Here is a 55,778-nt window from a genome sequence, read left to right as displayed (position 1 = left end):
CATGACTCAGTAAATGATCAACCTCTTGTTAACGGGGTTTAAGGGCGCGGTCTTGGATCGTCAGAGATCCCAAACGCTGAGCGGCGCTTATCAACCTGGAATGAAGTGCCGCAGTCGCCTGGACTCAGGCGCCATTTGTTGCTGCAGATCAGCGGCGCTGGCATTGGTCTGCTCCCGTTGTTGAGCCTGAAACACGTCGTCTTCGGTGATCGTGAGCCCACGAGACTTGGCCAGGGTGATCAACTCCTCCAAGGGCAATGGCTGGGCAAGTTGCTCGGCCAAAGCAGGATCGTCATGACGCGAGCCAAGCAATTGATCGAGATCTTGCAGCGACATGAACCAGGGGCAACTGAAATTGATCTACACCAGCGACCCACCCTTTAAGGGTTCAGACCGCAACAACCTGACACCGTGAGAGGCAACGCTGGCCTCTCGTCAGCAATCATGCTCAGACAACAAACAAGCCTTCTCGCTGACCATGGGTTCCCGATGGCGTGTCATCGAAGCGGTGACTCTTCCAATGCTCACCCTGCTGTTCCTGGCGCTCTGGCAGGGATACCGTCATCACACCGAGGCGATCCGGGCGATCCGTCTTCAACTCCATGAGCTCGAACAACAAGAGTCTGAGGTCACCAATACCAACCTGATGGTGGAACAGCTGGAGTTCCTGCAACGCCGCCAACAATCCCTCGAAACACAAATCGGTGACTTAAAACAAGCCCAGCAGCGCTGGAGCACGCAGCAACGACAACGGGTTCAACGCTCAGAGCCAACGGCGCGGCCAGGAGAATCAGACAAGCCATCGCTGGACTTCATTCCTATCCCTTAACCGCATCCCCACTGGCATTGGGAAGGATGAAGCGCTGGAGTAGCACAAACATCACCAGCACCGGCAGGATCGACACCACGGAGCCGGCCGCAACAATCCGCCAATCGAGAGAAAAGCTGCTGGCCAATTGCTGCAGCCCTAAGGGCAAGGTGAACAAGCCTGGATCATCAAGGATCACCAGGGGCCAAAGGAAGTCACTCCAGGTGCCGATGAACACGAACATCGCCAGGGTGATCAGATCAGCCTTGGCCGCAGGAATCATCACGTTCCACCATTCACCAAGCTTGCTGCAGCCATCGATGCGTGCGGCCTCTTCAAGCTCAACGGGCACACCAAGAAAGCTTTGACGGAGGAGATACAGACCAAAGGCGGTGGCTGCCTGAGGAATCACCAACGCCATCAGGGTGTTGCGCAACCCAAGCTGCACCATCAGCAGGTACAGCGGAATCATCACCACCTGAAAGGGGATGAGAATCGTTGCCACGACGAGGGCCAACACAAGACCACGACCAAAAAAGCGCATACGCGCCAATGGGTAAGCCGCAAGGGAGCAGAACAGAAGATTCGCCACCACCGCAAGGAAACTGACGACTGAACTGTTGAAGATGTAAGTCCAAAGCGGATTGTCACGAAACAGACGCCCATAGGCATCGAGGCTGGGCTGGGTCGGAAACAGCGAAGGCGGGCTCGTGAAGATGTCCTCAGCGGGGCCTTTCAAAGACGTGCTCACCAGCCACAGCAAAGGGACCAGCACGGCCAGTGCCAGCAGGATCAGCAGCAACAGCTGCAGAAGGGGAGCTGGACGCAGAGTGGATTTGAGCGACATGGATTTGAGCGCCATCAAGCCCTCATTAACGGACAGGGCTGGAATCGAGCTCAGCCATATCCCGTTGCGGATGAATCGTTGGTCCTGCCGTTCCGGCAACAAGCCGATTCAAAGCATTCACAAACGCCTCAGCCGCGGCCACCACCACATCCGTATGGGCGGAATGGCCGGAATAAAGCTGGCCGTCACGACGCAGACGAATGGTGACATCACCCATGGCATCAATCCCTTCCGTGACCGACTTCACAGAAAACTCCACCAATTCATTGGGCTCACCTGCCAGCTGATTGAGAGAACGGCAGACGGCATCCACCGGCCCCGTTCCCACCGAGGCTGCGGTTTGCTCCTGACCATTTTCATCGGCGAGGGTCACCGTGGCTGTGGGCTGAAGACTGCTTCCGCAGCTCACCTGCACCAGCTTCAGCTGATATTTCGCATCGGGCTGTTGCACCTGGACGCTGACAATCGATTCAAGATCGCGGTCCGTTATTTCCCGTTTGCGATCGGCAAGATCTTTGAAGCGGGCAAACGCATCATCCAGATCCTCACGGCTGAGGTCATAGCCGAGCTCTTCCAGGCGAGCCCGAACAGCGCTGCGGCCGCTGAGCTTGCCCAACGAGATCCGATTGTCGGTGAGGCCAACGGTGCGGGCATCAACGATTTCGTAGGTGAGCCGGTTTTTCAACACGCCGTCTTGATGGATCCCCGATTCGTGCGCAAAGGCATTGGCACCCACAATCGCTTTATTGGGTTGCACCACCATGCCGGTGAGATTGGAAACCAAGCGCGAGGTCTTGGTGATTTCCTCCGTGCGGACTGCGGTGAGCGGAGTTGGTGAATCCTCCTCACGTCCAAAGAAGGGATTGAAATAGCGGCGGCGGACATGCATCGCCATCACCAGCTCTTCGAGAGCAGCGTTACCGGCGCGTTCACCGATGCCATTCACCGTGCACTCCAACTGACGCGCGCCCGCTTTAACAGCCTCGAGGAAGTTGGCCACTGCCAGCCCAAGATCGTTGTGCCCGTGCACAGAGATCACCGCTTCATCGATGTTGGGCACATGTCTGTTGATGCCCTCGATCAAGCTGCCGAATTCAGAGGGTGTGGTGTAACCCACCGTGTCTGGAATGTTCACGGTGCTGGCACCAGCGGCAATGGCCGCTTCGATCACTTCGTACAAAAACTCAGGGTCGCTGCGACCGGCGTCCTCGCAGGAAAATTCAACGTCATCCACAAAGGAGCGGGCGTAGGCCACCATCTCGGGAACGATGCCAAGCACGTCCTTACGGCTCTTGCGCAGTTTGTGTTCGAGGTGGATGTCGCTGGTGGCAATAAACGTATGAATGCGTCGCTTTGGGGCCGGAGCGACGGCGTCAGCGCAAGCCTTGATGTCGCCGCGGGACGCGCGGGCCAAGCCACAAATAATTGGGCCGTTCTCACCACCAACCTGCTGGGCGATGCGCTGCACGGCAGCGAAATCGCCATGGCTCGCAAACGGGAAGCCAGCCTCGATCACATCAACGCCAAGCCGGGCCAGCTGCTGGGCAATCGCCAACTTCTCCTCGAGGTTGAGGCTGGCACCGGGGGATTGTTCACCATCTCTAAGAGTGGTGTCGAAGATCAAAACGCGACCTGGATCCTTGGCCATGGCTAAAGCCTCGAAGGGTTTTAGTCGGAATGACTATGAGTTAAGCCACTCTAAGCGAGACAGGCGTTACGAGCCGGCGGCTTTAGGGAGAAATACCGGTACATTCAATTGATTGATAGTGAGTTTGAGCGTTGGCCCAAGGAGCACTAGCCCTTGTTCTCCATGCGCACCTTCCTTACGTGCGGGCGAACGAGGCGAACTCGCTCGAAGAAGATTGGTTTTTTCAAGCGTTAATCGAGTGCTATCTCCCCCTGGTGGAGATGCTGGAGTCTGCGGCGGGCGACCAAGCCCAGCAAGCACGCCTCACGATGGGGATCTCACCGACCCTCCTGTCACTGCTTGCAGACAGCACACTCCACAAACGCTTCCCGAGCTGGGTTCAATCCCGCTTGCGGCTTCTGCAACAGGCCCCCAGCGATCGCAAAGCCGCTGCCGACCATCTGCAGAGCTGTTTTGAGCGCTACCTCCAGAGCTGGCAGAACAGCAATGGCGATCTGATCAGTCGCTTCAAGGCGCTGCAACAACAAGGAGTGCTCGACCTGCTCACCTGCGGGGCAACGCACGGCTACATGCCCCTGCTACGAGAACACCCTGAAGCTGTACGCGCCCAGTTGCGCACAGCCGTCCGCGAACACCAACGCCTCATTGGCGAACAGCCTCTCGGGATCTGGCTGCCGGAATGTGCCTACTACGAAGGCCTAGACATTTGGATGCGCGATGCCGGACTGCGCTATGCGGTGCTGGATGGCCACGGCTTGCTCCATGCCAAACCACGGCCGAGATATGGGGTATACGCGCCGATCTGCAGCCGCAATGGCGTGGCCTTTTTTGGCCGCGACAGCGACGCAACCCTGCCGGTTTGGTCAGCCCGCGATGGCTACCCCGGTGATCCCGCCTACCGAGAATTCCACCGGGACCTGGGCTGGGATCTCCCGCAAGAGCAGATCGAATCCTTTGGCTTACCCACCCAACGCCCCCTCGGCCTCAAATTGCATCGCGTCAGCGACCAACGGGCTCCGCTGGATGCCAAACAGCCCTATGAGCCTGCGCTCGCTCAGGCCCGCACCAAAGACCATGCCAAGCATTACCTCGAGGGGCGGCGCCTCCAACTCGAAGCCCTCGAACAGCGCATGGAGACGGCCCCGTTGTTGGTGGCCCCCTTCGATGCTGAATTATTTGGCCACTGGTGGTTTGAGGGCCCGATGTTCCTGGCTGAACTCTTCCGCCAAGGACCGGAGCAACAGGTGCGATTCACCACGTTGCGCGGTGTCTTAAGCCAAACCCCGAATCTGCAAATTTGCGATCCCTCCCCCTCCAGCTGGGGACAGGGTGGTTTCCATGATTATTGGCTCAACGACAGCAATGCCTGGATCATTCCGGAGTGGAGCCGTGCGGGCCGTGCGATGAAAGAACGCTGCAGCCGCGGGGTGGGCAGTGAACAAGGTCTGCGCATGCTCCATCAAGCTGGCCGCGAATTGCTTTTAGCTCAATCGTCCGATTGGAGTTTCATCCTGCGCGCAGGCACCACCACTGGACTGGCCAAAGAACGGATTGAACGCCATTTAGAACGCTTTTGGACACTGATGGCTTGCATCGATGGCCAAGACAGAATGAGTGAAGCGTGGCTGAATGACGTAGAAGCAGAAGATTCTCTCTTCCCCTTAATTCAGCCTGCTGATTGGAAGCAAGTGGCCATCGAAAGCTGACCACGGGGATTACGAGCGAGGCGCCCCAAGCACCAAGCCTCTCCTCACATCCCACGGTGAGATCGCAAACAAGCGGAGCATCACGCCCATCAGCTGTGGCAACGGCAGCGTATTGGTAAGGAAACCACTCCAATCCTCTTGAGATAGCTGAAAAAAGCTGGTGAAGTGGCGGCGCAACAGCCGTTCATCGAAGCCCATCAAGCGGCCCAATCCAAACTGAAATAGGCGGTGACGCAACACCAACTCCAGCGGCCAAAGAGCTTGCCAACCCACGCGCGCCATCGCTGCAGAGCCAAGACAGGGTTGTTGCTTGAGAGCCGCGGCCAGGGCATCGGCCAAACCTGGCCCGCGCCGCAATAGCGCGCCCACCATGTAGCCCGAGGCTGGGTGCACCATGCTCGCTGCTCCGCCAAAGGCGAGCAGCGGCTGATGGAAATCCGGCAAGGGCAGATTCATGGGGAAGAGGCAATGCTCCTCTTCGATCACTTCGGTGATCGCATTCCCCGCCTTGGCCAAGCGTTGCTCCAGCCGTTGCTTGAGCTCCGCTTCCGGCACCGCCGGCGCCAAGGCCAAGGAGGTTTCCTCCACAAAAAACACCCCCTCACCGAAATCCATCGCATACAGAAAGGTGGGGGGTTCGTTGCGTTGCTCCGCCGTGAGGTGATCACAGCGAAAATCCATCAGCACAAATTGGCCTGGCTCCACCGGGGGCTTGCTGAAACGACCCACCACGCCATAGGCCGCCTGCCCAGCCACGGGCCCCTGATCCGGGCGGCGAATGTGGGGACTGCGATGCCCTGATGCATCGATCACCAGCCGGGCCAGGCGCTGTTCGCCGGAGGCGCCATGCACCCTGGTTCCATCACCCTCTCGCTCGATGCGCTCCACGCTGTCTTGATGCCAGCTCATGCCAGTGCAGCGCGTCAACCAATGCTGCTGCAACTTTTGGCGATCAAACAGCCCGTAATCCATCCCATGGGGCGTGGGTTGATCTTCCAACTCCGAGCCACCAGCGCCATAAAAACTCACGGTGTTGCTCCAGCGGTGCTCAAGCAAATCTTGGAGGCCCAACAGCTCGAGTTCCCTGGCCCAAATCCCATAGGTATTGGGCCAGGGATCATCCACCGAATGCGGCGCGATACCTTCCACGTTCACACCGCGCTGATGCAGTTCGGAAGCGATGCAAAGGGCGGCAGGACCGCCCCCGATCACCAACACATCCGCGCAATCAGCCAAGGTCAGCCCTCAGCTGGTGCTTCAGGTTCGCTGTCATCGTCGTCCGTTTCCGCCTCGGGCGGCACCAGCACCACATCGGCTAAACGGTCGCCCTTATCGAGACGCTGCAAACGAACACCTGTGGCTGCACGGGATTGCTGGGGGATGGCATCAGCGCCCGTGCGCACAATCACGCCCTTTTCACTTACCAGCAGCAGCTCCTCTCCCGCCCCCAGAACCCGCAAGCCCACAAGCTCATCGGCCGCGGTGCGGAATTTCATGGCGCGCAGGCCCATGCCAGCCCGCTTTTGCAAACGGAACTGCGTGACCGGAACCCGTTTGCCGAGACCAGAGGCCGAGGCCACCAGCACCCATGGACCTTCAGCTGCTACCGCAGATTCACCCCCATCACTGCCTTCATCACCCTCATCGGCACTGGCAGCGATTTGATCCGCCAACTCAGCGGGCAGCACGTCCATGCTCACCAAGCTGTCGCCCGCGCGCAGATTCATCGAGCGCACACCTCGAGCCGTACGGCCCAACGGGCGCAGCTCGTTGTCATTGAGCCGGAAGTGAATCGTCATTCCCGCCCGTGACCCAATCAGCACACTGTCTCCCGGTACTGCAAGCCTCACCCAAGTGAGCGCATCACCCTCTTCCAGGCCAATGGCAATCAAACCGTTGGAGCGGATGTTGCTAAAGGCCGAAAGACGCGTGCGTTTGATGTATCCGCCCGTGGTGAGCATCAACAGATCGGTGTCGTCGTTGAATTCCGACACTGCAAGCAGCGAAGTAATCGCTTCTTCCCTAGGGATTGGCAGCAACTGCACAATCGGTGTGCCCTTAGCGGTACGGCTGCACTGAGGCACCCGGTACGCAGGCACCGCATACGAAACACCACGATCGCTAAACAGCAACAAGGTGTCGTGGTCGTTGCAGCCAATAAAGAGTTTGACCGCTTCTTCCCCTTGGCTACGGGTCCCCGCTTTGCCACGGGTGCCACGGCTGGTGGCTTCAAATTCACTCACCGGCATCCGCTTGAGATACCCAGTTTCGGTGAGCAACACCACGGAGCGCTCATTGGCGATCAGATCAATGTCTTCCAGACCACCGGCAAGATCCAGAATCTCGGTGCGGCGTGGAACGGCATGGCGATCACGCAGCTGACCTAGCTCATCTTCGATGATCCCGAACACCCGCTCTCTACGGCCAAGGATGTCCTTGTAATCGGCGATCTTGGTGACCAGATCCTCATGCTCAAGGCGGATTTTGTCTGCCTCTAGGGCTGTGAGGCGGCGAAGCTGCATCTGCAAAATCGCGTCTGCCTGAACAGCTGAGAGGCCATGACGCTCCTGCAACTGCGTGCGCGCTGTTGCCGTATCGGGCGCCGCCCGAATCAGGGCAATGATCGGATCGAGTTGATCCAGGGCCAGCAGTAAGCCCAGGAGGATGTGATCTCTTTCTTCTGCCTTGCGCAGCAGGTAGCGCGTGCGGCGCTCAATCGTTTCAACTCTGAACTCGAGGAACACCTCGAGCATCTTGCGCAGGGTGAGCAGGATCGGCTCGCTGTTCACCAACGCCAGCATGTGGGCGCTGAAGTTGCTCTGGAGTGGGGTGAGTTTGTAGAGGTTGTTCAGCACCACCTGGGGGTAGGCGTCGCGGCGCAGCTCCACCACAACACGCATGCCATCGCGATCGCTCTCATCGCGAATATCGGAAATGCCTTCCAGCTTCTTGTCGTTCACCATCTCGGCGATGCGTTCAATCATCGCCGCCTTGTTGGTTTGGTAAGGCAAGGCAGTGATGATCACCGCATCACGATCTGGGCGCCCGGGAGCCTCGATCGTTTCGATCCCAGCAACCCCTCGCATCGTCACCGAGCCGCGGCCAGTGAGGTAGGTCTCACGAATGCCGCTGCGACCCAAAATTTGCCCGCCGGTGGGGAAGTCAGGGCCCGGGATCAGAGCCATCAGCTCCTGATCCGTGATCTCAGGATTGCTGATTAAGGCCAACAAGCCCGTGATCAGCTCTCCAAGGTTGTGAGGAGGAATGTTGGTGGCCATGCCCACCGCAATCCCCGCTGAGCCATTGAGGAGAAGCTGGGGGATCCGTGATGGCAGAACGGTGGGTTCTTGCTGCGATCCGTCGAAGTTGTCGGCGAAGTCAACCGTTTCCGCCTCGATATCTTCGAGAAGGCTGTCGGTGGTGAGCGCCTGCAACCGCGATTCGGTGTAACGCATGGCGGCCGGGGGGTCGTTGTCGACCGAGCCGAAATTGCCATGCCCATCAATCAGGGGCATGGACATCGAGAAGTCCTGGGCCATGCGCACCAGGGCGTCGTAAACGGCCGTATCACCGTGGGGGTGGTACTTACCCAGCACCTCACCCACCACACGGGCGCATTTTCGATAGGGCCGATCACTGGTCAACCCAAGCTCGTACATGGCGTACAAAATTCGCCGGTGCACAGGCTTGAGCCCATCACGAGCGTCGGGCAGCGCACGCCCAACGATCACGCTCATCGCGTATTCCAGATAGGAGCGCGACATTTCGTTGCGCAAATCTGTCTGGATGATCCGATCGTCGGATTCGCCGGGACCGCCGTTGCCGGGTCCCACTGGATCCGCCATACAAGACCTATTTGCCTTAACTCAGCTTATCGCGAGAAGGAGAAAGGAAAACATCAGCGTTTCCTGCGTCTTCAAAACGGAACGTGATAACGCCCTTAAGCTTGCGCAACTCGCAACGTGCTGCTGAAGCTATGGAAACCGATCCGATCAATCCGGCGTCCTCTGACTCCAGTCCTTCGATGGAGATTAAAAGCACCGACCCGATCGAATCAGGATCAACAGCAGCCGTTCCAGACACAACCCTTCCGGCAACAGCCGACCCTGCAGCTGCTGAATCGACAGCCTCTGTTCCAGCTGAACCGCAAGCACCCGATCCGGTGATTGCCAAGGAGCCTGAGATCGCTCAGGAAGCGGCCGTCCCATCCAAGCCAACGCCTCCAGCCTCCGAAGCGATCGCTGAGCGCATCCAGGTGGCAGCCTCATCCGATAATGACGACCCATCCAGCAGCGGAGGGGAGTGGGATCTACTCAGCTCCAAAGTGCGTCAGTGGTGGGAAGACAACAACCTTGTTGACCTCTGGCAACGCTCCCGCAGGCCCCTATTTCTGATTGTTGGCCTGATTGGCTTGACCCTGCTGATCAGGATCTACAGCGGAATTCTGGCGGCCATCGGCAGCATCCCTCTCGCTCCCAGATTGTTTGAGTTGGTGGGTCTTGGCTGGGTGATCTGGTTCTCTTCCACAAGGCTGATTCGCAGTGAAGAACGAAAGGCTCTCCTTGCAAACGTGAGCGGCATTTGGGCCGCCTTCACGGGCTCGATTCGCCCCTGATCACTGCCACGCAGTGCATGACCGGTTGGTAGTTTGTGCTGATCCTTAATACGACTAGCGGTGGACATTCAGCTCGGACGCTCCAAGGTTGTTCGCCGGGCCTATGGCATCGATGAGATCGCCCTGGTGCCTGGGGGTCGCACGGTTGATCCGGAGGTCACCAACACCAGCTGGTCCCTAGGCGGAATCGAACGTGAAATCCCGATCATTGCCAGCGCCATGGACGGCGTGGTGGACGTGGGAATGGCGGTTCGGCTTTCCCAGCTCGGCGCTCTTGGCGTCTTGAATCTGGAAGGAATTCAGACCCGCTACGAAGATCCCACCGAGGCTCTGGATCGCATCACATCCGTCGGCAAGGACGAGTTTGTGCCGTTGATGCAGGAGATTTACAGCAAACCGGTTCAGGAAAGCCTGATTCGCAAGCGCATTGAAGCGATCAAAGCCCAGGGCGGAATTGCTGCTGTGAGCGGCACCCCAGTGGCGGCATTGCGCTTTGGCAAGGCGATCGCAGAGGCGGGAGCTGATCTGTTTTTTGTGCAAGCCACCGTGGTCTCCACCGACCACATCGGCCCTGAAGGCCAAGACACCCTCAATTTGGAAACGCTCTGCCGCGACATGGGTGTGCCCGTGGTGATCGGCAACTGCGTGACCTATGAGGTTGCTCTGCAACTAATGCGCGCTGGTGCTGCTGGTGTGATGGTGGGGATTGGTCCTGGTGCTGCCTGCACCTCCCGTGGCGTCCTCGGCGTTGGCATTCCCCAGGCCACCGCTGTTGCCGATTGCGCCGCCGCTCGCGCTGACTACGAAAAGGAAAGCGGACGCTACGTCCCGATCGTGGCCGATGGAGGCATCGTCACCGGTGGCGACATCTGTAAGTGCATCGCCTGTGGTGCTGATGCCGTGATGATTGGATCCCCGATTGCCCGCTCAGAAGAAGCACCAGGCCGGGGATTCCACTGGGGAATGGCCACCCCAAGCCCGGTGCTACCGCGGGGCACACGAATCAACGTTGGCAGCACGGGCAGCCTCGAACGCATCCTTCGAGGTCCAGCGAAACTGGACGATGGCACCCACAACTTGCTCGGTTGCCTGAAGACTTCGATGGGAACTCTCGGGGCACGCACCATCAAAGAGATGCAGCAGGTTGAAGTGGTGGTGGCTCCATCCCTGCTCACGGAAGGCAAGGTTTATCAGAAAGCCCAGCAACTAGGGATGGGCAAATAAGCCTTAATCTCAAGGCGTGCGGGCTTCGGCCCACACACTCCTCACACCCCCCGGCCCGACGCGTTCGGGCTTTCTGTCTTCGCCAACGGCGCTCGAGTCTGGACTCGAAACCGTCACAGTTCTGTAGACCCACCGAAGAAACCGAGAAATCTTCGGAAGTGGTTGCTAAATTCACGCCATAACGATGACAAATGGAATGTCCAGCGCTACCGCTGTAACCGACGCATCCTTCGAACAGGATGTCCTTCAAAGTGACGTTCCTGTCTTAGTTGACTTCTGGGCTCCCTGGTGTGGCCCCTGCCGCATGGTGGCTCCCATTGTTGACGAGATCTCCAAGGAATTCGAAGGCAAAATCAAGGTCTTCAAGCTCAACACCGACGAAAATCCGAACGTTGCCAGCCAGTACGGGATTCGCAGCATCCCCACGTTGATGGTGTTTAAGGGTGGGCAGAAAGTTGACACCGTCGTGGGCGCAGTTCCTAAGGCCACGCTCTCCGGCACGATTTCGAAGCATCTCTGATTCCGGGCTCCGAGCCGGTCTTCGCTATTCGCCTTGCCCCTGATCCCCATGTCTCGTTCAGTTCAGACCATTGGACTGATCGATTACGGCATGGGAAATCTTTTTTCTGTTCAAACTTGCTTTAAGCGCTTGGGGAGTTCCCTCAAGGCTGTGCAACATCCTGGAGATTTAGAAGGCTGTCAGGCCCTCATTCTTCCGGGCGTCGGAGCGTTTGATCCGGCCATGGATCGCTTGGAAGCCACTGGACTGATCCCTGAACTGCTCGCCTGGAACAAAGCCGATCGTCCACTCCTGGGGATTTGCCTAGGTTTACAGCTGCTGTTTGAGTCCAGCGAAGAAGGCCAACGCCAGGGGTTGGGCTTGCTCCCTGGACGGGTGAAGCAGCTCCCGAAGAACCAGGGAGAACGCATCCCTCACATGGGCTGGGGCAAGCTGCAGATCGATCGCCCTTCCCCTCTGCTGCCGGATCCTTCCAGCGCTGAATGGATGTATTTCGTTCATTCGTTCGCCGCTGAGCCCCAGGAGACGCGGGATCGTGCTGCAAGCGTGGCCTTCGGTTCAGGGCTTGCCACCGCCGTGGTTTGGCGCAATCGGCTGGGTGCCTGCCAATTTCACCCTGAGAAATCGGCCGTGACGGGCCAGCGTTTGCTGTCGCGATGGCTGGAATGGCTGCAACAGGGCGCTCCCTTGATGCCGTGAGCGGCCTGCTTCGTCTCAGCGGAGGTCGTCGCCTCCGCAGTCCTATGGGGACCGCTACGAGGCCCACCACAGCCCGTGTGCGCGAAGCGGTGATGAACATGCTCGCTCCACAGCTGCAGGACGCCTCCTGGCTCGACCTGTGCAGCGGCAGCGGCGTGATGGGCTGCGAAGCGATCGAACGGGGCGTGAGCAGGGTATGGGCCGTGGAAAAGGATCCCAAAACAGCCTCCATCTGCCGAGACAACCTCAAGTTGATCGCTGGAGGCCGTTCCCCCTCCCCGGCCATTGAGGTGATCCGTCGAGATCTGGTGAGCTGGCTCAAAATGGGTCGCCCTAGCTCCATGCCCTGCTTCGATCTCGTTTATTTCGATCCTCCCTATGGATCCGACCTATACGAGCCCACCTTGCTTGCCTTGCTCGATGGACACTGGGTCTCCAAACAGGGACTTGTGATCTGCGAACACACACGCAACAAAAAATTGACCCCACCACCGCCCTGGACGGTGGTGGATCAAAGGCGATATGGAACGAGCGCCCTTCTGTTGCTCAGCCCCCCAGAGCACTACCCCGGCGGTACTGATTCCAAGCGGCAACAAACAACCCCATCAGGGTGATCGGAATCAAACCCAAAACAATGCCGCAAAGAAGGGGTTCGATCATGTCGTCGCGCCCAATGAAAAGATTGAGCACAATTGTTCCATGGCTTGGTCTCTTCTGTGACGGCACCGTCATCAACTGCTGCAGCAATTCCTGAGCGGAGTCGAGGGCTGATCGCGGCTCTTGTCGTTTTCGCGGCCATGGCCTGCGCTGTCCTGTTGGTGTGGATGCTGAGCAACACACGTCAAGATCCGTACACCAAAGCAACACTGGCCCTTGAGGGGTCAGAGCAGCACGGTGGTCAGATGTTCAGGATTAATTGTGCGGGCTGCCATGGCATCGCAGGCCAGGGCCTGGTTGGGCCGAGCCTGAAAGGGGTGAGCGAACGGCGGAAGGACATGCAGATCATTCACCAAGTGGTGAGCGGTGAAACACCGCCGATGCCTCGCTTTGAAATCGAACCTCAGAACATGGCTGATCTGCTCGCCTATCTCAAAACATTGTCTTGACCTTGGCCGTGGTGCTGGTCGAGCCAGCGGGACCCCTCAACGTCGGCAGCGTGGCCCGATTGTGTGCCAACTACAACATTGAAGATCTCAGGCTCGTCGCACCCCGCTGCGACCCAAACGATCCCGAAGCTGTGCGCATGGCCGTCCATGGCGATGCCGTGCTCCAACAGGCCGCCATTTTTCCTTCGCTGCTCGAGGCTGTCGCCGATTGTCAACAGGTGGTGGCCAGTTGCGGGCGCATCGATCACGGCGAGATCCCCTTGCAATCACCCGAGGAGATCGTGCCTTGGATTCAAACGGGCAGACGCAAAGGCCTGCGTTCGGCCCTGGTGTTTGGACGGGAAGATCGCGGTCTCACCAATGAAGAACTCCTGATCAGCCATCGGGTTTTGACGTTGCACACCGGAGATGTTTACCCGTCTCTCAACCTCTCCCATGCCGTGGCTGTGGTGCTGCATGAGCTTGAGCGAGAACGGCGCTTGGCTGCCACCCCAGCTCTACCCGTGAGCGAGATCCCTGCGAGTGCTCCTGAGCTCGATGGCTGCCTGCGCGATGCCGAAGACCTTCTGCTCGAAGTGGGCTTCTTGCTGGAGCACACAGCAAGGGCACGGATGGCCAAGGTGAAAGGACTCGTGCAACGGGCCCTGATCCGCAGCGATGAAGTGGCTCTCTTGCGCGGCATGGTGCGTCAATTGCGTTGGGCAGCGAGGCGCAACCGCCCGTAACCTCAGGCTCTCCCGCAACCCCCCCTTGGCCTCCAGTCGTTCCAGTCAACAGCCCCCTAGTTGGGGACGTCCCCTGAGGTTGCTGCTGCGCCTGGTGCTGATGGGTGTGGGCCTGGGCGTGATCACGGGGTCTGCCCTGAAGCTTGCAGGGCCTGCGGTCGAACGCGGAGATCTCACCCTTCCCGGCTGGCTCACACCAAAGGTCACACCAGCCCAAAAAGAGCAAACGGATCCCGAGTCCGCTGTGATCAACCCCCCGAGCAGCACCGACACGCTTGGGCGCTTCGAGACCCAACAGGAGCTCACGGCCTTGAGCAAACGCTGGGAAGCGCTTGCTGCCAAGGATCCTGACCTCCAGGTGAGTGCCTTCATGTTGGCGCTGGATGATGGCCGCTACGCCCAGCTCAATCCAGACACGGCATTACCGGCGGCGAGCGCCATCAAAACACCGATCTTGCTGGTCGCCCTTGAGGAAATCGATGCTGGAAGGCTGAGCTGGAATGAACCGCTCACCCTCAGCAAAACGGTGGTGGGGGGCGGCGCCGGCTGGATGGCCAGCAAGCCTCTCGGGACGCGCTTCCCCACCCATGAGGTCGCCACTGAGATGATTCGAGTCAGCGACAACACCGCAACGAATCTGCTGATTGAACGGGTGGGGGGTCAAGTGGATCTCAACGCCCGCTTCAACAGCCTCGGGCTCAGCGCCACCAAGGTGAACAACTGGCTTCCCGACCTCAAGGGCACCAACACCACCAGCGCCCGTGATCTGGCCAGAGCGATTGCCCTCGTGGACACCGGAGAAGCGCTCTCGATTCGAGGCCGCGATTTATTCCGAGAGGTGATGGGCACCTCCGTCACCAACCGTTTACTCCCCGGCGGACTCCTGAAGGGCCTGGGTGGATCCCAGGGCAAACCCGATGACAGCCTGATGATCAAGGGCTATCGCGTCCTCAACAAAACCGGCGACATCGGCATCGCTTACGCCGATGCCGGGCTCATTGAACTCCCCGACGGCCGCCGTGCCGTTGCCGCCTTCGTGGTGAAAGGTCCCTTCAATGATCCTCGCTCCACGGAGCTGATCCGCAACATGGCAGCAGCCATGGCACCGGTGCTGAAACCCAAGCCAGCGCCTCCACGTCAACGCTGATTCCAGTTCTCACCATGCGTCATTCTTCGCTGCTGGCCCTCGCGGCCTTCTGCCTCATCACGATCCCTGGCCTGCCATCCCGTGCGGACACCCAGGCTCCGGAGTCATTGGTCCGTCAGCAGCAGCTGCGTCCACTCCCCGGCCAATTAGATGAGCTGCTGTTTCTCAATGACAACAACCCCGAACTGATCACCGGTGAAGGGGTGCTGCTATCCACCTTCCCAACCAACCAAGGTCTGAATGTTGCCTTGGACGGACGGTTTGATCTGTTCAGCCACCACGTTTACGCCGGCAAACCAGAAGAACTGTCTTCCACCCTCTGGCTGGCCGTGCTTGCACAGCCGCTAGGAACGGAACCCGTCACGATCGACGTGATCAGCGGCAGCACCTCGCTCTCCCAGGGAACCAAGCCAGGGCAAACAGCAGCTCCCTTCCTGCCTCTGCCCTCCCTGATGGCGGAAACCACCACTCCCATCGCCTCTGGTCCAGGCAGCCGCGTGGCTGGAGACTTGCTCCGAGGCGATCAGGCGCCCGAACTTCCAAAGCAAATCAAGATTGCCCCCGGACACGCCAGTTCCTTGCTGGTTCTTCCCATTCCCGTGGCAGGACTCGACCCATTGCTGAATGGCCGCAACCTGCAGCTCCGGCTGAAGAGTTCCGCTCCGGTGTATCTCGCCACCGTGGCGGCCTATGGCCAAAACGACTCGCCACCGAGTGGGGAACGCTGGAGAGCATTGCTCAGCTCCGGAACCCTTAGCCCCAAGGAGCATCAGCCCACGCCACGAGGCAGCAAGGGGCGAATGATCTACTCGAGGGTGAGCGGTGTTCAGATCGGCAGCACCTGGACCGGCACCTTGAGTGATCCAGGCTCGAACACCCTGAACATCAAGGAAGCGCCGATCTCTTGGCCGATCAGCAGCCTGGAGAGGGGTGACCTCGGCACCGCTCAAGTGCAAACGGCTGAACTCAAAAGATTTGACAAAGGAACGGCCTGGGCCGCCCACGGCAATTACGGCGTGGAATACGACCTCAGCCTTCCATTGCATAACCCAGATCGCAGCAGACGAACCGTGGCGATCGCCCTGGAATCTCCCGACAAACGAGGCAGCAGCAAGGGCCAATTGCAGTTCCAATCTGGCAACAGTGGGCCCGTGATGTTTCGCGGCCCCATTGAGGTGACGGGCCTGGATGGGGCCAACGGCAGGGCGATGGGGCGACGGCGCTTTCACCTCGTGTTGCGACGGGGACAAGAAGGGCCCAAGCTGGGGACGGTGTCGTTAGCGCCAGGAGAAAGCCGCAGGCTGCGCGTTCGTCTGGTCTATCCGGCAGACGCCACACCACCGCAGGTGCTCACCGTGCTGCCTGTGAAACAATCCCATTCATCAACCGACGTTCACCCGTGAGTTCACCGCGCAAGCGCAGAGTCTTTCCCTTCACCGCCGTGATCGGCCAGGAAGAGATGAAGTTGGCGCTGCTGCTCAACGTGATCGACCCGCGCATCGGCGGCGTGATGATCATGGGAGACCGCGGCACGGGCAAATCCACCACCATCCGTGCCCTTGCAGACCTGCTGCCCGGCATTGAAGTGGTTGCTGGTGACCCGTACAACAGCTCACCGAGTGATCCTGACCTGCAAAGCAGTGACGTCAGGCAGCGCTTGGAACACGGCGAAGCCCTCGGCACGGAGCAACGCCAGGTGCCGATGGTGGACCTTCCCCTGGGCGCCACAGAAGATCGCCTTTGCGGCACGATCGACATCGAAAAAGCCCTGAGCGAAGGCGTTCGCGCTTTTGAGCCTGGGTTGCTCGCTAAAGCCAACCGCGGTCTTCTTTACGTCGACGAAGTCAACCTGCTCGACGATCATCTGGTGGATGTTCTGCTCGACTCCGCAGCCTCTGGCTGGAACACCGTGGAACGAGAGGGTGTCTCCGTGCGTCACCCTGCGCGCTTCGTGTTGATTGGATCGGGTAACCCAGAAGAAGGGGAGCTGCGCCCCCAGCTGCTCGATCGCTTTGGAATGAGTGTGGAGGTGCGCACCGTTCGCGATCCTCAATTAAGGGTGCAAGTGGTGGACCAGCGCACGGCCTTCGACAGCGACCCCGACGCCTTCAGCATGAGCGTGACGGCCGGCCAAGAGGCCTTACAAGCCAGGGTGGTGGAAGCGCAGCAACGCCTTGAACAGGTGAGTATTGACGATGATTTGCGCCTGAGCATTTCATCGGTTTGCGGAGAATTGGACGTGGATGGATTGCGAGGCGACATCGTGACCAACCGGGCAGCCCGCGCCTTAGCAGCCTTTGAGGGGCGCACGGAGGTCAGCGAAGACGATGTTGCCCGCGTGGTGTCCTGCTGCCTGCGCCATCGACTGCGCAAAGATCCTTTGGAGCAAATTGACTCCGGCGATCGGGTGGTCAAGGTGTTCTGCAAGGTGTTTGAACGCAATGAATCGAGCGATCGCTCCGAGTTCGAACTGGCCTTGGCCAGCTGATTCAGCTTGCGGATCCTTGGCATCGATCCAGGCCTTGCTCGCGTCGGCTATGGCGTGATCGACGTTGAGCCACGCAAGGGGAAAGAGGAAGGAACACAACGAATGGTCGACTGCGGCATCATTCGCACCGATCCAGGCCGCAGCGAGGGGGAGCGCATGGTGGAAATTGCCCGTGACCTCCGCCAAATCATTCGCATCCATCAACCGGAACTGGCCAGCGTGGAGAAGTTTTTCTTCTACCGCTCCAGCAACACCATCGCCGTTGTGCAGGCCCGCGGGGTGTTGATCATGACGCTCACACGCTTTGGGCTTCCGATCGTGGAATTCCCGCCGATGCAAATCAAACAAGCACTCACAGGGCATGGCCACGCAGACAAAGACGAAGTTCTGGAGGCCGTGATGCGTGAACTCGATCTCGACACGCCACCACGGCCCGATGATGCGGCCGACGCCTTAGCCGTTGCACTCACCGGATGGTTTCAACGTTGATTCATCACTCAATCAACTCATTAAAGGCTGAAACATACGGCCTTCATGAGAAAGCGCTGGAATGGGCAACGAGCACAACAACAGAAGGATCTGCTCGTCCATGGGCAAAATAACCAGGGGTAAAAAAACACAACTAACTTTATGGAAGCTGGACAGCAAACGAACTTTTACCCAGCCACAACGAAACTGGTTAATCAAAAAAGGACAACACTGAAAGCAAAAGGACAAAAAAAGAAAAAGCTTTAAAAAATATTATTAGTTGCTTACTTTTAACAGGCTAATGAGGATTAAAGCTTATAGAATTTCTCCAACCAGGATCTATTCATCCAAGCAATTGATCAACAGAAAGGATTGTAGAAATAAGAGCCACGTTAAGGAGAACGAGGGTTCCAGCAACAGCGAAAGTAATCATTTACAAATTGTGACAAACGGGAAGACCTGACTGCGAGCCGAAATCTTTAGCAAAGCGAAAGATTTCGGCTCAAGGGACTCACGCAAAACATGCATCTCCCATCAACACAAACCAAACATGACCCAACAGGTTTCACCCAAAGGAATCAAGCCTGGGGGCATTGGCTAGGCACTGCCACAGAGAAACATTGAAAAACAGCGGATCACATAAAATGGGTCACCACCATGCCAATGGATGGTGATTAGTAACCCTTGAATATCGCTGCTCATGGGTCCTGATACGGAAATCTGGCCAGTGGTTCTGATTGCAGCCACGATCGTGATCATCTTCATGGCTGTGGCTTCCTCCGGAGGAGGAAGCTTTGAATGCGTTGGTGCCTGCGGCTAAAGCCCATCAAAAACATGGCTTCATTGGCAGCTCAGTCCATGGAACCAGCGGCTAGCGACAGTGTTCACGTAGAAAACTGCTATCAATAGAGGATCGGTTGCTCAGCTTCTAATGAACGAGAAGATGGAAGAGAGCCTGAACTGGCTTGGGCTCACCGCAGACGAACAAGCAAAGATCTACAAAAAAATTCCAGAAGAAGCTAAAAAATATGGCGAGTTTTACCGAATAGGCGGCGAGATTTACTACGCAGGTAGCGACAGCAGCTGGTTTATCACAATCCCCAATGAGTACCGAACGCTCTACCCAGACCGGTTTGCCTACCAAGAAGGCAAAGCAGAAGAACCTGCCTTCATCCATACACAGGTTATCGAATGCCTCACAGGTGAGTTCAATGAAGACGCGGTTTTAGGAGACTACATTGGAGTAAAAAGAGAACATATTGGAGAATTCTCAATCTGCTAAACATTCAGCAACGAATTCTCAGATCACTGGAAATGAAAACGCCGAAGCATCAGAAAGTGTTTTTTTAATCGACTCCAAATAAGCCACATAATCTTTCATCAAGGATTCTCTCATCCAGATGGCATAGATCGTATAGCCATTTTTATCAACTGCTTTCACCCTTACACCATCAATTTGCTGACGAACCCAGGAACCCGAGGTATTGCTTGGCTTAATAAAAGCATCAAGCTCTTCTTTCAAGACAAAATCAATAATTAGATTTTTATCAACACACAAACGTACAAATTGAAGCACATCTTCTACTGATGCAAGTCGATGAAGGTTGGTAATAGCATTGGATTGGATTAAGTCCATCGTCAACGGCAGGAGCTTAAAAGCCCAAAGAAGAAGCGGCAGGCCTTTGATCTCTTGAATTATAGTCACTGATCGCGGCTAAATCAATGCACCATCTACAAGTAAAAGAAATAGAGCAAGAAAAACAACAAAACCATCGAGCAAAAATGGGGCATTGCACCCACGAGATCAATGAAGGATTGGAGCCATATCAGAGCATCCTTTAATAAAAAGATTCAACGGACACTTTCACACCATATTTTGATCCTAAAATGGATCATCAATACCTAGAGGAGCAGCATCGCAAGGGCACGACATGAGCACTGGAGATGCAACTCGGTATGATGGTTAAAAGATCAAGAGAGCCGTAACAAGAATGCAGCATCCATCTACACCAGATACTGAACAATCTTTAGAAAGCTTTGAAGATTTTATTCAACATGCAAATTATTCACTCCTAGAGACCCTTCATGCTGACCCTGAATCAACCAAAGATGGGGATGACCATCGACCTCGGCAGGTCCGCTCAGGTCATTTTGTACCTGTTACTCCAAAGCCCCTAGAAAAGCCCAGCTATATAAGCCATAGCAAAACATTCTTCTCCGAACTTGGCTTGGATCAAGACCTAGCCTTTAATGAGGAATTTAAAAAACTCTTCTCCGGTGATCTCTCTGTGAATCGAGAGCCGATGCGCCCATTTGGTTGGGCCACGGGCTATGCATTATCAATTTATGGAACTGAATATAACCAACAATGCCCATTTGGAAATGGCAATGGCTATGGGGATGGTCGTGCAATTTCTGTGTTTGAGGGAATCCTTAATGGGCAACGCTGGGAGATGCAATTAAAAGGTGCTGGTCCCACTCCTTACTGTCGTGGAGCTGATGGACGTGCGGTGCTCCGCTCCAGCGTAAGAGAGTTTCTGGCACAGGAATTGATGCATGCCCTTGGAGTACCAACATCACGTTCCCTCACTCTCTATGTTTCCAAGACAGAAGCAGTGAGACGACCTTGGTATTCGGAAAACTCCAACTCTTCTGATCCAGATATTTTAGTAGAAGATCCGGTTGCAATCTCAACGCGCGTTGCACCTTCGTTTCTACGCGTTGGTCAATTGGAATTATTTGCACGACGTGCTCGAAACAGCAACGATCCAAGCGTTTTAAAAGAGCTACAAATGATCGTGTTGCATTTAATCGATCGAGAATACAAATCTGAAATAGACCAGTCGTTGAATTTTCCCTCTCAAGTCGTCAAGCTGGCCGAGCTCTACAGAGATCGGCTCACGACCTTGGTTGCGCATTGGTTACGGATTGGATATTGCCAAGGAAATTTCAATAGTGATAACTGTGCAGCTGGTGGCTTTACATTGGACTATGGACCGTTTGGATTTTGTGAGGTCTTTGATCCGCGCTACCAACCTTGGATTGGGGGTGGTGAACACTTCTCATTCTTTAACCAGCCTGTAGCTGCAGAAGCCAATTTTCATATGTTCTGGAAGGCCATAAGGCTCCTTATCAAAGATGATGCGGCAGCTCTAGAGCACTTAGACAAGATCTGTGATGGGTTTAAACAGAAAATCAACGCCACCATTCAGCAGATGTGGACAGACAAACTTGGCCTAAACAACTACAACGAAGCTCTGGTTCAGGAGTTATTCCAACTCATGGTACAAACAAACGTAGATTTCACAATTTTCTTCCGAGAGCTATCCAAACTTCCGAATGATTTGTCTGATTTAAAGAGAAGCTTTTATGCACCCATTCCCCCACAACTAGAGCAACATTGGCAAACCTGGCTTCAGAGCTGGAACGAGCTGATCGGGAGCAGTGGGAATCCAGCCAAGATCGCGGAAAAGATGAAGCGTATGAATCCGAAATACACCTGGCGAGAATGGCTCGTTGCTCCTGCCTATCAACAAGCGAAGCAGGGTGACTACGCTCTTATCCAAGAATTGCAAGAGGTCTTTAGCCATCCCTATGAGGAGCAATCACAAGCAATCGAAGAGAAATACTATCGTCTGAAGCCTGATCAGTACTTCAATGCGGGAGGTATATCCCATTACAGCTGCTCATCATGAGATTCAGCTGGCTAGATCGATTTGCAGGCTTAAGAACTGCCCCTAGGAGCTCGAGACCAAGCCGGTAGAGCTGAATGTTCTTCCATTAAATTACAACCATTGATGGATCAACCTCTCAAATGAATCCACCTGATCAAAGATCAACGTCACCAGATGCAAGCATCGAATCAATACAGGAAGCGCTCAATCACCTTCTTAATGAGATCGCTCCGACTTTGAGCAAGAAAAGCGAATCCATGGCCGCAGAACCAAGATCTCGAATTCATCACTGTATAAAATTGATAAAATCAGAAGCGTCATTAGCTGCATCCTTAATCGCAGACTGCGCTCCTCAGGGACGACCCATGCTGGCGCAGGCCCAACAAACACTGAAAAACCTAGAAAGCCTGCAATTATTGGCCCAAGCATCCATGAAAGAGTCGTCAGGCTGAGTCACACATTGATCAAAAATAGTGAGGTCGATGATCGAACAGAGGACTTCAGATCCATCCGACCTGATTTTTGAAGCACGATCACTGCGGCTCAGTGGGGTACAGCTTCCACTCCGCTTCCTCTGGAACAGAGGGCGGTGCCAATAGATCAGTGGGCTCCGAGAAGACCACCCTCCACTCCGGCACCCTGCACGGCACGTAATCGTGATGTTCAATCCTGACACCTCCAATCACGGAAGGAGCTCCATACCAGCCCCCCTTCCAACAGCCCTCCGTCTTCAGAGGATCGCCCTTGAACCAAACCCAACAGCGAGCGTTGGGTTGCGTCGTGGATTTTGGTGCAGGCATCACTGACCAGCGGAACTCAGGTTCTAATCAAACCTGAAGAAAGAAGCCATCGATAGAAAGAAGCCATTGGCCTGAAACAACAGTGTGTTGTCGATCATCATCCAAGAATCACCCATCGTTCTCCTCCAGGAGCTCGATGAAGCAAGATTCCTAGCCTTGCACCGTTGCCGCCAAGACTTTCACGCCGAAACCCCCTGCAAAAACAGGGCTTGATAGCAAAATAAGCATGGGTCGAAAGGCTGGATCACCCCCTCGCCATCCAGCGAAGATGATCGAAGCAACGTTGGCTCCCTCTAACAGCATCTTCATGCGCTCACCATCCAGCATGGCCTGGATTTGAGACTTCTATCACATAGCGGTCAGCACATTGCTGATCATTGTCCAAAAACGTCTTAAACACTGCGCACACTTCATGGCAGGCGATGTAATGAAGCGGCACAGTCGGCGCACTCAGCTGATGCTTACTCAAACAGCGGGCGCTCGAAAGCGACAAAATCTGAAAATCCACTCACTGAGTAAAAATCGAAGGCGGTTAATTCCCCAGGCATCCTCCGTACAGCCTGAGAGCTGAGAAGCACGTTCTCATCTCGCTATTGAGGAAATGGATGATGCGGTCGCACAAACCTCAGCCCATCAAGATTGACCTTGGAGGCAGCAGAGGCTGACTTAGTGCCGCCCTGTCTTTACAGCTCAAATACACAAGCCCTAAGCCATGGATTCTGAAGGCCTACCAAATCCATGGACTTGAACTGGGCTGGAGAGCTACAACCTCAAAATGGATTGAAAGCTGGTGAGCAAACAGCTGCGGAGCAGTCGGTAACAACAGGAGGTGAGCTGAGCACAACCGAGACAGCCCACACATTGACAACCTTCTTGCTAGTCAACTCACAGCGAAACCCTTCAACGAGCTCGTTTATCCGAAGGATCTTCAGCGTCAGGAACGAAGACATCAGCTCCACAGCATCAGGATATAAAGCATGCCGCTAGATCAGGAAGCAAATGAGCCCAGGAACAAAATGAAGAGCCCCACCTGACTCTGGTCTGGTAAAGCAGCATTATCGGCATCAGCGCAAAAGCCCTGCAGCAACTAGAAAAAGTTGGTCACAGCATCCCTCAGGATGAAAAACTATTGAATCGGAATCCTTTCCTGCCAGAGAAGGAGGCAAGAGGGAGAACAACTGATATGGGCAAATAGTTGACTAGTAGGCATGGAGTTTGTTAGTAATAGTGAAACGCAAGTTTCAAATGCTTACCGGATCCGAACTGCTCACCAAGGTCAAAGACCTGGGCGATGTATCCAAGACTGATCTCGCCACAGCTTGTGGCTACGTCTCCAAAAAGAAAGACGGCAGTGATCGGGTCAATTTCACCGCCTTTTATGAGGCTCTCCTCAATGCCAAGGGCATTGACCTTGGTGGCGGAAATGCTGGTGTTGGTAAAGGCGGACGCAAGCTTTCTTACGTTGCAACAGTTCAAGGCAACGGCAATCTGCTGATCGGCAAGGCTTATACAGCCATGCTCGATCTCCAAGTTGGTGATGAATTCACCATCAAGCTTGGCAAAAAAGCTATTCGCCTCATCCCTGTGGGTGGTGAGGAAGAAGGCGACGAGTGATTCGTTTTCCCAATCCTTGAGTTAAGCCCCGCCCCCGGCGGGGTTTTTTATTGCCAAGCACTGACGTGATCAGCCGAGTAGAACGTCAAGATGACGTGAAGGCACAATGACCAGGGTCGAAGAAACTGCTATCCACCTCACCTTGCAGTGGCTTCAAAACAATGGATACGAAAGCGCCGATGACTATTTGCAGACCGGCGGAAATCTTGTGCAGCTAGCAGAAGATCTCTATCACAAGGAAACACGGGGAGATCTGCAATGTGTGTGGGGTGATCGAAAACGACGCGATGGATTTGCTGGTTCGCTGTATCTGGCCGCGGAATCGATCTAAAAGTCCCCTACATCTGTGAGAGCGCTCGCGCGCGGAATCGATCAGACAACAGCCAGTGAACGGTTGGAACAACGACCCAAATCGGTTCTGATCATGAAGAGATTGAGGAAGGGATCGCACAAACTGATCAGTGGCGTTGGTCGATCGCGTAAACGTCCTTTCGCTTGCAAACGGGATCACAGCTTGGAATTAGTGTGACTGCAGCACTTCCAAACGTGGGATTGAATGAGAGCCCTGCCTCACGTTTGCGTACCATCGTTTTTGGCACTTGATCAGCATCGCTTGATCCGCTGTTTCCACCTCGATCTTCAAGGCCAATCGCTACTTGCTCTCCCTAGAGCAGGTGTGAACGACATCAGTTTTCACGACAAGCAGGTTTCGTGACACTCAATCGACGCTCGTTTCTGTTTCGCAGCGGCCTGAACGCTTTTGGTCTCGCGGCAGCACTGCCATTCATCCACCCTGCCAAGGCCGAAGCAGCCGCTCCATCATCGAAGGAATCGGCCCGATCTTGCCGCCCAAAGGATCCACTCACGGCCCTGATCGATGGAAATGCCCGGTTTGCGGACGCTTGGCAAGCAAAAAACAAGGCAACGGATTTGAATGAACGTGCCCAAGTGATGTCTAACCTCTGGTTAGACCATTGCTTCCTTCCGGCGAGCGTTCTGGAAGAGTCTCAATCCCCTTGGGCTTCGATCATCAGCTGTGCCGACTCCAGAGTTGCTCCGGAATGGATTTTCGATGCGGCGGCTGGTGATTTGTTTGTCGTCCGCAGCGCAGGAAACACACCTTTTGACGAGGGAATCGCCTCGCTAGAGTTTGGCGTTGAGGTCTTAAAAACGCCCTTGATCTTGGTATTAGGCCACAGCAATTGTGGCGCTGTTCGAGCCGCTCGCGCGAATCATTCACTCACGCCACTGTTCGATCAGCTCATCAAACCGATTCAAGCCAACCTGGTTCCAGGCGACACCTTAATGAGCGCCATCAAGACCAACGCCCAAGCGACCGCTGAACAGCTCACGACTCGCAGCGATGTTTTGGCCAACGCCGTTCAAGCGGGACAGCTTCAGATCAAGGCCGGGTATTTCGATATTGCCTCCGGCAAAGTCTCCATCCTCTGAGTTGCATTGCGCTCCACGCTTGCATCGTTGTTGTTATGAGATCGGCTGCATGAACGGGGTCAAGGCAGCCGCTTCAATGGGCTGGCCTGGCTTTCCCACGTTCAAAACTCTTTACTAGATCCTTGAAATCGCTCGTGCAGCTTGATTGCTTTAGAGAGACATCAGCGAGACGAAGCCCACGCACAAGGGCGTGATCAACGATGAGGAATGCACCAGCATGATGAGAGGGTTGGCATCTGTTGGAAGTGCCAAACAACCCAGGCTGGCATCAAGAAGCGACGTGCAAGCGGCGCCGATTATTGAGCCCAATGGACTGTGCATTGGAACCGATAGGTAAAGGCACCAACGGCAAATTCTTTGCAGGTGGTATCCACAACTGTTGCCCCCTTGGGCACACCTCGCATCGCTTGAGCCGTCGCCATCTGTTGATTAACGCCCTGCGCAGTTGAACGGCCCTTCTCCGCCGCCGCAACAGGGAAGGCCAACAGCAGGGAAACAAAAAAGAGAACCACTCTCATCAGTCAACTCAGGGGGTTATCCACGTTTTAGACAAGACGAAGGCACAGCAGGAAAGATCACCCTGGGATTCAACGATCAAGGCATCAAAACCGCCGTTCTTTAGCGCTTTCTTTCTATCTCCCAGGTCTGAAGATGCTTGTTGGCATAGGCATTGAGCTGGCTCAGCCAAATTTTTAACTTTTTCATCAGTCCTGGTTTTTTATGAAGGCGAAGGTACATCAGGCAGGACCCTCTCGATCCCAGCAAACGGCTCAACCCCCATCGTTCTCACACTGTGGTTGCACAGTGACTGCACAGTGGTTGCACAACTGCATCGCATTCAGCGAAGCAAACCCATGGATAAACAGGCCCTGAGGTCGACCTACCGCCGCGTGCGCCATGCGCTGATGCCAGGGCTGAATGCCTCACTGGTTCAAAGCGTGCTTGCCCACTTAAACGCCCAAGATCCAGCTCAGTGCCAAGGAGCCATCGGAATCACTTGGCCCCTTCCAGGGGAACCTGATTTACGCCCGCTGGCCGAACTTCAGCCCGCATCCCTAGCCCTGCCTGCAACAGCAGCTGATTACAGCGTGACTTATCACCCTTGGCAAAACGCTCCATCGCCAAAAGAGCTTCGCGCTGATGCCTTTTCCATTCCTGCTCCACTCGCATCACCCGCGTTGCCACCGGCCGAGCTTGCTCTCTTGCTGATTCCAGCTTTGGCGGTCGATCGCAACGGCATGCGCCTTGGCTATGGGGGCGGTTGTTATGACCGTTTGCTTCGTCAGCCGGGATGGTCAACGCTGCCAACGTTCGCCGTCCTGCCGGAAGCGTGCGTCCATCCCACCTTGCTACCCACAGACCCCTGGGATCAGCCCTTGGATGGTTGGATCACCGAGCAAGGCTGCAGCTTGCGCAGGGCTAGCCAGCGAAGCGAATGTTCTGCAAGATGACGATCTCGTCATCCTGCTGCCATGACCGTGTTTTCACGACGCCTGCTGGTCACATGCACCGCTTTGGGTCTGGGACTCGTGGCAGGTCAGCAGGTGCAGGCCCACGGGATCGAAAGCTCCCTGCGCTACCTCGATGGCCAATTGGAGCTGAATAGCAGCTTCTCCACAGGTGAGCCTGTGGAAGGGGCTGCCGTACGCCTGCTCAACGCTGATGGAACACCCGGAGATGAACTGGGTCAGATCGGAGCCAATGGACAACTGGTCTTAACGCTCCCAAACCTGGTTGAAGGCGTCCTGGATTTACAGGTGGATGGTGGCCCCGGACATCGCGACTATTTGGCATTACCGATCCGCCAGGGCAGCGTCTTGCTGGACGAGGTGGTGGAGACGCCAAACCAAACCCCTGCCCTTGGGCTGTGGGCCTGGCTGGGGGCACCAGCCCTGCTCGGCCTTGTCGGCCTGATGGTTAAGGTGCGCCAACCCAGCCTGAATCGCTGAAGCCGTCCATGGCAGAACCCTGCTGCTCTTCAAGTCAATACGGAAGCGAAGAGCTTGACCGCCTAGCGAATCGGCTTAGCGGCACGCCAGACCCACGCAAACGTTACGAATACGTGCTCTGGCTTGCCAAAAAGCTACCTGCGATGCCGGCAGACCTGCAAACCGAAGACCGCAAAGTGCAAGGTTGCGTGTCTCAGGTGTTCATTCATGCCGCTCTCCAGGACAACCATGTGCACTGGCAAGGAGAGTCCGACGCCTTGATCACCAAGGGGTTGCTCGCCCTGCTCATCAAAGGAATGAGTAATTTAACCCCGGATCAAGTCCTCGCCGTAGACCCCGCCTTCATTGCCGCCACTGGCCTACAAGCAAGCCTGACCCCTTCGAGGGCTAACGGCTTTTTGAATATTTTGCGGGCGATGCAGGCCCAGGCACAGGCCCTTAAGAACGCCGATGAGGCGATGGATTCATAGAGTCCTTTATTAGCGACGCAAACGGAACCTGTTCAATGTCCACCCGGATCGGAATCGGCCTTCTCGGTCTCGGCACTGTGGGTGCCGGAGTGGCAAGCATTCTCCAGACACCAGAGGGAAGACATCCCCTGATTGCTGATCTGGACCTGGTTCGGGTTGCGGTGAGAGACCAGAACCGCCCACGGCCGATCGCCCTGGAGGCAAGCCTTCTCACCACCTCTCCAGAAGCCGTCATCGACGACCCTGGCGTGGACGTGGTGGTGGAGGTGATGGGAGGCATCGAACCTGCGCGCACGCTGATCATGCGCGCGATCTCAGCCGGCAAGTCGGTTGTCACCGCCAACAAATCTGTGATCGCCAGGCATGGCGAAGAAATTGCAGCCGCCGCTGCGGCCGCGGGTGTTTATGTGCTGATTGAGGCTGCTGTTGGCGGCGGGATCCCGATCATCGAGCCGCTCAAGCAATCGCTCGGCAGCAACCGCATTCAGCGCGTGAGTGGAATCATCAACGGCACCACCAATTACATCCTGAGCCGCATGGCTGACGAGGGTGCGGATTACAACGCGGTCCTGGGCGAGGCCCAGGAGCTGGGTTACGCCGAAGCCGACCCAGCCGCAGACGTTGAAGGGCTCGATGCCGCCGACAAGATCGCCATTCTTTCTGGGCTCGCCTTCGGGGGACCGATCGATCGCAACAGCATCCCCACGGCAGGCATCAGCACCCTGCAAAGCAGGGATGTGGATTACGCCACGCAATTGGGCTACGGCGTGAAACTGCTCGCGGTCGCCGAACGCATGGATCCTGAACCGAGCAATCCCACATCCATGCCCCTATCGGTGAGCGTGCAACCCACCCTGGTCCCCAAAGACCATCCCCTGGCGGGGGTGAATGGCGTGAATAACGCGATTTTGGTGGAGGGAGATCCGATCGGGAGAGTGATGTTCTACGGGCCTGGCGCTGGCTCAGGGCCCACCGCCTCAGCCGTGGTCGCTGACATCCTCAACATTGCGGGCATCCGCCAACTCAATCCGGCCCAAGGCAATCTGGATCCCCTGCTCGCAGCCTCTAGCTGGCGGCGATGCCACCTGGTGAACACGGAGCGGACCAGCCAACGCAATTATGTGCGTTTCAAAACAGAAAATGCTCCCGGCGTGATCGGGCAAATCGGCAGCTGCTTCGGCGACCACAACGTCTCCATTCAATCGATCGTTCAGCTCGAAGCCAGTGACGCGGGAGCTGAAATCGTTGTGATCACCCAGGTTGTTGGCAACGGGCAAATGAGTGCCGCACTCCAAGCGATTCATGCACTTCCCGAGGTTCTGAGCCTGGATGCCCACCTCGGCTGTCTTTGAGCAGGCCCACACATCCGCAACGTCGGGTGGCAGCAGGTCCCCGGCGTAGGGCAGAGTTGTAAGAAGTATCACAGAGCAAATCTGCATTTGCAGATCTGTGCTCTCGAACGTTCATGTCGAACGAACTGACCCTGGCTAACGGATCACACTGCGATCAGCAGAAATCTCGTTCCGCCATGACGCTGCATCAAGGGGACTGCATCAAACTGCGCTCTGGGGAAGGCCCCTTTCAGGTGATCGGGATTGACGACGACCACGACCGTTGCTGGATCCGCCAATGGCCGCTCGAGCCCGATGGATCTCCTGTATTCGAGGTGGCCCTTGAACAGATTTCCAGCGCGATCTCCGAGAGCGATTGACGACAAATCGTGCCTAGAGGGCGTTGAATAGCCATTGCATTGACGAACCGCTGCGTGACTGATCGCCGTCGCTTCAGCCTTCAGGCCAGCGTGTTGATCGGATTGGCCCTTGCTTTGAGCCAAAGCGCTTGTCAGCCCAAACGCCAAAGCGACCGGCTAACGGTTGCCAGCGCCGGGCGCATTGGCTCCCTCGATCCTGCTCTGGCAAGCACCACAGGGGTGCTTCAGGTGCTCAGTGCTCTCGGCGACACGCTCTACATCCGAGGCACAAGCGGGGAGCTTCAGCCCCAATTGGCCGCATCCATGCCTGTGCTCGGTGAGGACAGACTCAGCCTGACGATCCCTTTGCGCCGGGATGTGCTCTTCCACGACGGCAGTCGCTTTGATGCAAAGGCGATGGCTTTCAGCCTGAATCGCTTCCTACGCATCGGCTCGCAGCGTTATTTGCTGAGTAATCGCATCGCAGCGATTGAAACCCCCTCCCCCTTCGAGATCCGCCTGCGCCTCAAGGAGCCCTCCAGCTCGATCGAAAGCCTGCTCACATCCCCATATCTCACCCCCGTCTCTCCCAAGGCCTACGCCGACCATGCCGATCGATTCTTGAATGATCGTTTTGTCGGGACGGGCCCATACATTCTCAACAGCTTTCGCAACACCCAACAGCGTCTTCTCCCGTTCCGCCATTACTGGGGCAAACCGCCGAACAATGTGGGACTCGACCTCATCAACCTCAGCAATTCCACAGCACTGTTTGGAGCCCTCGTCAGCGGAGAGGTGGATGTGTTGCTGTCGAACTCCATTGATGAAGATCAGAAACGAGCCTTAAGCCAACGGGCTGAAAAGCAGCTTCTGCGCGAGAGCAAAGGCCCCGCCATGAACATCACGTTCGTGGCCCTGCGCAGCAATAGCCCGCCGATGCAACGTCAAATCGTGCGTCGGGCACTCGCCCATAGCTTGGATCGCCGGCTGATCAGCACCCGGGTCAGCTACACCCAGAGAGAGCCATTGCGCTCACTGATTCCACCCAGTTTGCGGGGAGGCAGAACCGAACCCTGGCCCACCTACAACCTGGCCACAGCGCGCACGTTGTTTCAACAAGCCGGGTACTGCACAGGTCGTCGTCTGCAAGTGCCGTTCACGTTCCGTACCAACGTGCCCTCCGATCGCTTAATGGCCCTCACCTGGCAAGCTCAGCTGAAACGCGATCTGCCCGATTGCGTGCAAATGACCCTCAACGGAGTGGAGTCGACCACCGTCTACAAACAGCTGAGCGAAGGATCATTCGAGGCGGTGATCCTCGACTGGAGTGGCTCCTATCCAGACCCTGAGGCCTACCTCTCCCCATTGCTGAGTTGCAGCAGCGGGAAAGGCAACATCTGTGAGGCGGGGGAAGCCGTGGATGGCGGCACGTTCTGGACGGCACCAAAGCTGCAAAAAGCCCTGCGCCTTAGCGACATGCTGCAGGGCCGTCCGCGGCTCAAGGAGCTAGCCACCGTGGATGCCATGGCCGCAGAAGGGACGCCCTACATCCCGGTCTGGTTTGTGGCTCCCAAAGCCTGGTCTCAGCTTCGTTTAAACCCTCCCACCTTTAATGGCAGCGGACTCGTGAATCTGGCCCAACTGGGAGAGCGACGCTGATGGCACGGGGAAGGGAGCTTTTTCGCTATTGCGCAACGCGACTTGCGCTTGCTCCACTCATGCTTTGGCTGATTGCCAGCCTGGTGTTTCTGCTCTTACGCGTCGCCCCTGGAGACCCGGTGGATGCGGTGCTGGGCAGCAGGGCTCCAGAGGCCGCAAAGGCCGCCCTACGCGCCAGCCTCGGACTGGATCAATCGCTGTGGCATCAATATTCCAATTTTCTCGGCGGACTGGTGCATGGCGATTTGGGCGTTGCCCTGGTGAACAACGAGTCGGTGCGCTCGATTATCAGCAAAACGCTTCCCGCAAGCCTGGAATTGGGCATCACCGCCTTGATCATCTCGGCCGTTCTGGGCTTGGGCGTGGGGTTTAGCGGAATTGCCCGCCCCGAGGGGAAATTTGACCTTGCAGGCCGCTTCTACGGAATTGGCACCTACGCGTTACCACCTTTTTGGGCAGCGATGCTGATCCAACTTGTGTTTGCGGTCATGCTCGGCTGGCTGCCCGTAGGCGGCAGATTTCCTCCCAGCTTGATCCCCCCAGAGGGCAGCGGTTTTCTGATCTTTGACAGCCTGGTCAGCGGCAATTGGTCTGCCCTCCAAGGCACGATTCGACACCTCGTATTGCCCGCATGCACCTTGGGCCTCCTCCTCAGCGGGGTGTTCACCAACGCGCTACGCCTCAATCTGAATCGAACCCTGAAATCGGATTATGTGGAATCGGCGCGGAGCCGTGGACTAAGCGAAACCCAAGTCGTACTCCGCCATGCCCTGCCCAATGCGCTGTTGCCCGTGCTCACCATTGCAGGCATCACGGTGGCATCGCTCATTGGTGGAGCTCTGCTGATTGAAGTGACCTTCTCCTGGCCCGGGATTGCGATGCGCCTTCAAGAAAGCATCAACCAACGCGACTATCCGGTGGTCCAAGGCATCGTTGTGGCCATCGCCGCCCTCGTCGTGATGGTGAGCGTGGCGGTTGATCTCTTGGTAGCGGTGCTCGATCCGCGTATCCGTTACTGATGCACCAGGGCTGATGCCGCTTCGCGATCGAGCCGATGCAAGTGAAGCTCTCCAAGCTTCAAATGCAGGGTCTTGGCCTTGAAGCGCTGAGCACCCTTGCGCTGTTCTTGCTCCTCCAAGAATTGGACGACTTCTTGCTCCAAAAGCGCCTGCACTTGGAGCGGCTGAACACCCACCAGATCTTCTCCCAGCTGAAAGAGATCCTCACCCTGTCCCCCTTGCCTCTGCCCCTCAACGCGCACGGGAGAGAAATGGCTTGCACCCTCCACAAGCACCACCCGGCTCGAGGGGTCGGCCGGCATCGCCAACAACAAGCCCAACTGTTCGCTGATCGGTGGCGTGATCAGATCGAGGGTGCCACCAGTGAACAAGACAGGCACGTTGACGGTTTTGGAAAGGGAGTCCGCAGGCCAGAGCAAGCTGCCAAAACTGTTGAAGCCGATCACAGCCGACAACGCAGGGGGTGCCACCTGCTGTGGCAAAGACACATCCACCAATTGACACTGCAAGAGCCGCGACAAGTTGCTGAGCGGCAAGTCACCCAACGCTGACGAGCAACGACGCGCAAGACCTGGAGCCGGCCTGGCACCTGTTGAAAGCAGCGCACTAAAGGCACCCAGGGAGTGGCCAGCGAGGACCAAACGTTCACCGGGAACCCGAAACACCCCCTGATCGCGGGCCTTGAGCAAGGCATCAAGATCCTGAAGCCGTTCGGGAAGCACCTCCGCCCCTGGAGGGGGAAGACGCCCTTCTAAGAGGGCCTGGACCGCTTCGTCATCGCTGCCAGGGTGATCTGGCACCAAGACGGCCCAACCGCGACGACTAAGGCCGCGACCAAGCCAGCGAAAATGATCTGGGCTGCCGCCTAATCCAGGCATCAGCACCAGCCACTGCTCACGCTTTGGGGCCCCCTCCACAGGCAACCAAAGCTGAAATTCCAATGGCTCCTCGCGATGGCTCACCGCCAAGGACATCAAGCGCGGTTCCAATAACGGATCGAAATCTTGGCTGGAGGCCCCGAAACGATCAGAAGCTGAGGCCGTCACGGGGAAGCGATCCAGGCGGCGCACCAGGTTTTGTTGACGCTCAAGTTGTATCCGCCAACTGGATGCCAGCTCGAGCAAGAGATCAAGATCAAGACGAACGCTTTCGGCAGGCAAGGCCTCAAGCAAATCCAGGCTGGAGACCTGCTGCTGTCGGGTTAAAAGTTCGTTGATCGTTTGACGAACGATCACCCCCTCCGTGTCATCGTCCACCCGCACTAAATCCGACACTTGATCCAACAATTGCCGGCCAGCCCAGCTGTTCAACAGCTGACGAGCCATGCTGCGATCAAGGATCACAGGAGCCTGCAGCAGCTCCAAAACTCCTGCGCGACTCTCGGGCTCTAACAGCGAAAACCAAGTACTGAGCTCGGAACGGTGGCGTCCATCAGAGCGGGCCCATTTCGCTAAATCGCCAATGGAGAAGGGAATCACCGTGCCATCGATCTGCACTTCCAGCTGAGAAGCAGCCCACAACGGACGCGGTGAGACGCCAAAAAACAGCAGACTGCACACACAACTTGCAGCTAATCGCAGTCCTGTTGAGCGTCTTCGCAAGGCCAAGACCAGTTCACTGGTGGAACCAGTTTCCCGCACCTTTGCAAGAAGTGGCGTTTATTCGCCTGCTCGCTTCGTTTGGAGCGGGTGGTGTCATCTATCTGACACCGATCGTGTTTCACCAGGCGAGCTTTACGGCAGTGCAAGTGAGCCAAGGATTGGCGGCCTCTGCCTTGATCGGCACGGTGGCAAGGCTGTTGAGTGGCGTCTTGCTGGACCGCGGTCTGACCTGCTCATGGCCAGTCCGAGCCGCTGCCCTGCTCGCCTTAATGGCGGATTTGGTGCTGTTTCAAGCCACAGGCTTCAACGGCTACCTCGTTGGACAGTTGCTGATCGGGGTGGCGGCCGGCCTCTATTTCCCAGCGATTGAATTGGCCGTTCCCTTGAGCTGCAGCGGTTTCAATTCCAGCCGTGGATACGCTCTGGCTCGCAGCGCTGACGCCTTAGGCGTTGCCGCTGGCGCCTTATTGGGTGCGGTGTTGACCGCCATGGACATGATCCGGATGGTTTACGCGGTGGAAGCTGCGGCCGTGCTGAGCATGCTGGTGGTGTTGTTGCTCACGCCCCTGCCGGACGGACGGGCGGCGCTGCTGCATCCCAGCACCGCAGCAAGCAACAACCATGAATTGAATCCTGAAGCGGAAGCCAAATCGGCCCCAGAAGCTGATTGGCGTTGGCTTCTGCCCCTGATTCCAGTGCTGATTGTGAGCGTGATCGCCACTGGAATCGTTTCATTGATGCAGAGCGCCCTTCCCCTCGACATGGTTCGAGGGGGGCTTGCCCGCGCTCCACTCAGCGAAGCCTCCAGCGGCGGCTTTATCGCTTGGCAGCTTCTTCTGTTGATGGTGCTTCAGTGGCCCATCGGCAACTGGGTGGCAAAGCGCAGTCTGCGTTTTGGCTTAGGAATGGGCTTGCTTGGCTTCATCACAGGCTGCCTTTTACTGGCTGGATCAGCGCTTTGGGCCGGAGGCAGCAGCCTGATTGCGCTTGCGATGGTTCCGATCGCCTTTGGTGAGGCTGCTTTTTTACCAACGGCAGCAGAAGCCATGGTGGAAGAGACACCCCTGCAACATCGCGGTTTAGCCATGGCCCTGTTCTCTCAATGCTTTGCAATCAGTGCCATCGCAGCGCCTCTCCTCGCGGGTGCCCTTCTAGACCAACAGGGTCATGGTTTGGTGCTTTGGTTGTTGATGGCTGGCACCTGTTTGTTAGTGGTCCCACTATTGAAGGCGGTCCGCCCCCGCTACAAGCCAAATTTGAGTGGAAGCCCCATCGAAGAAGCACTAGATGCCACGAACCAGAGAACTGCTGCGCTCCATTAAAAATTTGCGCATCCTGCGCGAGATTGCATCCACCGAGGGAGGGCTCCATGGAGTGGGAGACCTCATCGACAACTTCCTCGACAGTGAAGCGATGCAGGTTTCCATCGCACGTTTTAAGGCGTTGCCGGGCGGTGCCGAGATGATGGAGCAACGCTTCCCAGCCTTTCAACCAAACATTGAGACGCTGGAGTTGCTTCCGGAAGGAACACTGGGGCGGGCCTATGCGGGAATGATTCGCCGCTTGAATTACGACGCCGACTTTTTCCGACCCCGAGACACCAGCACAGAAGCGCTCTGGCTCACCCAACGCATCGCCACCACCCATGACATTCATCACGTGATCGCCGGGCTCAACACCCAAGCGCAGGGGGAATCAGCCGTGTTAGCGATCACCGCCACTCAAATTGGCTTCCCCGCCTACGTGCTTCTCAATCTTTTGGCCAGTTTTAAGGCCTTCCGGTTTCAACCAGCAGAACACGAAGCGATTAGTCGAGCCATTGCACACGGACAGCGCGTCGGCCTACAGGCCAAGCCCCTCGTGTTGCAGCGTTGGGAGGAAGGCTGGGAGAAACCATTGAGCGAATGGAGGGAGGACCTCGCCATCCCGATGGCCACAGGCGAGACTTTCAACTCGAACTACGCGTAAGCCGATGATGCCCCGCAGACATTTGCTCTGGATCAGCCTTGGTTGGATGCTGAGTCAATCGATTCTTTGGAGTGGGGCACACGCCCAGACGGCCCAAACGTCTGTGCAAGACATGCGCCGAGGACTCGTGGGGCAATCGGCTTACGCAGCCTGCAAAGTGATCCACGCTGACTACAGCCAAGAGCGTGCTGATCTCATCGTGGAAGCAGCGATTAAAAATAATAACTGGGAGTCGCAAAAGGACTGGCTAAAATCTTCCCAAGCCGCTCAAACCATCCAGCTGGTGAGTGAAGCCATGAACAAAGAATGCACAGACTTCAATCAAGACAGCGATCAATTTGTTCCAGCGATGAAGGCGATTGAGGCTCTTTGAGAAACAACTCAAACAACTCAAACAACTCAAACAACTCAAACAACTCTATTGCAGATAAAACTTATCTGATAATTTAATCCCAAAAAAATTCGCTTCCTTTTTGGCACATGGTGTTGGACCCTTTATACGGCAGCAAAACACATAGAGCATTTCAATCACCACCCGCTTGAACACTCAACCCTAAAAGCTTGAAACAAACAAGATCAATGATCCGCATTAAAAGCAAAAGCAATATTATCGATAGAAGCAAAAGTGTATTGCGGCAACAGAATTTAATTCAATAACACCAATGAGAGCACATGCATGAGTCGCTTTGATTAGTCATTCAATTCAAGAAATGCAGTGCTTGATCTGTATGTTGCATCATGAATCTCCTCTGCTAGCCGCTTAATAGCAATAAGCGTTTTGCTATCCGTATCAGCCTGCTGCTCAGCAATTTTACTTTGAATATTCTGCCCAACAATGATGATTGGAAGCAGTACAAGCTGGAGAAAAGTCTGTGCCCCCCAGGAGACGATCTTCAAAGGGTCTTGCGAAGCCAATGCTTCAGGCAAAGAAATGAATGCAAGCAAGCAAAATGCATAAGCGCACCACATCGTGCCAACTTTCTCTGTAACCCAAAGAGCGATCCGCTTATTGACAGTCCTTAGTCCCATTGGCTTGTTTGGTGAATGCTCAATAAATCCTAAGTGGTAATTGACTCCTTTAGACATTTCAAGCTTCTCTGTCTAAAGATATAGCCCCACCACAAGCGGGGTTTGCTGCCTACGGAATAGCAACAATGCTGAAACTGCCTACTGCAGCTTTCAACAGCAACACAAGCGAGTCATCCTTTCGGTATCTAATTCAACCTCCATGCTGCGCCGCCTTTCCCTAGGGCTGTTGGCTTCTGCCATCTCTATCACTTCCCTGCCTGTCATTGCTCAAGAGGACAGGGATGATTATCCCAAGCTATATATAACTGGAGCAGCTGGAGCCAATAATCCGACGACCCGAACAAATACAGGAAAGGTAGGAACTTTTGAGGAATATACAAATCCTGGAGCATCTGCAGAGCTAGGATTTGGGATTGATTTTGAAGGTTTAAGAATCGAGGCGACTTACGCTATTGATGCAAGTCAATTACGTGGCTACACTAATGTTCGAGGAATTGATTTTGACTATATTTCAGGTGGAGAAGTTCGAAAGCAATCAGCTTTCATTAGCGGATACTGGGATCTGCTGCGCAAGAAGTCCTGGACGCCATATCTTGGTACTGGAATAGGATATTCAAACTTAGACGTAAGAAATTTTTCTGATCCAGGCCTCTCTTATAACGCATTCAATCGATCTCTCTGGGGCTATCAATTTAAAGCTGGCATGTCTGTAGATGTTTCATCAGACTCTAAAATATTCGCTGAAGGAATTTACAGGGCAACCTCACATTTTAACACTAAAGATGGATTTAACAATTGGAATAATGCTTCTTGGAGTAGCTGGGGAGGTCAACTAGGAGTTCGAGTTGCACTCTAAATTTCACTACTTGCTTGAATTATATTGAAAAACCTTAGTTCGTATCATGGTGACCTAGGAGCTGCCTTTGCTTTTGTGCCGGCAGTACTGGCAGAACCGTGCATATCGCCTGGAGCAACCCTTAAGGCTTGATGCCAATTGCAGAAAGCTTGGACGCAACTCACTGATGCCATCACATTCCAATCTTCCGTAATGCCCGTAATTGGAATAGGGGTCATAAAACCCTTTCCTGATTCCTGCTGCCTTTAGATCGGCGTGGATATAACGCAATGTATTCAGCACTCGCCTGTGATCTTTTGGAGCAATGGCAGTGGCGTAATACCTGGCTTACCAAAAATGCCCGCAACGTCCAGAAAGGCGATTCAAAGCCATGGCTGAATACCTGCCAACCCAATGCATCAGCTTTGGCAATTCATTTGCATCATCAGGACGCAGAAGCAGATGCAGGTGATTTGCCATCAGGCACACCGCATACAACCTATGGGGCACCTTTTGCTTGGCTTTAGAGAGCACAGCTAAAAGCAAATCACGCCGCAATCCTTTGGCAATCAAAAACTGACGGCTATTGCATCTGAGCATGATGTGAAAGGAATGACCTGCTGGAAGCTTGCGTTGACTACGTCCCAGACACTAACCTCTACACACAGAATCAAACTAGCCATTCACCATTCGACAGAACAAGAATGGCTCATCACACAAAAAAAAGTGACTCATTCCCAAAAATATTCAAGCACTTGAACATCAACCATTATTGAAAAAACGTTCACAAGAAAAGGAAATTATAATTTACCATTTCTATTGCTTTAAAAGATGCCAAATTAAAATGTAAACACAATGATTAAACATTAAACAAAAACTCCATCACATCACCCTCGGCCACCAAATAGTCCTTCCCTTCACTACGCAACCATCCCTTATTTCGAGCTTCAGGAAGTGAGCCAGCCTCCAGCAACTTCTCCCAACCGATGGTTTGTGCACGGATGAATCCACGCTCAAAATCAGTGTGAATCACTCCTGCCGTTTGTGGTGCGGTCATCCCGGCCCGGAATGTCCAAGCCCGCGTTTCCTTTTCACCAGTGGTGAAGTAAGTCCGCAAGCCTAATAATCGATAGGTGGCACGAATGAGACTGCGCAAGCCTCCTTCACTCACGCCAAGGCCTTCCAGATAATCAGCACATTCTTCTTCGCCCAACTCCACCAACTCGGCCTCCACCTGCGCTGAAATGCGCACAGACTCAGCCCCTTCTTTCTCTGCAAGGGCTGCGACTTCCTCGCAGTAGCCATTGCCCGCAGCCAGGTCGTCTTCGCTCACATTGGTGGCATAAATGATTGGCTTGGCAGTGAGCAGTCCAAGCGGCTTGATCATCAAAGCTTCTTCATCCGTTAGCTCAACGCTGCGTGCGGCGCCTCCGGCTTCGAGCACCTCTTGAATGCGTGCAAGAGCCTCGTCTTCCACCTGCGCTTCTTTGCTCGTACGCATTTGCTTCTTCAACCGCTCACGCCGCTTCTCGATCTGAGAGAGATCGGCCAAGCCAAGCTCAAGATTGATCACCTCGGCATCGCGCGCAGGTCCCACCGATCCAGACACGTGAATGACGTCGTCGTCTTCAAAGCAACGCACCACATGAACAATCGCGTCGACCTCACGAATATTTGACAGAAACTTATTTCCCAAGCCTTCGCCCTGACTGGCACCCTTCACCAAACCGGCGATGTCCACGAACTCCATTCGTGTAGGGATGATCTCTTTGCTCTGACTGAGGTCAGAGAGCTTCTGGAGGCGATCATCTGGGACCGCCACCGTGCCCACATTCGGCTCAATCGTGCAAAACGGAAAGTTCGCAGCTTGCGCCTGCGCGTTGGCCACGAGGGCATTGAACAAGGTGGATTTGCCGACATTGGGCAACCCGACGATTCCAGCTTTAAGCATGTGGGCAAATCTATCCACCAGCCCTCAACAGCCTCTAAAGCCGCAAACCCCAACAAGCACACGCCTACGCTTCTTATACGTGACTGATCCGTGCAAATTTCCAGTTCCCGCGTCGTTTCACCAGGACACAAGCGAGACTGTGTGTGAAGTTCTGATACAGGCGGTGTCATGGTCAGCCAACAACGGCAAACCCCGGTACTCGCCAAGGACCATGACTTGACCTCTCTTACACGCCTCAGCAGCAATCGACGACGACGCAAACGCTTGCTGATTGCTGGCGTGGCCGCAGCACTTTTGGGCGGCGGAAGTTTGATTTGGACGCTGAACAGCAATCGCAGCGGAGGCCGTGACCTCTCCGACTACACCGTTGAAGCCACCCGTGGATCGCTTCCCGGTGTGATCACTGCGAGCGGCGAGTTGGAGGCGATTCGCCGGGTCAACGTGAGTCCAAGACGTCAGGGTTTGCTCGAAGCCTTGCTCGTTGACGAAGGAGACCGCGTGGAGAAAGGGCAGGTGGTTGCCCGCATGGACCGCGGAGACTTTCAAGACCGAATGGATGAGCTCAAGGCCTTGGAACGTCAAGCCAAAGCCGATTATGAAGCCAAAACCGCCGACTATCTGCGCCGTCGCAAGCTGTTTAGCAGTGGTGCGATTAGCGAGGCCGATCGCGATGACTTTCAAGCCAGCTATCTGATCAGCAAAGCCAACTTTGAAGCAGCCCAAGAAAGAGTCCAACAACGGGATGTGGAGGGTGGCGAACTCTTGATCAGGGCCCCTTTCAGCGGAGTGATCACTGAGCGCTATGCCGAACCCGGCTCCTTCGTGACGCCCACCACCGCAGCATCCTCCTCAGCGGGAGCGACCAGCTCATCGATCGTTGAGCTCTCCCAGGGCCTGGAGGTGACCGCAAAAGTGCCCGAAAGTGATATCGGCAGGATCAAAATCGGCCAGGTTGCCAGCGTGCGGGTTGATGCCTTTCCCGATCAAAGCTTTGCCGCTGAAGTGCGCGACATCGCCCCGCGTGCCGAGAAAACCAACAATGTGATCTCTTTTGAGGTGGAACTCACCCTTCTCGATCCGCCTCCCATCCTGCGCATCGGCATGACCGCGGACGTGAATTTTCAAACCGGTCGCACCGCAGCGAGCACCCTGGTCCCAACCGTGGCGATCGTGACCGAAGACGGCAAACCGGGCGTTTTGCTGGTGGGCAAAAATGATCAACCCACCTTCCAGTCCATCGAACTTGGATCCAGTGGTGGCAGCCAGAGTGCGATTCTCTCCGGAGTGAAACCGGGAACCCGGGTGTTCATCGACTTGCCGCCCTGGGCTAAACAGCGCGACTAATCCAGCCCACCCCCGCCGAAACCCATGAGCCCCACCTCCGATCAACCCCTGCTCCTGCTGGTGGACGGACACTCACTGGCGTTCCGCAGTTTTTACGCCTTTAGCAAGGGCGGGGAGGGCGGACTGAGCACCAAAGACGGAACGCCAACGAGCGTGACCTATGGGTTTCTAAAGGCCTTACTCGACAACTGCAAAGGGCTGAAACCCAACAGTGTGACGATCGCCTTCGATACGGCTGAACCCACCTTCCGCCATAAAGCCGACCCCAACTACAAGGCCCATCGCGACGTCGCCCCGGATCACTTCTTCCAAGACCTTGAGCAGCTCCAAGACATTCTGAAGACGCAGCTCCAGCTGCCCCTCTGCCTGGCGCCGGGTTTTGAAGCCGACGATGTGCTCGGCACCTTGGCCAACCGCGCAGCCGCAGAGGGATGGAGTGTGCGCATTCTCAGCGGCGATCGCGACCTCTTCCAACTGGTGGACGACAGTCGCAACATCGCTGTCCTTTATATGGGTGGCGGTCCCTACGCCAAGAGCAGTGGCCCCACCTTGATCGATGAAGCCGGCGTCCAAGCCAAGCTCGGCGTGGCTCCCACCAAGGTGGTGGATCTCAAGGCTCTTACCGGAGATAGCTCCGACAACATCCCTGGCGTGAAGGGCGTGGGTCCGAAAACAGCGATCAGCCTGCTGAAAGACAACAACGATCTTGATGGGGTGTATCGGACCCTGGCCGAGGTGGAAGAGGAGGGCCCCAAAGCGAGCCGAGGCGCGATTAAAGGGGCGCTGAAAGGCAAGCTTGCCAACGACAAAGACAATGCCTACCTGTCGAGGCACCTGGCGGAAATCCTGGTGGACATTCCCCTGCCGGAGGAGCCCAAACTGGAGCTGGGCAGCGTGGACGGTGATGGCCTTAGTCAGCGTCTTGAAGAGTTGGAGCTGAACAGCCTGATCCGCCAGGTCCCCAACTTTGTCGCCACCTTTTCCAGTGGTGGATTGGCTGCCAATGCCCACCTGCTCGCCACCGCGGAAGAGCCACGCACCATCAAGTCCAAGACCAAAACAACAGAGGGGACCGAAGCAAGGTCCGAAACGAGATCAGAAGCGAGATCAGAAGCGTCATCAGAAGCGACATCCGCCGCAGATTCCAGCCAAACCCAACCGGTCTTACAGCCAGACGTCATTCAAACCCTGGATCAACTCAAGGCCCTGCTCACGCAGTTAATGAACTGCCGCGATCCACTGGCCCCCGTGGCCCTCGACACCGAAACCACCGATCTCAATCCCTTCCGAGCTCAGCTCGTGGGCATTGGCGTTTGCTGGGGAGCGAACCCTGGCGATCTGGCCTACATCCCGGTGAGTCATCAAGGCGATCCCATCCCAGAGCAACTGCCACTAGAAACGGTGCTGCAAGCGTTTGCGCCTTGGCTTGCCAGTGGTGAGCACCCCAAAGCCCTTCAGAACGCCAAATACGACCGGCTGATTCTGTTGCGACACGGCCTACCCCTGGCCGGCGTTGTCATGGACACGCTGCTGGCTGATTACCTCAGGGATGCGGCAGCAAAACATGGCCTGGATGTGATGGCCCAGCGGGATTACGGAATTCATCCCACCCTGTTCAGCGATCTGGTGGGAAAAGCCAAGGACGGCAAGGCCAGCAATTTCTCCGAGGTGCCCCTCGAACAAGCCGCTCAGTACTGCGGCATGGATGTGCATCTCACCCGCAAACTCGCCATCGATCTCAAGCAACAACTGGAGGCATTAGGCCCCCAGCTTCCCGAATTGCTCAGCAAGGTGGAGTTGCCCCTTGAGCCGGTCTTGGCCGTGATGGAGGCCACGGGGATTCGCATTGATGTGCCCTATCTCAAAGCGCTCTCCTCCGAAATCGGAGCCAACCTGGAACGACTTGAGGCAAGCGCAAAAGAGGCTGCTGGGCTTGACTTCAACCTGGCATCCCCCAAGCAACTCGGCGACTTGCTGTTCAACACCCTCGGGCTGGACCGCAAAAAATCGCGACGCACCAAAACCGGCTACAGCACCGATGCCACGGTGCTTGAAAAACTCGAACAAGATCACCCCGTGGTGCCCCTGGTGCTTGAGCACCGAGTGCTGAGCAAATTAAAGAGCACCTATGTGGATGCGCTGCCCCAACTGGTGGAAGCAGAAACCGGACGGGTCCATACCGACTTCAACCAAGCGGTCACGGCGACAGGTCGGCTCAGCAGCAGCAACCCCAATCTGCAAAACATCCCTGTACGCACTGAATTTTCGAGGCGAATCCGCAAGGCCTTTTTGCCCCAAGAGGGCTGGCAACTGCTCAGTGCCGACTATTCGCAAATCGAACTGCGCATTCTCACGCACCTATCCGGAGAAGAAGTGCTGCTCCAGGCTTACCGCGACGGAGACGATGTCCACGCTCTCACCGCTCGCTTGCTCCTCGACAAAGACGAGGTGTCGGCCGATGAACGACGTTTGGGCAAAACCATCAACTTCGGCGTGATTTACGGCATGGGCGCCCAACGCTTTGCACGCGAAACAGGGGTCAGCCAAAGCGAAGCCAAAGACTTTTTGAGCAAATACAAAGAGCGCTATCCCAAGGTGTTTGCGTACCTTGAATTGCAGGAACGTCTCGCCCTCAGTCAGGGCTACGTGGAAACCCTTTTGGGGCGCAGGCGACCGTTTCACTTCGATCGCAATGGTCTCGGCCGCCTCAAGGGAATGGATCCCCTCGAGATCAATTTGGAGGTGGCGCGACGCGGCGGGATGGAAGCACAGCAACTGCGCGCCGCGGCCAATGCTCCAATCCAGGGCTCGAGTGCCGACATCATCAAATTGGCGATGGTGCAGCTTCAAGCAGAACTTGAAAGCAAAAACCTGCCAGCCAGACTTCTTCTACAAGTGCATGATGAACTGGTGCTCGAAACGGAACCCGAGGGACTTGCCGTAGTTCAGGAGCTCGTGGTGGAAACTATGAAAAACGCCATCCATCTATCTGTTCCTTTGGACGTGGAAACAGGAAGCGGAGCAAACTGGATGGAATGCAAATAATTGACGATCAACCTTGGCCAACCGTTATGACATCACCTTATTTAAGTAAGGGGAATTTTTCCAATTCGCTGCCAAGGCAATGATGGCCACTCCACCGCAGACTATTGAAAATTGAAACGGTGCTTGTGGTCCACTCGAAGCAATCAATTGACCGCCAAAGAAGGAAACGATTGCGGCAGCGAGGGTAAAGAGTGATGTGGCAAAACCCATAACCCAGCCCTGCTCTTCTTTGGAAACAGACTCAGAAAAGCCTGTCAACATTGTTGGATAGCCAATACCATGCAAGACCCCTGAAGGCAGCATGATTGCCAAGGCCAGGGGCCCAGAGGCAACGAACAAGAATGCCGTCACACAACCACAAAACAACACGGTGCAGCTCGCCATAATCGTCCGTTTTGAAAACCGTGCATTCAAAGGTTCAACGAGGAGGCTGCTGGAACCAATCAAGCCAATTCCCATCAAGAACATTCCAATACTGGAGCCTGTCGCTCCATAACCAAACCGTGTAGATAGGTTGGCCGACACAAACACATAGAGGCCTAAGACGCACAACATATAGGGAAAGAAAGCCGTTGAAACGCATCGAACAGACTCTCGATTAAGGGCATCCGCTAATAACTTGAACACCACCAATGGATTGACATCCATCGGACTGGCCTCCGTCTTGGCATCTTCAAAACCAAAGAAGACAAGCATCAATCCCACAAAACACAACAAGCCACCAATCAGAAATGGCAAATGTGAGGATGCCAGGCCACCAAGAAGATCCTTATCGGAGAAGAGTCCTCCAATAATGGGGCCCACCACAAGACCAAAACTCATACCAACCGTTGTCAGTCCTAAATTACGTGCACTTTCTCGATCACTTTTAGCAAGATCAATCATCGCTGCAGCAGCAATCGGTTGAGCTCCAGCAGTGAAGCCAGTCACCCCCCGAGAGACCACCAAAAGAGTGTAATTATGTGAAATCAGCGCCACCGCTGCAATTGCATAACCGGCAATGGCACCAATCAAACAAATCAGGATTCCCGTCTTACGACCAATGCTGTCTGACAGCCTTGAAACATAAATCGATCCAAAAAACCAGGTCAGAAAGAATGTTCCAATCGCTATTCCATAGAGAAGAGCACCCTGTGACTGCGAAACACCAGCTGGAAGAAAGCCAGCATTGGGCTGCATCAACAAAGCAGCAAAAATGGGGAAGGCAAGACCTTGACCCATCACATCAACAAAACAAGTAAACATCAAAGCGAAAATCGCCAGTGACATCAAATATCCTCTCTAACAAATTAATTTTCAAACAAAAGCTAGCAACCAGATAATTCATTGCAATGCCAATGCAAGTCACCGACACAAACCGTTGCCACAATCCAGGGTTGCAAGAGCAGCATGCAAGCAGCCCGCAACCAGCATTGATCCCTCAGGCTTAGCAACATTGGCTTGATCAAACCAACATTGTTTCCACAGAAATACACAACAGGCGTGCGCAATATGGCCTCAATCAGCATCATTTTAAGCCTTGGATTCAAACCTTATACTTAAGGCTTAGATCCACCATCAGCATCCCCTGCCTATCCTCGATTGCCAACAACAACGTCGTATCGATCGCATCGCTGGGCCTATGGCCAACTTCCATGCATCTCATCTGCCAATCAATGTCGAGATATCGGTTTTCACAACGCAGCCTCTAAAACGAATGTTTCTATGATTTCAATAACAATGCATTGAAGTGTTGAGGAGTTGAGCGCAAACCACGCTCGGTTTTTCCGTCCAACGCAAAAAGAAGGGGCAACACCTGCTCGGATCTACCATCCATCCAAGGTTTTTGAACTGCGCAGTCAGGCATGAACCGTGATTTGATCCCCCCTTTTTGAGCCTGATGTCTTCCCTGCGGTTTACCAACACCATCACCCGCCGCACGGAACCCTTTCTCCCACTGAAGCCAGGAGAGGTCAGCATTTATTGCTGTGGGGTCACGGTCTATGACCTCTGCCATCTCGGACATGCCCGCAGCTACATCAACTGGGATGTCTTACGTCGCTATTTGATCTGGCGCGGCTACGCGGTGACGTTCGTTCAAAACTTCACCGACATTGACGACAAAATCCTCAAGCGCGCTGCTGAAGAGTCCTCATCAATGGATGAGGTGAGCGAGCGCAACATCGCAGCCTTCCATCAAGACATGGATGCTCTTGGGATCTTGCGCCCCGACCGCATGCCCCGTGCCACCCGTTGTCTGGACAGCATCCGTGGCTTAATCGCAGAGCTTGAAGCCAAAGGGGCGGCCTACTCAGCCGATGGCGATGTCTATTTCGCCGTGATGAAGCACGCGGGATATGGGAAGCTCAGCGGCCGAGACCTCAGTGAGCAGCAGGAGAATGCTGCGGGTCGCGTCGCCGATGCGGAAGAAGCACGAAAGCGACACCCCTTTGATTTTGCCCTTTGGAAACGGGCGAAAACGGATGAACCCAGCTTTCCATCCCCTTGGGGTGAGGGTCGCCCTGGCTGGCACATCGAATGTTCGGCGATGGTGCGTGAAGAACTGGGCGACACCATCGATATCCATCTCGGCGGAGCCGATTTGGTGTTCCCCCATCACGAAAATGAAATTGCCCAGTCGGAAGCGGCCACGGGATCCGAACTCGCTCGGGTTTGGCTGCACAACGGCATGGTGAATGTGGGGGGAGAAAAGATGAGCAAATCCCTGGGCAACTTCACCACCATTCGCGCACTTTTAGACAGCGGCCTCTCGGCGATGGCCCTGCGTCTGTTTGTTTTGCAGGCCCACTACCGCAAGCCTCTGGACTTCACCCCGGAAGCGCTGGAGGCAGCAACCACTGGATGGAAGGGGTTGAATTCCGCCCTCAAATTGGGCGAAACCCATGCTGCCGCTTTGGGATGGAGCGATCAGGTGCCCTTGAGCGGGGAAGCGGTTCGCGCTGAACTGAGCGCCGATGGCCCCTTTGAAGCCTTCAAGCAACGGTTCATCGCCGCTATGGACGATGACCTCAACAGCTCCGGCGCCCTGGCCGTGCTGTTTGATCTCGCCCGTCCGCTGAGGGGCTTAACCAACCGCCTCGATCGCGGCGACCAGCCTGACCAGCCAGCCAGCGAACTCAACGAACTGCACGCGCGCTGGATGGTGTTGCGCGAACTGGCCGGCGTGCTTGGTTTACGCAGCGAAACCGATCAATCCCCACCCTCTGAACACGGCCAAGTGGATGCTCAGGCGATTGAACTGGCCATTGCCAATCGCAAAGCAGCGAAACAGGCCAAGAACTATCAAGAAGCCGATCGCATCCGCCAGGCCCTCAGCGACCAAGGCATTGAGCTAATCGACAAGCCTGGTGGACTCACCGATTGGAAAACGATCTAGCGCTCCTTTCCAGCCATCATGGCTTCAATTTTGCGGATCCTTTCCATGGTGGTGATCCAGACCTCCAAACGGAAGTTTTGATCGCCAAGATCAGGGTCACTGGGATCGGCAGCTTCAATACGGGCCTTGAGGCCATTCACCATGGCCTCGATATCCTCCTTGGCCTCGAATGCATCCCAAAGCTCCCGCTCCAACCGAGCCCGCTCAATAAAGTTCCAACGTTTAAGCCACAACATCGAACTGCGTCCACAGAGGCTCCTGTCTACCGGATTGCTGACACCACCTAACGGACTCACCCGCCCTTGGAATTCACAAACTTGCATCCTGAAAGCCTGTCCAAGGCCATTCAGCTCTCGGTGTCGCCGGTGTTTTTGCTCGCTGGAATCGGGGCCCTGCTCAATGTGCTGTCCACCAGGCTCGCCCGCGTTGCTGATCACTCACGCCGACTGAGCGAATCAGATGCCAGAGCAGATGATATTGATCGCAAGCATTGCAAGCGGCGAATGCAACATATTCTTCGCGCAATCTGGCTACTCACCTGCGCCACCCTCCTCCTTTCCATCGTGGTTTCAGCGATGTTTATGAGTGTGATCACGCAAGTGAACCTCACCGCAATCGTTGCACCTCTTTTCATCACCACGATGGGGATGTTGATGTTGGCCTCAGTTTCATTCCTCCTGGAGGTTCGCTTGGCAAGCGAATTCGTGCAGAGAAAGTTTTAAAACCTGAGCAGCATGCTTTCTGCTACCTGCCATCAAGCCGCTGGAAACCATTGACGCCATAAATCAACAACGCTGATGACTAAGCCAGCCGTGATTACAACAGGAGATACCCAGCGCAGGAAAAACAACATCAAGCGGATTAAGCCCCCTGATGTTTTTGATGTCTGAAGATCATCCCGAAACCGTTTCGGAACCACCCAGCCCATCAGCAGCGCTAACAACAGTCCTCCCAAGATCAACAACACTCCCCCAAAGATCGAATCCATCGCTTCCAACACCGGAATCGACATCGCCGCTGGCAGGCCGGCAATAAAAATCAGCAAGGCCATCAACCATGCCGATCGCCTGCGGGACCAGCCCAAGCGGTCCATCAAGGACGCCACAGGGACCTCCAGCAAGGACACCGAGGAGGTAATCGCCGCGAGATAGGCCAGTGAGAAGAAGAGCACGGCCACCAGGCGCCCTGCCGACCCAAGGGAAGCAAGTCCGGTGGGAATCGCCAAAAACAAAGCCCCAACCGTGGACTCACTCACCGTTTCCTGCAGACCGAAGCTGATCACCACAGGGAAGGTGATCAGTCCAGCCAACAGACCCACGGCCGTATCCAAACCCACCACCGCGATCGCTTCCCTCGGCAGACGGGCACTGCTTTTCAGATAGGCCGAATAGGCAAGGATGCAACCGATGCCCGTCCCGATCGAGAAAAAGGCCTGGGTAAAGGCATTGCGAATCGTGGTGGGGTTGAGCAGCTGCGTTGAATCCCAACGCAACAGAAAGGTTTGGTATCCGCCAACAGCTCCAGAGAGGGTGGTGGCCCATAGGGCCAAGCCCACCAACAACACAAACAACAGAGGCAGGGCCCAACGCGATAAACGCTCGATTCCGCCCTGCACCCCAGCAGCCACCACCGCAGCGGTTAAAGCAAGACTGCCCCCTTGGCCAAGCAGTGCGCTATTCCCCTTGCTCACCGAAGCAAACAACGATTTCGCTGTCTCCATATCGGCTGGCAACCCCACCCATAGAGCATGGACGAGGGTGTGGCCCGTCCACCCCATCAACACCGCGTAGAACGCCAAAATTCCGCAGGAGGCGATCAAGAACAGCCACCCCATCGGCCGCCAAGCGTCTCCCGCCGCCGCCACAGGAGCGAGCAAGGGACTTTGGGCCGTACTTCGCCCCAGCACCATCTCCGCGATCAGCACGGGCAGGCACACCAACAACACAATCAGCACGTACAGCAGCAGGAAGGCGCCCCCACCTCCCTGGGAGGCGCGATAGGCAAAGCCCCAAAGGTTGCCTAAGCCCACAGCGCTCCCCGCCGCGGCGAACACAAATCCCAATCCGGACCGCCAGTGCTCCTTCAGCGCCATCAGCCCGAGTCCATCCGTAATGGTGCGAAGTTTGCCAGGCGCAGGCACTGAGGTGGGAAACTGTGATCAATTGCCTGGATCCCTGTGAAAGCCATCAGCGTTCTGGGCTCCACTGGCTCAATCGGCACCCAGACGCTGGAGATCGTTGAAGATTTCCCCGAGCAATTCCGGGTGGTGGCGCTCAGCGCTGGACGCAACCTCAGCCTGCTCGTGTCCCAAATCCAGAGGCATCGCCCTGATGTGGTGGCCCTAGCGGATCCAGCGCTGCTTGCTGAGCTGAAGGACAGGCTGATGGCCCTGCCTGCGGAGACACGCCCGGAGCCCTTGCCGCACTTGGTGGGTGGACCCGAAGGTTTGGATGTGGCGGCGTCCTGGGATTCGGCTGATCTCGTCGTCACCGGCATCGTCGGCTGTGCCGGCTTGCTGCCCACCCTGGCGGCCATCCGAGCGGGCAAAGATCTGGCCGTTGCCAACAAGGAAACGCTGATTGCCGCTGGGCCGGTGGTGTTACCTGAGTTGAAGAAAAGCGGCAGCCGGCTGCTTCCTGCCGACTCGGAACACTCCGCCATCTTCCAGTGCCTGCAGGGAACACCTTGGAGCGACACCGCCCGTCTCTCCACCGGGGTTCCAACGCCTGGCCTACGCCGCATTCAACTCACCGCCTCGGGTGGAGCCTTTCGCGATTGGTCAGCCTCTGAGCTTGAAAAAGCAACGGTGGCCGATGCCACCTCCCATCCCAACTGGAGCATGGGCAAAAAAATCACCGTGGATTCAGCCTCCTTAATGAACAAGGGGTTGGAGGTGATTGAGGCTCACTATTTATTTGGGCTGGATTACGACCACATCGAGATCGTGATTCATCCTCAAAGCATCATCCATTCCATGGTGGAGCTTGCCGATTCCTCGGTGTTAGCCCAGCTCGGCTGGCCCGACATGAAGCTACCGATCCTCTATTGCATGAGTTGGCCTTCCAGGCTGGAGACCCCATGGCGACGGCTCGATCTCACCGAAGTGGGGCAATTGAGTTTCCGCGCACCGGATCCAGCCAAATATCCCTGCATGGACCTGGCCTACGCCGCAGGGCGTGCTGGCGGCACCATGCCTGCTGTGCTGAACGCAGCCAATGAAGAGGCCGTGGCCCAGTTCCTCGAAGAGAAGATTCACTTTCTCGACATCCCCAAGATGATTGAGGGAGCCTGCGAGCAACACAAAGCGGATCTCGCCTCCAGCCCGTCTCTGAATGATGTGTTGGCGGTGGATCAATGGGCGCGCCAGGCCGTGCGCGAGCAGGTGAACCGAGGCACCACGCGCATGAACAGCGCATCGCTGGCCGCATGAACCAGCGGATTAGCCATCACTTGTTACTCTGCGCCACACCCACAAAAGCCAAGTGCTGTGATCCAGAGATCGGTGCCGCAAGCTGGGACGCTCTCAAGCAACAGGTGCGTGAATTGGACCTCGAAAATCCCAGCCGAGTCCAGGGAATCGTGCTGCGCAGCAAAGCGGATTGCTTACGAATCTGCGATCAGGGCCCCATCTTGTTGGTCTGGCCTGATGGCACCTGGTATGGCGGTGTCACGCCGGAACGCATCAGCAGCATTCTTCAGCAACACATCATCCAAGGACAACCGATCGAGGAGTGGATCCTGAAGACCACTCCCTTCAGTTGAGGGTTTTCAACCACGATGCAGCCAGGGCATCCGCCCAACAGCCCGTGCGCCCGTGAAAACCGTTGTGGCCGCCTTTGCGCGTAAAAATCAACTGAATTGGCTGATTAGTGGAGACAGCCTCCCGTAGCTCGAGGGCCGAGTGAGCGGGAACCCATGGGTCATCAAGAGCCTGAAGCAACAGGGTGGGGGGCAACTGCTGGGGTGATTGGATCAAATGCTGGAGCGGAGACGCCTCGCGGTAATAGGCATCCACGTCCGCAAATCCCCAACGCGGAGCGGTGACGGTGCGATCAAAAGCACGAATGGTGCGCGGTTGCTCAGCACCACTCATGCGCTCAAGATCCAAATCGCTCACGCCAAAGGGATCGGCCAGCGTCTGACGCACCAAGCGCTGCAGCAACCAGCGTTGGTACACCCGATTGCGGGGACGTTCAATCGAGGCGCTGCAGGCAGCCAGATCCAAAGGACTGCTGGCACAGAACAATCCATCCAGGGGCTGGCGCGTTGGGTCGAGTCCGGCAGCCACCCGTTCGGCTTGCGTTGAGAGGCATGCATTTAGAAGCATGGTTCCCCCCAGGGAAAGCCCGGCGCCAAACAAGGGCAGGGAGGTTCCTGCTGTGGAGAGCGTGCTGCAGAGCTGTCGCGCCCGATGCAACACAGGCAAAAGGTCGCTGTTGCACTGAGCCGCATAGGTACCACCAGCCAGATGGCGCCCAGGATCAGCGCCACGCATATTGAGGCGCAGCACCGCATAACCCGCCTCAAACAGGGCCACCCCAAGCCTGCGCAAACCCTCGCGACGACTGGACCCCCCCAGTCCATGCAAGACAACCACCAAGGCTCTCGGAGCGGCTGGACAATCCAAGAAGGCCAGCAAGGCTCCCGAGCCTGCAGCACCACTTTTCAGCGCAGGCACTTGGATCTCGAGGGGTTGACCCTGATCGATCGGCAAATCCACGGGACGGAGCGTGTCCCTCAACGTCTGAAGATCGCCACCCCACCAGGGAAGGCGCTGTTGAAATGGAGCCACCCCCAGTTGCTTCAACAGCTGGGGGTCTGGGATTGGATCAGGCCAGCTCACAGGCGAATCATTTCTTACCGACGCCTAACTCCTTGAGTTCTCCCAGCAGATCTCCAAGCACCTTTTTGGCATCGCCAAACACCATGGAGGTGTTGCCGAGTTCAAACAGGTCATTTTTGATGCCGGAATAACCAGCGCTCATGCCGCGCTTCACCACAAACACGGTGCGGGCCTGCTGAACATCCAGCACTGGCATGCCATAGAGCGGTGAATTGGGATCGGTCTTGGCCTGGGGATTCACCACATCGTTGGCACCCAGAACCAGCACGACGTCAGTCGCTGGGAACTCAGGGTTGATCACATCCATCTCCTTGAGCTGCTCATAGGGCACATCGGCTTCCGCCAGAAGCACATTCATGTGACCGGGCATCCGTCCCGCCACAGGATGAATGGCGTAGGCCACCTCAATCCCAGCGGCCTCAAGGGAGCGCGTCACCTCTCTCAACGTGTGCTGGGCTTGAGCCACAGCCAGGCCATAGCCGGGAACGATGATCACCCGTTCTGCCGCTTCGAGGGTGAGTGCACACTCTTCAGCGCTGCAACTGGTGATGTTGGTGTATTCGCCACCACCACCGGAGGCTGTGGAGGAAGCACCAAGAGCTCCACCAAACAGCACCGACACCAGGGAGCGATTCATGCCGTTGCACATCACCTGGGTAAGGATCAAACCGGCGGCGCCCACCATCGCGCCCGCCACAATCAGCAGCTGACTGCCCACCACAAAACCAGCAGCAGCAGCGGCCACGCCCGAATAGCTGTTCAGAAGGGAGATCACCACGGGCATATCGGCTCCGCCGATCGGCAGGGTGACGCCGATGCCGAGCAACGCCGAGGCCACAACCAGCAGCCACAGTCCGCTTCCGCCATTGCGGATCATCTCGATCGCAGCGATCAAGGACACCACTGCCAAAGCAATGTTCACCACGTGGCGCGCCTTGCTCTGCATCCATGGCGGTGTGGACAACCAGCCCTGGAGCTTGGCCATCGCCACGATTGAACCGGTGAAGGTGATCGAACCCACAAACACCGAGATCACGATCGAAATCTCTTCAACGATTCGAGATTCCCCTTCCGCCCCCATCACAGGGAACAGGGCAACACCAAGGGCCACCAGCAGGGATGACATTCCCCCACAACCGTTGAACAGGGCAACGATCTCGGGCATCGATGTCATCGGCACCCTTTGAGCGGTAATCGCGCCCAAAAGGCCACCAACGATAGTGCCTCCGATGATCCAAGTCCAGGCAGAAGCTGAGATTCCACCGGCAAACGAATCAACCAAGACTCCCAACACGGCGAGAGCCATGGCAACGGCAGCCAGACGATTGGCCTCCCGCGCAGAACGTACTTTTGAGAGTCCCTTGATGCCAAGGGCTAGCAGCAGGACGGCGACCAGATCGATCGCGTACTTAACAACGACAGCAGTGCTCATCAGCGGTTCTCCTTGCGAGCGGGCTTACGGCTGAACATGGCCAGCATTCGATCGGTGACCAAAAAGCCGCCAATCACATTGAAAAGAGCGAAACCGAGGGACACAGCACCCAAGGCCAATAAAGGTGTATTGCCGTCATTTCCCGCCTTGATGATCAAGGTGAGAGCCGCCAAGACCGTGATCCCTGAAATGGCGTTAGCGCCACTCATCAAAGGGGTATGCAAAGTAGGGGGCACTTTGCCAATCAGTTCAAGACCGAGAAGGCTGCCGAGCAGCAGGACCCAGAGAGCCTCACTTAAAAACGACATCAGTTGGTACCTCCAGGAGTAAGAACATCGCCACGGCGAATGCTGCCGTCATGGGCGATCAAACAACCAGCAATCAGCTCGTCTTCGGTGTCGAGCGTGAGCTGGCCGTCTTGAAGCGTGGGCTGCAGCAAAGCCAAAAGATTGCGGGCGTACAACGAACTGGCGTGATTCGGAACGCTGCAGGGAAGCTCATTCGCACCAATCAGCTTCACGCCTTTGCGGTTCACCGTTTGGGACGGCACGGTGTCGGCACAATTGCCACCTTGAGCCACGGCTAGATCCACCACCACCGATCCGGGGCGCATGCGATCGAGCATGTCTTCACTGATCAAACGTGGGGCTCGCCGGCCCGGAACTTGGGCTGTGCAAATCGCCACATCAGCTTGGGCGAGCTGATCGGACAGCTGTTGTCGCTGCGCGGCCAGAAATGCATCCGAGGCTTGTTTGGCGTAACCGCCGGATTCGGCTGGCTTGTCCTCCATCTCCGGAGGATCGATGAATCGGGCTCCAAGCGACTCCACCTGCTCTTTCACAGCGGGTCGAATGTCGCTCACATAAACAACCGCACCCAAACGGCGAGCGGTTGCAACGGCCTGAAGTCCTGCAACACCAGCACCCAGCACCACAACCCTGGCGGGCTGCACGGTGCCGGCTGCGGTCATCAACATCGGGAAATAGCGATCTAAGGCCGCAGCACCGAGCAACACAGCCTTGTAACCAGCGATGTTGGCCTGGGATGAGAGCACATCAGCGGCCTGGGCACGACTGATACGAGGGAGAAGCTCAAGCGCCATGGCTGAGAGCCCACAAGCCTTCATCGCTTCCGATAGCTCGTGATTGCCATAGGGGGACAACATGCCCACCACGAGAGCCCCCCGTCGCAATCGAGCCAGGGATGTTGGGCTTGGGCTTTGCACACACAGCAAAACGTCTGCCTGACCCCAGGTTTGAGCGTCTCCTGGAGCAACCAAATCGGCTCCAGCACTGGCGTAAGCCTCGTCAAGGAAACCGGAGGACACTCCGGCACCACGCTCAACTGCAACAGAGCAGCCGAGGGCAATGAATTTTTTAAGGGTCTCGGGTGAAGCCGCTACACGGGTTTCAGCCGCTGCGCTTTCAATCGGGATAAGGAGTCTGGGCAAGTTCGTTGTGCCGCCACCCAGCTGAGATTACGAGGTCGTGGTTCCCGAAACGGATCTTTTCTGTAGAAGCTGACTTAAGGAAGGAGCTGTGGCTAATCAGAGGATTCTGTCTATAAGCACATGGGTCTCTCCGCAATCGAATGTCCCGATGGCGTTTGCCATAGCCATCACGGCGGGCATGCAGTGAATCGCCACACCATGGAAGAACTTCTTGCCGAACACGGTCGGGAATGGTGTGAGCGCCTCGCGGAACGGATCTACGAAATGTCCGTAGACACGTTCTCTCAATCGGTGATGCCCAGCTTGCACGCAGCGGGCTGGCAACGACGCCACCTGGATTGGGAATTCAAATTGCAAAACAAACAGTCCGACACAGAGGCCGAGCCGGATCGGACCCTGGTGGATGGAATGATCAACGCCACCGAAAGCTTCCTGCGCAGCAGTGAAGTGCACCGTCTGTTTATTCAAGAGCTCGTCCAGGGAACCTTTGACGAAGCCTCCGATGATCATTTGCGCAGCAACGCCGTGCGTCAGCTGATCGAAGGCGAAATTCTGGCCATGATCAAAGACCAAAAG

Annotated in this window: 57 protein-coding genes and 2 pseudogenes (2 of these 59 running past the window's edge); 37 read left to right on the top strand and 22 right to left on the bottom strand. The window is 56.0% G+C overall.

Annotation, left to right across the window (positions count from 1 at the left end; translation table 11 throughout):
- Together SYN8016DRAFT_RS00610 and SYN8016DRAFT_RS00605 are read right to left on the bottom strand one after the other, a co-directional pair.
- Positions 1-3 carry the beginning of a 2Fe-2S iron-sulfur cluster-binding protein gene (locus SYN8016DRAFT_RS00610; RefSeq protein WP_006852269.1) on the bottom strand. It extends 279 nt beyond the left edge of the window, so 3 of the gene's 282 nt are visible here — the first part of the coding sequence; its start codon is at positions 1-3; its stop codon lies beyond the left edge, outside the window.
- Between the two features lie 87 nt (positions 4-90).
- A complete protein-coding gene (locus SYN8016DRAFT_RS00605; protein WP_006852268.1) occupies positions 91-336 on the bottom strand; it encodes a Nif11-like leader peptide family natural product precursor in 246 nt (81 codons plus the stop codon).
- 142 nt (positions 337-478) lie between these two features.
- On the opposite strand from SYN8016DRAFT_RS00605, the gene SYN8016DRAFT_RS00600 reads away from it, so the two are divergent.
- Positions 479-829 carry a hypothetical protein gene (locus tag SYN8016DRAFT_RS00600; RefSeq protein ID WP_006852267.1) on the top strand — a complete coding sequence of 117 codons (351 nt, stop codon included), beginning with the start codon at positions 479-481 and terminating at the stop codon, positions 827-829.
- Here the strand turns inward: SYN8016DRAFT_RS00600 and SYN8016DRAFT_RS00595 are convergent.
- Together SYN8016DRAFT_RS00595 and SYN8016DRAFT_RS00590 are read right to left on the bottom strand one after the other, a co-directional pair.
- Positions 819-1,655 carry a carbohydrate ABC transporter permease gene (locus SYN8016DRAFT_RS00595; protein WP_038013569.1) on the bottom strand — a complete coding sequence of 279 codons (837 nt, stop codon included), beginning with the start codon at positions 1,653-1,655 and terminating at the stop codon, positions 819-821. The two genes, SYN8016DRAFT_RS00600 and SYN8016DRAFT_RS00595, sit on opposite strands and share 11 nt — an antisense overlap.
- A 25-nt stretch (positions 1,656-1,680) precedes the next feature.
- The gene (locus tag SYN8016DRAFT_RS00590) at positions 1,681-3,303 is read right to left on the bottom strand and encodes a 2-isopropylmalate synthase (protein ID WP_006852265.1); all 1,623 of its coding nucleotides are present in this window, start codon (positions 3,301-3,303) and stop codon (positions 1,681-1,683) included.
- 131 nt (positions 3,304-3,434) lie between these two features.
- Here SYN8016DRAFT_RS00590 and SYN8016DRAFT_RS00585 point away from each other — a divergent pair, with 131 nt between their 5' ends.
- Positions 3,435-5,009: a glycoside hydrolase family 57 protein gene (locus SYN8016DRAFT_RS00585; RefSeq protein WP_006852264.1), complete on the top strand. Its 1,575-nt coding sequence runs from the start codon at positions 3,435-3,437 to the stop codon at positions 5,007-5,009.
- Positions 5,010-5,018: 9 nt separating this feature from the next.
- Here the strand turns inward: SYN8016DRAFT_RS00585 and crtL are convergent, their stop codons facing one another.
- Positions 5,019-6,245, bottom strand: a complete 1,227-nt coding sequence (gene crtL, locus SYN8016DRAFT_RS00580; RefSeq protein WP_006852263.1) for a lycopene beta cyclase — start codon at positions 6,243-6,245, stop codon at positions 5,019-5,021.
- Between the two features lie 2 nt (positions 6,246-6,247).
- Positions 6,248-8,854, bottom strand: a complete 2,607-nt coding sequence (gene gyrA, locus SYN8016DRAFT_RS00575) for a DNA gyrase subunit A (protein ID WP_006852262.1) — start codon at positions 8,852-8,854, stop codon at positions 6,248-6,250.
- Positions 8,855-8,985: 131 nt separating this feature from the next.
- Between gyrA and SYN8016DRAFT_RS00570 the strand changes: the two genes are divergently transcribed.
- The 5 genes and pseudogenes from SYN8016DRAFT_RS00570 to rsmD form a co-directional block, all read left to right on the top strand.
- Positions 8,986-9,624, top strand: a complete 639-nt coding sequence (locus SYN8016DRAFT_RS00570; RefSeq protein WP_006852261.1) for a CAAD domain-containing protein — start codon at positions 8,986-8,988, stop codon at positions 9,622-9,624.
- Positions 9,625-9,684: 60 nt separating this feature from the next.
- Entirely contained in the window at positions 9,685-10,848 is a 1,164-nt protein-coding gene (locus SYN8016DRAFT_RS00565) for a GuaB3 family IMP dehydrogenase-related protein (RefSeq protein ID WP_006852260.1), read from the top strand.
- Positions 10,849-11,044: 196 nt separating this feature from the next.
- Positions 11,045-11,368, top strand: a complete 324-nt coding sequence (gene trxA, locus SYN8016DRAFT_RS00560; protein ID WP_011618905.1) for a thioredoxin — start codon at positions 11,045-11,047, stop codon at positions 11,366-11,368.
- Between the two features lie 48 nt (positions 11,369-11,416).
- Positions 11,417-12,067 carry an imidazole glycerol phosphate synthase subunit HisH gene (gene hisH / locus SYN8016DRAFT_RS00555; RefSeq protein ID WP_006852258.1) on the top strand — a complete coding sequence of 217 codons (651 nt, stop codon included), beginning with the start codon at positions 11,417-11,419 and terminating at the stop codon, positions 12,065-12,067.
- Positions 12,025-12,603: pseudogene (gene rsmD / locus SYN8016DRAFT_RS00550) on the top strand (16S rRNA (guanine(966)-N(2))-methyltransferase RsmD); the annotation flags it as partial. The gene hisH and the pseudogene rsmD, both read left to right, overlap by 43 nt.
- A gap of 10 nt (positions 12,604-12,613) precedes the next feature.
- On the opposite strand, the gene petG reads toward rsmD, so the two are convergent.
- Positions 12,614-12,727, bottom strand: a complete 114-nt coding sequence (petG, locus tag SYN8016DRAFT_RS15670; protein ID WP_071778027.1) for a cytochrome b6-f complex subunit V — start codon at positions 12,725-12,727, stop codon at positions 12,614-12,616.
- Positions 12,728-12,783: 56 nt separating this feature from the next.
- Between petG and SYN8016DRAFT_RS00545 the strand changes: the two genes are divergently transcribed.
- The 7 genes from SYN8016DRAFT_RS00545 to SYN8016DRAFT_RS00515 all read left to right on the top strand — a co-directional run bounded on the left by SYN8016DRAFT_RS00545 (position 12,784) and on the right by SYN8016DRAFT_RS00515 (position 19,283).
- On the top strand, positions 12,784-13,173 hold the full coding sequence (locus SYN8016DRAFT_RS00545) for a cytochrome c (RefSeq protein WP_038013564.1): 390 nt from the start codon (positions 12,784-12,786) through the stop codon (positions 13,171-13,173).
- The gene (locus tag SYN8016DRAFT_RS00540) at positions 13,170-13,898 is read left to right on the top strand and encodes an RNA methyltransferase (RefSeq protein WP_038013047.1); all 729 of its coding nucleotides are present in this window, start codon (positions 13,170-13,172) and stop codon (positions 13,896-13,898) included. The genes SYN8016DRAFT_RS00545 and SYN8016DRAFT_RS00540 overlap by 4 nt, the downstream gene beginning before the upstream one ends.
- 25 nt (positions 13,899-13,923) lie before the next feature.
- Positions 13,924-15,045: a serine hydrolase gene (locus tag SYN8016DRAFT_RS00535; RefSeq protein ID WP_038013045.1), complete on the top strand. Its 1,122-nt coding sequence runs from the start codon at positions 13,924-13,926 to the stop codon at positions 15,043-15,045.
- Positions 15,046-15,059: 14 nt separating this feature from the next.
- Positions 15,060-16,448 (top strand): DUF3370 domain-containing protein, encoded by a 1,389-nt coding sequence (locus SYN8016DRAFT_RS00530; protein WP_006852252.1) that lies wholly within the window; start codon positions 15,060-15,062, stop codon positions 16,446-16,448.
- Positions 16,445-17,533, top strand: coding sequence for a magnesium chelatase ATPase subunit I (gene bchI / locus SYN8016DRAFT_RS00525; RefSeq protein ID WP_006852251.1), 1,089 nt, complete (start codon positions 16,445-16,447; stop codon positions 17,531-17,533). Before SYN8016DRAFT_RS00530 ends, bchI begins: the two co-directional genes overlap by 4 nt.
- Positions 17,534-17,539: 6 nt before the next feature.
- Positions 17,540-18,022, top strand: a complete 483-nt coding sequence (ruvC, locus tag SYN8016DRAFT_RS00520; protein WP_006852250.1) for a crossover junction endodeoxyribonuclease RuvC — start codon at positions 17,540-17,542, stop codon at positions 18,020-18,022.
- A gap of 910 nt (positions 18,023-18,932) precedes the next feature.
- Positions 18,933-19,283 (top strand): hypothetical protein, encoded by a 351-nt coding sequence (locus SYN8016DRAFT_RS00515; RefSeq protein WP_006852248.1) that lies wholly within the window; start codon positions 18,933-18,935, stop codon positions 19,281-19,283.
- An 18-nt stretch (positions 19,284-19,301) separates the two neighbouring features.
- On the opposite strand, the gene SYN8016DRAFT_RS00510 is transcribed toward SYN8016DRAFT_RS00515, so the two are convergent.
- Positions 19,302-19,706 carry a hypothetical protein gene (locus SYN8016DRAFT_RS00510; RefSeq protein ID WP_244279101.1) on the bottom strand — a complete coding sequence of 135 codons (405 nt, stop codon included), beginning with the start codon at positions 19,704-19,706 and terminating at the stop codon, positions 19,302-19,304.
- 286 nt (positions 19,707-19,992) lie between these two features.
- Between SYN8016DRAFT_RS00510 and SYN8016DRAFT_RS00505 the strand changes: the two genes are divergently transcribed.
- Both SYN8016DRAFT_RS00505 and SYN8016DRAFT_RS15665 read left to right on the top strand, forming a co-directional pair.
- Positions 19,993-21,696, top strand: coding sequence for a YdiU family protein (locus SYN8016DRAFT_RS00505; RefSeq protein ID WP_006852246.1), 1,704 nt, complete (start codon positions 19,993-19,995; stop codon positions 21,694-21,696).
- A 119-nt stretch (positions 21,697-21,815) separates the two neighbouring features.
- Complete coding sequence (locus SYN8016DRAFT_RS15665; protein WP_071778011.1) at positions 21,816-22,127, top strand: hypothetical protein; 312 nt, start codon at positions 21,816-21,818, stop codon at positions 22,125-22,127.
- Between the two features lie 81 nt (positions 22,128-22,208).
- On the opposite strand, the gene SYN8016DRAFT_RS00500 is transcribed toward SYN8016DRAFT_RS15665, so the two are convergent.
- Both SYN8016DRAFT_RS00500 and SYN8016DRAFT_RS15180 read right to left on the bottom strand, forming a co-directional pair.
- Positions 22,209-22,475: a hypothetical protein gene (locus SYN8016DRAFT_RS00500; protein ID WP_038013041.1), complete on the bottom strand. Its 267-nt coding sequence runs from the start codon at positions 22,473-22,475 to the stop codon at positions 22,209-22,211.
- Between the two features lie 150 nt (positions 22,476-22,625).
- On the bottom strand, positions 22,626-22,802 hold the full coding sequence (locus SYN8016DRAFT_RS15180; RefSeq protein ID WP_006852245.1) for a hypothetical protein: 177 nt from the start codon (positions 22,800-22,802) through the stop codon (positions 22,626-22,628).
- Positions 22,803-23,720: 918 nt separating this feature from the next.
- Between SYN8016DRAFT_RS15180 and SYN8016DRAFT_RS00490 the strand changes: the two genes are divergently transcribed.
- The 3 genes from SYN8016DRAFT_RS00490 to SYN8016DRAFT_RS00475 all read left to right on the top strand — a co-directional run bounded on the left by SYN8016DRAFT_RS00490 (position 23,721) and on the right by SYN8016DRAFT_RS00475 (position 25,541).
- Positions 23,721-24,089 carry an AbrB family transcriptional regulator gene (locus SYN8016DRAFT_RS00490; RefSeq protein WP_006852244.1) on the top strand — a complete coding sequence of 123 codons (369 nt, stop codon included), beginning with the start codon at positions 23,721-23,723 and terminating at the stop codon, positions 24,087-24,089.
- 106 nt (positions 24,090-24,195) lie between these two features.
- Positions 24,196-24,420 (top strand): hypothetical protein, encoded by a 225-nt coding sequence (locus SYN8016DRAFT_RS00485; protein ID WP_006852243.1) that lies wholly within the window; start codon positions 24,196-24,198, stop codon positions 24,418-24,420.
- Positions 24,421-24,800: 380 nt separating this feature from the next.
- A complete protein-coding gene (locus SYN8016DRAFT_RS00475; RefSeq protein ID WP_006852242.1) occupies positions 24,801-25,541 on the top strand; it encodes a carbonic anhydrase in 741 nt (246 codons plus the stop codon).
- A 296-nt stretch (positions 25,542-25,837) separates the two neighbouring features.
- On the opposite strand, the gene SYN8016DRAFT_RS00470 is transcribed toward SYN8016DRAFT_RS00475, so the two are convergent.
- Complete coding sequence (locus tag SYN8016DRAFT_RS00470; protein ID WP_006852241.1) at positions 25,838-26,059, bottom strand: hypothetical protein; 222 nt, start codon at positions 26,057-26,059, stop codon at positions 25,838-25,840.
- 336 nt (positions 26,060-26,395) lie between these two features.
- On the opposite strand from SYN8016DRAFT_RS00470, the gene SYN8016DRAFT_RS00465 reads away from it, so the two are divergent.
- The 7 genes from SYN8016DRAFT_RS00465 to SYN8016DRAFT_RS00435 all read left to right on the top strand — a co-directional run bounded on the left by SYN8016DRAFT_RS00465 (position 26,396) and on the right by SYN8016DRAFT_RS00435 (position 32,328).
- Positions 26,396-26,992: a 5-formyltetrahydrofolate cyclo-ligase gene (locus SYN8016DRAFT_RS00465; protein ID WP_006852239.1), complete on the top strand. Its 597-nt coding sequence runs from the start codon at positions 26,396-26,398 to the stop codon at positions 26,990-26,992.
- Between the two features lie 21 nt (positions 26,993-27,013).
- The gene (locus tag SYN8016DRAFT_RS00460; RefSeq protein ID WP_006852238.1) at positions 27,014-27,490 is read left to right on the top strand and encodes a hypothetical protein; all 477 of its coding nucleotides are present in this window, start codon (positions 27,014-27,016) and stop codon (positions 27,488-27,490) included.
- A gap of 8 nt (positions 27,491-27,498) precedes the next feature.
- Complete coding sequence (locus tag SYN8016DRAFT_RS00455; protein ID WP_006852237.1) at positions 27,499-27,960, top strand: SufE family protein; 462 nt, start codon at positions 27,499-27,501, stop codon at positions 27,958-27,960.
- Between the two features lie 35 nt (positions 27,961-27,995).
- Positions 27,996-29,312, top strand: a complete 1,317-nt coding sequence (locus SYN8016DRAFT_RS00450) for a homoserine dehydrogenase (RefSeq protein ID WP_006852236.1) — start codon at positions 27,996-27,998, stop codon at positions 29,310-29,312.
- A gap of 113 nt (positions 29,313-29,425) precedes the next feature.
- Positions 29,426-29,671, top strand: a complete 246-nt coding sequence (locus SYN8016DRAFT_RS00445) for a hypothetical protein (protein WP_006852235.1) — start codon at positions 29,426-29,428, stop codon at positions 29,669-29,671.
- A 54-nt stretch (positions 29,672-29,725) separates the two neighbouring features.
- On the top strand, positions 29,726-31,309 hold the full coding sequence (locus SYN8016DRAFT_RS00440) for an ABC transporter substrate-binding protein (protein WP_006852234.1): 1,584 nt from the start codon (positions 29,726-29,728) through the stop codon (positions 31,307-31,309).
- On the top strand, positions 31,309-32,328 hold the full coding sequence (locus SYN8016DRAFT_RS00435; RefSeq protein WP_006852233.1) for an ABC transporter permease: 1,020 nt from the start codon (positions 31,309-31,311) through the stop codon (positions 32,326-32,328). Before SYN8016DRAFT_RS00440 ends, SYN8016DRAFT_RS00435 begins: the two co-directional genes overlap by 1 nt.
- Here the strand turns inward: SYN8016DRAFT_RS00435 and SYN8016DRAFT_RS00430 are convergent.
- Positions 32,322-33,968, bottom strand: coding sequence for an alpha/beta hydrolase (locus SYN8016DRAFT_RS00430; RefSeq protein ID WP_006852232.1), 1,647 nt, complete (start codon positions 33,966-33,968; stop codon positions 32,322-32,324). The genes SYN8016DRAFT_RS00435 and SYN8016DRAFT_RS00430 overlap by 7 nt on opposite strands.
- A gap of 11 nt (positions 33,969-33,979) precedes the next feature.
- Here SYN8016DRAFT_RS00430 and SYN8016DRAFT_RS00425 point away from each other — a divergent pair, with 11 nt between their 5' ends.
- The 3 genes from SYN8016DRAFT_RS00425 to SYN8016DRAFT_RS00415 are packed head-to-tail and all read left to right on the top strand — an operon-like array spanning position 33,980 to position 36,270.
- On the top strand, positions 33,980-35,251 hold the full coding sequence (locus SYN8016DRAFT_RS00425; RefSeq protein ID WP_006852231.1) for an MFS transporter: 1,272 nt from the start codon (positions 33,980-33,982) through the stop codon (positions 35,249-35,251).
- Positions 35,217-35,897 (top strand): Coq4 family protein, encoded by a 681-nt coding sequence (locus SYN8016DRAFT_RS00420; protein ID WP_006852230.1) that lies wholly within the window; start codon positions 35,217-35,219, stop codon positions 35,895-35,897. The genes SYN8016DRAFT_RS00425 and SYN8016DRAFT_RS00420 overlap by 35 nt, the downstream gene beginning before the upstream one ends.
- Before the next feature lie 4 nt (positions 35,898-35,901).
- The gene (locus tag SYN8016DRAFT_RS00415; protein ID WP_141561297.1) at positions 35,902-36,270 is read left to right on the top strand and encodes a hypothetical protein; all 369 of its coding nucleotides are present in this window, start codon (positions 35,902-35,904) and stop codon (positions 36,268-36,270) included.
- 317 nt (positions 36,271-36,587) lie between these two features.
- On the opposite strand, the gene SYN8016DRAFT_RS00410 is transcribed toward SYN8016DRAFT_RS00415, so the two are convergent.
- Positions 36,588-36,983, bottom strand: a complete 396-nt coding sequence (locus tag SYN8016DRAFT_RS00410) for a hypothetical protein (protein WP_141561296.1) — start codon at positions 36,981-36,983, stop codon at positions 36,588-36,590.
- 142 nt (positions 36,984-37,125) lie between these two features.
- Between SYN8016DRAFT_RS00410 and SYN8016DRAFT_RS14315 the strand changes: the two genes are divergently transcribed.
- Positions 37,126-37,782: an outer membrane protein gene (locus tag SYN8016DRAFT_RS14315; protein ID WP_006852227.1), complete on the top strand. Its 657-nt coding sequence runs from the start codon at positions 37,126-37,128 to the stop codon at positions 37,780-37,782.
- A 57-nt stretch (positions 37,783-37,839) separates the two neighbouring features.
- On the opposite strand, the pseudogene SYN8016DRAFT_RS00405 reads toward SYN8016DRAFT_RS14315, so the two are convergent.
- Positions 37,840-38,409: pseudogene (locus SYN8016DRAFT_RS00405) on the bottom strand (transposase); the annotation flags it as partial.
- 211 nt (positions 38,410-38,620) lie between these two features.
- Positions 38,621-39,712, bottom strand: a complete 1,092-nt coding sequence (gene ychF / locus SYN8016DRAFT_RS00400) for a redox-regulated ATPase YchF (protein WP_006852225.1) — start codon at positions 39,710-39,712, stop codon at positions 38,621-38,623.
- Between the two features lie 168 nt (positions 39,713-39,880).
- Between ychF and SYN8016DRAFT_RS00395 the strand changes: the two genes are divergently transcribed.
- The gene (locus SYN8016DRAFT_RS00395; RefSeq protein WP_006852224.1) at positions 39,881-41,056 is read left to right on the top strand and encodes an efflux RND transporter periplasmic adaptor subunit; all 1,176 of its coding nucleotides are present in this window, start codon (positions 39,881-39,883) and stop codon (positions 41,054-41,056) included.
- A gap of 24 nt (positions 41,057-41,080) precedes the next feature.
- Positions 41,081-44,101 (top strand): DNA polymerase I, encoded by a 3,021-nt coding sequence (gene polA / locus SYN8016DRAFT_RS00390; RefSeq protein WP_006852223.1) that lies wholly within the window; start codon positions 41,081-41,083, stop codon positions 44,099-44,101.
- 24 nt (positions 44,102-44,125) lie between these two features.
- Here the strand turns inward: polA and SYN8016DRAFT_RS00385 are convergent, their stop codons facing one another.
- The gene (locus tag SYN8016DRAFT_RS00385) at positions 44,126-45,346 is read right to left on the bottom strand and encodes an MFS transporter (protein ID WP_256364590.1); all 1,221 of its coding nucleotides are present in this window, start codon (positions 45,344-45,346) and stop codon (positions 44,126-44,128) included.
- 634 nt (positions 45,347-45,980) lie between these two features.
- Here SYN8016DRAFT_RS00385 and cysS point away from each other — a divergent pair.
- Complete coding sequence (gene cysS, locus SYN8016DRAFT_RS00375) at positions 45,981-47,477, top strand: cysteine--tRNA ligase (RefSeq protein ID WP_006852219.1); 1,497 nt, start codon at positions 45,981-45,983, stop codon at positions 47,475-47,477.
- On the opposite strand, the gene SYN8016DRAFT_RS00370 is transcribed toward cysS, so the two are convergent.
- Positions 47,474-47,713 (bottom strand): hypothetical protein, encoded by a 240-nt coding sequence (locus SYN8016DRAFT_RS00370; protein ID WP_006852218.1) that lies wholly within the window; start codon positions 47,711-47,713, stop codon positions 47,474-47,476. The genes cysS and SYN8016DRAFT_RS00370 overlap by 4 nt on opposite strands.
- Positions 47,714-47,779: 66 nt before the next feature.
- Between SYN8016DRAFT_RS00370 and SYN8016DRAFT_RS00365 the strand changes: the two genes are divergently transcribed.
- Positions 47,780-48,199 carry a DUF2721 domain-containing protein gene (locus tag SYN8016DRAFT_RS00365; protein ID WP_006852217.1) on the top strand — a complete coding sequence of 140 codons (420 nt, stop codon included), beginning with the start codon at positions 47,780-47,782 and terminating at the stop codon, positions 48,197-48,199.
- 32 nt (positions 48,200-48,231) lie between these two features.
- On the opposite strand, the gene SYN8016DRAFT_RS00360 is transcribed toward SYN8016DRAFT_RS00365, so the two are convergent.
- Positions 48,232-49,569 carry a sodium-dependent transporter gene (locus SYN8016DRAFT_RS00360; RefSeq protein ID WP_038013551.1) on the bottom strand — a complete coding sequence of 446 codons (1,338 nt, stop codon included), beginning with the start codon at positions 49,567-49,569 and terminating at the stop codon, positions 48,232-48,234.
- An 84-nt stretch (positions 49,570-49,653) separates the two neighbouring features.
- Between SYN8016DRAFT_RS00360 and SYN8016DRAFT_RS00355 the strand changes: the two genes are divergently transcribed.
- Entirely contained in the window at positions 49,654-50,907 is a 1,254-nt protein-coding gene (locus SYN8016DRAFT_RS00355) for a 1-deoxy-D-xylulose-5-phosphate reductoisomerase (RefSeq protein WP_006852215.1), read from the top strand.
- Positions 50,904-51,239 (top strand): ferredoxin, encoded by a 336-nt coding sequence (locus tag SYN8016DRAFT_RS00350; RefSeq protein ID WP_006852214.1) that lies wholly within the window; start codon positions 50,904-50,906, stop codon positions 51,237-51,239. Before SYN8016DRAFT_RS00355 ends, SYN8016DRAFT_RS00350 begins: the two co-directional genes overlap by 4 nt.
- Here the strand turns inward: SYN8016DRAFT_RS00350 and SYN8016DRAFT_RS00345 are convergent.
- Genes SYN8016DRAFT_RS00345 through SYN8016DRAFT_RS00330 form a run of 4 tightly spaced genes read right to left on the bottom strand, consistent with a single transcriptional unit; the run spans position 51,232 to position 55,202 of the window.
- Positions 51,232-52,320: a YheT family hydrolase gene (locus tag SYN8016DRAFT_RS00345; protein WP_006852213.1), complete on the bottom strand. Its 1,089-nt coding sequence runs from the start codon at positions 52,318-52,320 to the stop codon at positions 51,232-51,234. The genes SYN8016DRAFT_RS00350 and SYN8016DRAFT_RS00345 overlap by 8 nt on opposite strands.
- Positions 52,321-52,327: 7 nt before the next feature.
- Positions 52,328-53,752: an NAD(P)(+) transhydrogenase (Re/Si-specific) subunit beta gene (locus SYN8016DRAFT_RS00340; RefSeq protein WP_006852212.1), complete on the bottom strand. Its 1,425-nt coding sequence runs from the start codon at positions 53,750-53,752 to the stop codon at positions 52,328-52,330.
- A complete protein-coding gene (locus SYN8016DRAFT_RS00335; RefSeq protein ID WP_006852211.1) occupies positions 53,752-54,060 on the bottom strand; it encodes an NAD(P) transhydrogenase subunit alpha in 309 nt (102 codons plus the stop codon). The genes SYN8016DRAFT_RS00340 and SYN8016DRAFT_RS00335 overlap by 1 nt, the downstream gene beginning before the upstream one ends.
- Positions 54,060-55,202: a Re/Si-specific NAD(P)(+) transhydrogenase subunit alpha gene (locus SYN8016DRAFT_RS00330; protein ID WP_006852210.1), complete on the bottom strand. Its 1,143-nt coding sequence runs from the start codon at positions 55,200-55,202 to the stop codon at positions 54,060-54,062. Before SYN8016DRAFT_RS00330 ends, SYN8016DRAFT_RS00335 begins: the two co-directional genes overlap by 1 nt.
- 120 nt (positions 55,203-55,322) lie before the next feature.
- On the opposite strand from SYN8016DRAFT_RS00330, the gene SYN8016DRAFT_RS00325 reads away from it, so the two are divergent.
- Positions 55,323-55,778 carry the 5' portion of a hypothetical protein gene (locus SYN8016DRAFT_RS00325; RefSeq protein ID WP_006852209.1) on the top strand. The gene runs 135 nt beyond the window's last position, so only the first 456 of its 591 coding nucleotides appear in the window; the start codon lies at positions 55,323-55,325; its stop codon lies beyond the right edge, outside the window.

Source organism: Synechococcus sp. WH 8016, from assembly GCF_000230675.1.
In the GTDB taxonomy this organism is placed as follows: Bacteria; Cyanobacteriota; Cyanobacteriia; order PCC-6307; family Cyanobiaceae; genus Synechococcus_C.
This window is presented reverse-complemented; position numbering and strand designations above follow the sequence as displayed.

Coding starts and splice junctions, on each gene's coding strand:
- SYN8016DRAFT_RS00360 (WP_038013551.1), bottom strand. CDS start 49,569: ATGGCGCTGAAGGAGCACTGGCGGTCCGGATTGGGATTTGTGTTCGCC.
- SYN8016DRAFT_RS00450 (WP_006852236.1), top strand. CDS start 27,996: ATGTCCACCCGGATCGGAATCGGCCTTCTCGGTCTCGGCACTGTGGGT.
- SYN8016DRAFT_RS00410 (WP_141561296.1), bottom strand. CDS start 36,983: ATGTCTAAAGGAGTCAATTACCACTTAGGATTTATTGAGCATTCACCA.
- SYN8016DRAFT_RS15665 (WP_071778011.1), top strand. CDS start 21,816: ATGAATCCACCTGATCAAAGATCAACGTCACCAGATGCAAGCATCGAA.
- SYN8016DRAFT_RS00420 (WP_006852230.1), top strand. CDS start 35,217: ATGCCACGAACCAGAGAACTGCTGCGCTCCATTAAAAATTTGCGCATC.
- SYN8016DRAFT_RS00570 (WP_006852261.1), top strand. CDS start 8,986: ATGGAAACCGATCCGATCAATCCGGCGTCCTCTGACTCCAGTCCTTCG.
- SYN8016DRAFT_RS00455 (WP_006852237.1), top strand. CDS start 27,499: ATGGCAGAACCCTGCTGCTCTTCAAGTCAATACGGAAGCGAAGAGCTT.
- cysS (WP_006852219.1), top strand. CDS start 45,981: ATGTCTTCCCTGCGGTTTACCAACACCATCACCCGCCGCACGGAACCC.
- SYN8016DRAFT_RS00590 (WP_006852265.1), bottom strand. CDS start 3,303: ATGGCCAAGGATCCAGGTCGCGTTTTGATCTTCGACACCACTCTTAGA.
- SYN8016DRAFT_RS00395 (WP_006852224.1), top strand. CDS start 39,881: ATGGTCAGCCAACAACGGCAAACCCCGGTACTCGCCAAGGACCATGAC.
- SYN8016DRAFT_RS00350 (WP_006852214.1), top strand. CDS start 50,904: ATGAACCAGCGGATTAGCCATCACTTGTTACTCTGCGCCACACCCACA.
- hisH (WP_006852258.1), top strand. CDS start 11,417: ATGTCTCGTTCAGTTCAGACCATTGGACTGATCGATTACGGCATGGGA.
- SYN8016DRAFT_RS00485 (WP_006852243.1), top strand. CDS start 24,196: ATGACCAGGGTCGAAGAAACTGCTATCCACCTCACCTTGCAGTGGCTT.
- SYN8016DRAFT_RS00445 (WP_006852235.1), top strand. CDS start 29,426: ATGTCGAACGAACTGACCCTGGCTAACGGATCACACTGCGATCAGCAG.
- SYN8016DRAFT_RS00515 (WP_006852248.1), top strand. CDS start 18,933: ATGAACGAGAAGATGGAAGAGAGCCTGAACTGGCTTGGGCTCACCGCA.
- SYN8016DRAFT_RS00595 (WP_038013569.1), bottom strand. CDS start 1,655: ATGTCGCTCAAATCCACTCTGCGTCCAGCTCCCCTTCTGCAGCTGTTG.
- SYN8016DRAFT_RS00370 (WP_006852218.1), bottom strand. CDS start 47,713: ATGTTGTGGCTTAAACGTTGGAACTTTATTGAGCGGGCTCGGTTGGAG.
- SYN8016DRAFT_RS00605 (WP_006852268.1), bottom strand. CDS start 336: ATGTCGCTGCAAGATCTCGATCAATTGCTTGGCTCGCGTCATGACGAT.
- polA (WP_006852223.1), top strand. CDS start 41,081: ATGAGCCCCACCTCCGATCAACCCCTGCTCCTGCTGGTGGACGGACAC.
- SYN8016DRAFT_RS00470 (WP_006852241.1), bottom strand. CDS start 26,059: ATGAGAGTGGTTCTCTTTTTTGTTTCCCTGCTGTTGGCCTTCCCTGTT.
- SYN8016DRAFT_RS00435 (WP_006852233.1), top strand. CDS start 31,309: ATGGCACGGGGAAGGGAGCTTTTTCGCTATTGCGCAACGCGACTTGCG.
- petG (WP_071778027.1), bottom strand. CDS start 12,727: ATGATCGAACCCCTTCTTTGCGGCATTGTTTTGGGTTTGATTCCGATC.
- SYN8016DRAFT_RS00340 (WP_006852212.1), bottom strand. CDS start 53,752: ATGAGCACTGCTGTCGTTGTTAAGTACGCGATCGATCTGGTCGCCGTC.
- SYN8016DRAFT_RS15180 (WP_006852245.1), bottom strand. CDS start 22,802: ATGCTGGATGGTGAGCGCATGAAGATGCTGTTAGAGGGAGCCAACGTT.
- gyrA (WP_006852262.1), bottom strand. CDS start 8,854: ATGGCGGATCCAGTGGGACCCGGCAACGGCGGTCCCGGCGAATCCGAC.
- ychF (WP_006852225.1), bottom strand. CDS start 39,712: ATGCTTAAAGCTGGAATCGTCGGGTTGCCCAATGTCGGCAAATCCACC.
- SYN8016DRAFT_RS00335 (WP_006852211.1), bottom strand. CDS start 54,060: ATGTCGTTTTTAAGTGAGGCTCTCTGGGTCCTGCTGCTCGGCAGCCTT.
- SYN8016DRAFT_RS00415 (WP_141561297.1), top strand. CDS start 35,902: ATGATGCCCCGCAGACATTTGCTCTGGATCAGCCTTGGTTGGATGCTG.
- SYN8016DRAFT_RS00385 (WP_256364590.1), bottom strand. CDS start 45,346: ATGTTTACTTGTTTTGTTGATGTGATGGGTCAAGGTCTTGCCTTCCCC.
- SYN8016DRAFT_RS00460 (WP_006852238.1), top strand. CDS start 27,014: ATGACCGTGTTTTCACGACGCCTGCTGGTCACATGCACCGCTTTGGGT.
- SYN8016DRAFT_RS00600 (WP_006852267.1), top strand. CDS start 479: ATGGGTTCCCGATGGCGTGTCATCGAAGCGGTGACTCTTCCAATGCTC.
- SYN8016DRAFT_RS00490 (WP_006852244.1), top strand. CDS start 23,721: ATGCTTACCGGATCCGAACTGCTCACCAAGGTCAAAGACCTGGGCGAT.
- trxA (WP_011618905.1), top strand. CDS start 11,045: ATGTCCAGCGCTACCGCTGTAACCGACGCATCCTTCGAACAGGATGTC.
- SYN8016DRAFT_RS00530 (WP_006852252.1), top strand. CDS start 15,060: ATGCGTCATTCTTCGCTGCTGGCCCTCGCGGCCTTCTGCCTCATCACG.
- SYN8016DRAFT_RS00500 (WP_038013041.1), bottom strand. CDS start 22,475: ATGCCTGCACCAAAATCCACGACGCAACCCAACGCTCGCTGTTGGGTT.
- SYN8016DRAFT_RS00465 (WP_006852239.1), top strand. CDS start 26,396: ATGGATAAACAGGCCCTGAGGTCGACCTACCGCCGCGTGCGCCATGCG.
- SYN8016DRAFT_RS00505 (WP_006852246.1), top strand. CDS start 19,993: ATGCAGCATCCATCTACACCAGATACTGAACAATCTTTAGAAAGCTTT.
- SYN8016DRAFT_RS14315 (WP_006852227.1), top strand. CDS start 37,126: ATGCTGCGCCGCCTTTCCCTAGGGCTGTTGGCTTCTGCCATCTCTATC.